The 57007-nt window shown below is 50.9% G+C and carries 54 protein-coding genes, 6 pseudogenes and 1 riboswitch (2 of these 61 only partly in view); of the genes and pseudogenes, 27 read left to right on the top strand and 33 right to left on the bottom strand.

What is annotated here, in order from left to right:
• Both M2374_RS05250 and M2374_RS05245 read left to right on the top strand, forming a co-directional pair.
• A protein-coding gene (locus M2374_RS05250; protein WP_181688946.1) for a fimbrial biogenesis outer membrane usher protein crosses the window boundary here: on the top strand, nucleotides 1-2158 show its 3' portion. Its footprint begins 323 nt before the window's first position; only the last 2158 of its 2481 coding nucleotides appear in the window; its start codon lies beyond the left edge, outside the window; its stop codon occupies nucleotides 2156-2158.
• A gap of 18 nt (nucleotides 2159-2176) precedes the next feature.
• On the top strand, nucleotides 2177-3199 hold the full coding sequence (locus tag M2374_RS05245; protein WP_181688947.1) for a fimbrial protein: 1023 nt from the start codon (nucleotides 2177-2179) through the stop codon (nucleotides 3197-3199).
• Between the two features lie 43 nt (nucleotides 3200-3242).
• On the opposite strand, the gene M2374_RS05240 is transcribed toward M2374_RS05245, so the two are convergent.
• From M2374_RS05240 to M2374_RS05205, 9 genes and pseudogenes are all read right to left on the bottom strand, one after another.
• Complete coding sequence (locus M2374_RS05240) at nucleotides 3243-3575, bottom strand: RcnB family protein (protein ID WP_181688948.1); 333 nt, start codon at nucleotides 3573-3575, stop codon at nucleotides 3243-3245.
• A 465-nt stretch (nucleotides 3576-4040) separates the two neighbouring features.
• Nucleotides 4041-4211: pseudogene (locus M2374_RS22330) on the bottom strand (hypothetical protein); the annotation flags it as partial.
• Nucleotides 4212-4219: 8 nt separating this feature from the next.
• Nucleotides 4220-4447: a hypothetical protein gene (locus tag M2374_RS05230; protein ID WP_117343479.1), complete on the bottom strand. Its 228-nt coding sequence runs from the start codon at nucleotides 4445-4447 to the stop codon at nucleotides 4220-4222.
• Nucleotides 4448-5298: 851 nt separating this feature from the next.
• Complete coding sequence (locus tag M2374_RS05225) at nucleotides 5299-5577, bottom strand: hypothetical protein (RefSeq protein WP_181688949.1); 279 nt, start codon at nucleotides 5575-5577, stop codon at nucleotides 5299-5301.
• Nucleotides 5578-5705: 128 nt separating this feature from the next.
• Nucleotides 5706-6826 (bottom strand): IS3-like element ISSen4 family transposase gene (locus M2374_RS05220; protein WP_136754148.1). Its coding sequence is split into 2 segments (ribosomal slippage): nucleotides 5706-6568 and nucleotides 6568-6826, totalling 1122 coding nucleotides; the frame shifts between segments, so codons are not numbered across the junction.
• 68 nt (nucleotides 6827-6894) lie between these two features.
• Nucleotides 6895-7308 (bottom strand): annotated as a pseudogene (locus M2374_RS22325) (LA2681 family HEPN domain-containing protein).
• A 280-nt stretch (nucleotides 7309-7588) separates the two neighbouring features.
• Nucleotides 7589-8034: pseudogene (locus tag M2374_RS05215) on the bottom strand (Shiga toxin A subunit).
• Between the two features lie 2 nt (nucleotides 8035-8036).
• On the bottom strand, nucleotides 8037-8405 hold the full coding sequence (locus M2374_RS05210; RefSeq protein ID WP_181688950.1) for a tlde1 domain-containing protein: 369 nt from the start codon (nucleotides 8403-8405) through the stop codon (nucleotides 8037-8039).
• Nucleotides 8405-8900 (bottom strand): annotated as a pseudogene (locus M2374_RS05205) (Hcp family type VI secretion system effector). Before M2374_RS05205 ends, M2374_RS05210 begins: the two are co-directional and overlap by 1 nt.
• 267 nt (nucleotides 8901-9167) lie before the next feature.
• A riboswitch (TPP riboswitch) is annotated at nucleotides 9168-9264 on the top strand.
• Nucleotides 9265-9296: 32 nt separating this feature from the next.
• Between M2374_RS05205 and thiM the strand changes: the two are divergent.
• The 3 genes from thiM to M2374_RS05190 are packed head-to-tail and all read left to right on the top strand — an operon-like array spanning nucleotide 9297 to nucleotide 11681.
• Nucleotides 9297-10085, top strand: a complete 789-nt coding sequence (gene thiM / locus M2374_RS05200) for a hydroxyethylthiazole kinase (protein WP_181506787.1) — start codon at nucleotides 9297-9299, stop codon at nucleotides 10083-10085.
• On the top strand, nucleotides 10082-10882 hold the full coding sequence (gene thiD / locus M2374_RS05195) for a bifunctional hydroxymethylpyrimidine kinase/phosphomethylpyrimidine kinase (protein ID WP_115258056.1): 801 nt from the start codon (nucleotides 10082-10084) through the stop codon (nucleotides 10880-10882). Before thiM ends, thiD begins: the two co-directional genes overlap by 4 nt.
• 52 nt (nucleotides 10883-10934) lie before the next feature.
• A complete protein-coding gene (locus tag M2374_RS05190) occupies nucleotides 10935-11681 on the top strand; it encodes a GntR family transcriptional regulator (RefSeq protein ID WP_181506789.1) in 747 nt (248 codons plus the stop codon).
• Here the strand turns inward: M2374_RS05190 and M2374_RS05185 are convergent.
• The 3 genes from M2374_RS05185 to M2374_RS05175 are packed head-to-tail and all read right to left on the bottom strand — an operon-like array spanning nucleotide 11655 to nucleotide 14895.
• Complete coding sequence (locus M2374_RS05185) at nucleotides 11655-12620, bottom strand: PfkB family carbohydrate kinase (protein WP_117343239.1); 966 nt, start codon at nucleotides 12618-12620, stop codon at nucleotides 11655-11657. The two genes, M2374_RS05190 and M2374_RS05185, sit on opposite strands and share 27 nt — an antisense overlap.
• Nucleotides 12617-13621, bottom strand: coding sequence for an ADP-ribosylglycohydrolase family protein (locus tag M2374_RS05180; RefSeq protein WP_181688951.1), 1005 nt, complete (start codon nucleotides 13619-13621; stop codon nucleotides 12617-12619). Before M2374_RS05180 ends, M2374_RS05185 begins: the two co-directional genes overlap by 4 nt.
• A complete protein-coding gene (locus tag M2374_RS05175) occupies nucleotides 13618-14895 on the bottom strand; it encodes a nucleoside permease (protein WP_117343241.1) in 1278 nt (425 codons plus the stop codon). The genes M2374_RS05180 and M2374_RS05175 overlap by 4 nt, the downstream gene beginning before the upstream one ends.
• A 253-nt stretch (nucleotides 14896-15148) precedes the next feature.
• Here M2374_RS05175 and fbaB point away from each other — a divergent pair.
• The 7 genes and pseudogenes from fbaB (at nucleotide 15149) to M2374_RS05140 (ending at nucleotide 22855) form a co-directional block, all read left to right on the top strand.
• Nucleotides 15149-16201 (top strand): annotated as a pseudogene (fbaB, locus tag M2374_RS05170) (class I fructose-bisphosphate aldolase).
• A gap of 259 nt (nucleotides 16202-16460) precedes the next feature.
• Nucleotides 16461-17615: a mandelate racemase family protein gene (locus M2374_RS05165; RefSeq protein WP_115258060.1), complete on the top strand. Its 1155-nt coding sequence runs from the start codon at nucleotides 16461-16463 to the stop codon at nucleotides 17613-17615.
• 73 nt (nucleotides 17616-17688) lie between these two features.
• Entirely contained in the window at nucleotides 17689-19305 is a 1617-nt protein-coding gene (locus M2374_RS05160; protein ID WP_096756530.1) for an ABC transporter substrate-binding protein, read from the top strand.
• Entirely contained in the window at nucleotides 19302-20339 is a 1038-nt protein-coding gene (locus M2374_RS05155) for an ABC transporter permease (protein WP_115258061.1), read from the top strand. Before M2374_RS05160 ends, M2374_RS05155 begins: the two co-directional genes overlap by 4 nt.
• The gene (locus M2374_RS05150) at nucleotides 20336-21241 is read left to right on the top strand and encodes an ABC transporter permease (protein WP_096756532.1); all 906 of its coding nucleotides are present in this window, start codon (nucleotides 20336-20338) and stop codon (nucleotides 21239-21241) included. The genes M2374_RS05155 and M2374_RS05150 overlap by 4 nt, the downstream gene beginning before the upstream one ends.
• Nucleotides 21213-22085: an ABC transporter ATP-binding protein gene (locus M2374_RS05145; RefSeq protein WP_117343245.1), complete on the top strand. Its 873-nt coding sequence runs from the start codon at nucleotides 21213-21215 to the stop codon at nucleotides 22083-22085. The genes M2374_RS05150 and M2374_RS05145 overlap by 29 nt, the downstream gene beginning before the upstream one ends.
• On the top strand, nucleotides 22082-22855 hold the full coding sequence (locus M2374_RS05140) for an ABC transporter ATP-binding protein (protein WP_137399523.1): 774 nt from the start codon (nucleotides 22082-22084) through the stop codon (nucleotides 22853-22855). The genes M2374_RS05145 and M2374_RS05140 overlap by 4 nt, the downstream gene beginning before the upstream one ends.
• Here M2374_RS05140 and yegS read toward each other — a convergent pair.
• From yegS to M2374_RS05100, 8 genes are all read right to left on the bottom strand, one after another.
• Nucleotides 22852-23751: a lipid kinase YegS gene (gene yegS, locus M2374_RS05135; protein WP_096756535.1), complete on the bottom strand. Its 900-nt coding sequence runs from the start codon at nucleotides 23749-23751 to the stop codon at nucleotides 22852-22854. The genes M2374_RS05140 and yegS overlap by 4 nt on opposite strands.
• 130 nt (nucleotides 23752-23881) lie before the next feature.
• On the bottom strand, nucleotides 23882-24613 hold the full coding sequence (artJ, locus tag M2374_RS05130; protein WP_096756536.1) for an arginine ABC transporter substrate-binding protein ArtJ: 732 nt from the start codon (nucleotides 24611-24613) through the stop codon (nucleotides 23882-23884).
• A gap of 179 nt (nucleotides 24614-24792) precedes the next feature.
• On the bottom strand, nucleotides 24793-25461 hold the full coding sequence (gene artM, locus M2374_RS05125) for an arginine ABC transporter permease ArtM (protein ID WP_096756537.1): 669 nt from the start codon (nucleotides 25459-25461) through the stop codon (nucleotides 24793-24795).
• Entirely contained in the window at nucleotides 25461-26177 is a 717-nt protein-coding gene (gene artQ / locus M2374_RS05120; protein ID WP_096756538.1) for an arginine ABC transporter permease ArtQ, read from the bottom strand. The genes artM and artQ overlap by 1 nt, the downstream gene beginning before the upstream one ends.
• 6 nt (nucleotides 26178-26183) lie before the next feature.
• Nucleotides 26184-26915 carry an arginine ABC transporter substrate-binding protein ArtI gene (artI, locus tag M2374_RS05115; protein ID WP_096756539.1) on the bottom strand — a complete coding sequence of 244 codons (732 nt, stop codon included), beginning with the start codon at nucleotides 26913-26915 and terminating at the stop codon, nucleotides 26184-26186.
• Between the two features lie 16 nt (nucleotides 26916-26931).
• On the bottom strand, nucleotides 26932-27660 hold the full coding sequence (gene artP / locus M2374_RS05110; RefSeq protein WP_096756540.1) for an arginine ABC transporter ATP-binding protein ArtP: 729 nt from the start codon (nucleotides 27658-27660) through the stop codon (nucleotides 26932-26934).
• 226 nt (nucleotides 27661-27886) lie between these two features.
• Nucleotides 27887-28402, bottom strand: a complete 516-nt coding sequence (locus M2374_RS05105) for a lipoprotein (RefSeq protein WP_115258065.1) — start codon at nucleotides 28400-28402, stop codon at nucleotides 27887-27889.
• 278 nt (nucleotides 28403-28680) lie between these two features.
• Nucleotides 28681-28821: a hypothetical protein gene (locus M2374_RS05100; protein ID WP_181506795.1), complete on the bottom strand. Its 141-nt coding sequence runs from the start codon at nucleotides 28819-28821 to the stop codon at nucleotides 28681-28683.
• Between the two features lie 92 nt (nucleotides 28822-28913).
• On the opposite strand from M2374_RS05100, the gene cspG reads away from it, so the two are divergent.
• From cspG to M2374_RS05070, 6 genes are all read left to right on the top strand, one after another.
• Nucleotides 28914-29126 (top strand): cold shock protein CspG, encoded by a 213-nt coding sequence (gene cspG, locus M2374_RS05095; protein WP_046479624.1) that lies wholly within the window; start codon nucleotides 28914-28916, stop codon nucleotides 29124-29126.
• Nucleotides 29127-29136: 10 nt separating this feature from the next.
• Nucleotides 29137-29325 (top strand): cold-shock protein, encoded by a 189-nt coding sequence (locus M2374_RS05090; protein WP_115259921.1) that lies wholly within the window; start codon nucleotides 29137-29139, stop codon nucleotides 29323-29325.
• 294 nt (nucleotides 29326-29619) lie between these two features.
• Nucleotides 29620-29793, top strand: coding sequence for a GnsA/GnsB family addiction module toxin (locus tag M2374_RS05085; RefSeq protein WP_096756542.1), 174 nt, complete (start codon nucleotides 29620-29622; stop codon nucleotides 29791-29793).
• A 285-nt stretch (nucleotides 29794-30078) separates the two neighbouring features.
• Nucleotides 30079-31377 (top strand): AppA family phytase/histidine-type acid phosphatase, encoded by a 1299-nt coding sequence (locus M2374_RS05080; protein ID WP_181688954.1) that lies wholly within the window; start codon nucleotides 30079-30081, stop codon nucleotides 31375-31377.
• Between the two features lie 119 nt (nucleotides 31378-31496).
• Nucleotides 31497-31820, top strand: a complete 324-nt coding sequence (locus M2374_RS05075) for a heavy metal-binding domain-containing protein (protein ID WP_096756544.1) — start codon at nucleotides 31497-31499, stop codon at nucleotides 31818-31820.
• A complete protein-coding gene (locus tag M2374_RS05070) occupies nucleotides 31817-32647 on the top strand; it encodes an N-acetylmuramoyl-L-alanine amidase (protein WP_096756545.1) in 831 nt (276 codons plus the stop codon). Before M2374_RS05075 ends, M2374_RS05070 begins: the two co-directional genes overlap by 4 nt.
• Here M2374_RS05070 and M2374_RS05065 read toward each other — a convergent pair.
• The 4 genes from M2374_RS05065 to poxB form a co-directional block, all read right to left on the bottom strand.
• The gene (locus tag M2374_RS05065) at nucleotides 32644-33657 is read right to left on the bottom strand and encodes an NAD(P)-dependent oxidoreductase (RefSeq protein ID WP_096756546.1); all 1014 of its coding nucleotides are present in this window, start codon (nucleotides 33655-33657) and stop codon (nucleotides 32644-32646) included. The genes M2374_RS05070 and M2374_RS05065 overlap by 4 nt on opposite strands.
• Before the next feature lie 98 nt (nucleotides 33658-33755).
• Complete coding sequence (locus M2374_RS05060) at nucleotides 33756-35186, bottom strand: SDR family oxidoreductase (RefSeq protein ID WP_117343251.1); 1431 nt, start codon at nucleotides 35184-35186, stop codon at nucleotides 33756-33758.
• Between the two features lie 10 nt (nucleotides 35187-35196).
• Complete coding sequence (gene ltaE, locus M2374_RS05055; protein WP_181688955.1) at nucleotides 35197-36198, bottom strand: low-specificity L-threonine aldolase; 1002 nt, start codon at nucleotides 36196-36198, stop codon at nucleotides 35197-35199.
• Between the two features lie 36 nt (nucleotides 36199-36234).
• A complete protein-coding gene (gene poxB / locus M2374_RS05050; RefSeq protein WP_117343253.1) occupies nucleotides 36235-37953 on the bottom strand; it encodes a ubiquinone-dependent pyruvate dehydrogenase in 1719 nt (572 codons plus the stop codon).
• 151 nt (nucleotides 37954-38104) lie between these two features.
• Here poxB and M2374_RS05045 point away from each other — a divergent pair, with 151 nt between their 5' ends.
• Nucleotides 38105-38539 carry a DoxX family protein gene (locus M2374_RS05045; protein ID WP_115258070.1) on the top strand — a complete coding sequence of 145 codons (435 nt, stop codon included), beginning with the start codon at nucleotides 38105-38107 and terminating at the stop codon, nucleotides 38537-38539.
• A gap of 74 nt (nucleotides 38540-38613) precedes the next feature.
• On the opposite strand, the gene M2374_RS05040 is transcribed toward M2374_RS05045, so the two are convergent.
• Nucleotides 38614-40230 (bottom strand): FAD-NAD(P)-binding protein, encoded by a 1617-nt coding sequence (locus M2374_RS05040; RefSeq protein ID WP_181688956.1) that lies wholly within the window; start codon nucleotides 40228-40230, stop codon nucleotides 38614-38616.
• Nucleotides 40231-40900: 670 nt separating this feature from the next.
• Here M2374_RS05040 and M2374_RS05035 point away from each other — a divergent pair.
• From M2374_RS05035 to M2374_RS05025, 3 genes are all read left to right on the top strand, one after another.
• Nucleotides 40901-41353, top strand: coding sequence for an NUDIX hydrolase (locus tag M2374_RS05035; RefSeq protein ID WP_181506799.1), 453 nt, complete (start codon nucleotides 40901-40903; stop codon nucleotides 41351-41353).
• 156 nt (nucleotides 41354-41509) lie between these two features.
• Complete coding sequence (locus tag M2374_RS05030) at nucleotides 41510-42214, top strand: class I SAM-dependent methyltransferase (protein ID WP_181688957.1); 705 nt, start codon at nucleotides 41510-41512, stop codon at nucleotides 42212-42214.
• A gap of 130 nt (nucleotides 42215-42344) precedes the next feature.
• Complete coding sequence (locus M2374_RS05025; RefSeq protein ID WP_249418299.1) at nucleotides 42345-42917, top strand: GNAT family N-acetyltransferase; 573 nt, start codon at nucleotides 42345-42347, stop codon at nucleotides 42915-42917.
• Between the two features lie 118 nt (nucleotides 42918-43035).
• Here the strand turns inward: M2374_RS05025 and M2374_RS05020 are convergent, their stop codons facing one another.
• Nucleotides 43036-43800 carry an SDR family NAD(P)-dependent oxidoreductase gene (locus M2374_RS05020; RefSeq protein ID WP_181632103.1) on the bottom strand — a complete coding sequence of 255 codons (765 nt, stop codon included), beginning with the start codon at nucleotides 43798-43800 and terminating at the stop codon, nucleotides 43036-43038.
• Between the two features lie 107 nt (nucleotides 43801-43907).
• Nucleotides 43908-44930: an alpha/beta hydrolase gene (locus M2374_RS05015; protein WP_181688958.1), complete on the bottom strand. Its 1023-nt coding sequence runs from the start codon at nucleotides 44928-44930 to the stop codon at nucleotides 43908-43910.
• A 185-nt stretch (nucleotides 44931-45115) separates the two neighbouring features.
• Between M2374_RS05015 and M2374_RS05010 the strand changes: the two genes are divergently transcribed.
• Together M2374_RS05010 and M2374_RS05005 are read left to right on the top strand one after the other, a co-directional pair.
• Nucleotides 45116-46051 carry a LysR family transcriptional regulator gene (locus M2374_RS05010; RefSeq protein WP_310470901.1) on the top strand — a complete coding sequence of 312 codons (936 nt, stop codon included), beginning with the start codon at nucleotides 45116-45118 and terminating at the stop codon, nucleotides 46049-46051.
• Between the two features lie 6 nt (nucleotides 46052-46057).
• Nucleotides 46058-46957 carry a LysR family transcriptional regulator gene (locus tag M2374_RS05005; RefSeq protein ID WP_181688959.1) on the top strand — a complete coding sequence of 300 codons (900 nt, stop codon included), beginning with the start codon at nucleotides 46058-46060 and terminating at the stop codon, nucleotides 46955-46957.
• 78 nt (nucleotides 46958-47035) lie between these two features.
• Here M2374_RS05005 and M2374_RS05000 read toward each other — a convergent pair.
• Nucleotides 47036-47637, bottom strand: a pseudogene (locus tag M2374_RS05000) (site-specific integrase).
• A 195-nt stretch (nucleotides 47638-47832) separates the two neighbouring features.
• Between M2374_RS05000 and M2374_RS04995 the strand changes: the two are divergent.
• Nucleotides 47833-48669 (top strand): hypothetical protein, encoded by an 837-nt coding sequence (locus M2374_RS04995; protein WP_259153991.1) that lies wholly within the window; start codon nucleotides 47833-47835, stop codon nucleotides 48667-48669.
• Between the two features lie 222 nt (nucleotides 48670-48891).
• On the opposite strand, the gene hcr is transcribed toward M2374_RS04995, so the two are convergent.
• The 4 genes from hcr to aqpZ form a co-directional block, all read right to left on the bottom strand.
• Nucleotides 48892-49860 (bottom strand): NADH oxidoreductase, encoded by a 969-nt coding sequence (hcr, locus tag M2374_RS04990; protein ID WP_096756555.1) that lies wholly within the window; start codon nucleotides 49858-49860, stop codon nucleotides 48892-48894.
• Nucleotides 49861-49871: 11 nt separating this feature from the next.
• Nucleotides 49872-51524: a hydroxylamine reductase gene (hcp, locus tag M2374_RS04985; RefSeq protein WP_096756556.1), complete on the bottom strand. Its 1653-nt coding sequence runs from the start codon at nucleotides 51522-51524 to the stop codon at nucleotides 49872-49874.
• Between the two features lie 154 nt (nucleotides 51525-51678).
• Entirely contained in the window at nucleotides 51679-52578 is a 900-nt protein-coding gene (locus M2374_RS04980; RefSeq protein ID WP_181688961.1) for a lysine exporter LysO family protein, read from the bottom strand.
• Between the two features lie 269 nt (nucleotides 52579-52847).
• A complete protein-coding gene (gene aqpZ / locus M2374_RS04975; RefSeq protein ID WP_167456053.1) occupies nucleotides 52848-53543 on the bottom strand; it encodes an aquaporin Z in 696 nt (231 codons plus the stop codon).
• 369 nt (nucleotides 53544-53912) lie between these two features.
• Here aqpZ and M2374_RS04970 point away from each other — a divergent pair, with 369 nt between their 5' ends.
• Nucleotides 53913-55571 carry an ATP-dependent endonuclease gene (locus tag M2374_RS04970; protein WP_181688962.1) on the top strand — a complete coding sequence of 553 codons (1659 nt, stop codon included), beginning with the start codon at nucleotides 53913-53915 and terminating at the stop codon, nucleotides 55569-55571.
• Here M2374_RS04970 and M2374_RS04965 read toward each other — a convergent pair.
• The gene (locus M2374_RS04965; protein ID WP_181688963.1) at nucleotides 55568-56515 is read right to left on the bottom strand and encodes a VirK/YbjX family protein; all 948 of its coding nucleotides are present in this window, start codon (nucleotides 56513-56515) and stop codon (nucleotides 55568-55570) included. The two genes, M2374_RS04970 and M2374_RS04965, sit on opposite strands and share 4 nt — an antisense overlap.
• Before the next feature lie 169 nt (nucleotides 56516-56684).
• Between M2374_RS04965 and macA the strand changes: the two genes are divergently transcribed.
• Nucleotides 56685-57007, top strand: partial view of a macrolide transporter subunit MacA gene (macA, locus tag M2374_RS04960; protein WP_115258079.1) — the 5' end (the start) only. It continues 793 nt past the right edge of the window; only the first 323 of its 1116 coding nucleotides appear in the window; its start codon is at nucleotides 56685-56687; its stop codon lies off the right edge, out of view.

Raw genomic sequence — 57007 nt, 5'->3', positions numbered from 1 at the left:
GCAGGCGGTGCAAGGAGGCAGTTATTCCTGGGATATCGGCACGTTTCGCCTGGATCTCAGCGTCCCGCAGGCCTATGTGGATGAACTGGAGAATGGCTATGTTCCTCCAGAAAACTGGGATCGTGGCATCAATGCCTTTTATACCTCGTACTACGCCAGCCAGTATTACAGCGATTATAAGGATTCTGGTAACAGCAAAAGTACCTATGCGCGTTTTACCAGTGGGTTAAATCTGCTGGGGTGGCAGTTGCATTCTGATGCCAGCTATAACAAAACTGATGACAGCAGCGGGGAGTGGAAAAGTAATACTCTGTATCTGGAACGCGGCATCCCGCAAATTTTGGGCACTCTGCGTGCCGGGGATATGTATACCTCATCGGATATTTTTGATGCGGTGCGCTTTAGTGGCGTACGGTTGTATCGCGATATGCAGATGCTGCCAAACTCAAAGCAGAATTTTACGCCGCTGGTTCAGGGGATTGCGCAAAGCAACGCGCTGGTCACCATCGAACAGAACGGCTTTGTCGTTTACCAGAAAGAGGTTCCACCTGGCCCGTTCTCTATTGCTGATTTGCAGCTTGCAGGCGGTGGTGCGGATCTTGACGTCAGTATCAAAGAGGCTGACGGATCGGTAACAACTTATCTGGTGCCGTATGCGGCGGTGCCCAATATGCTGCAGCCCGGGGTGTCAAAATATGATTTTGCCGCCGGGCGTAGCCATATCGAAGGCGCCACGAACCAGACCGATTTTGCGCAGATGAGCTACCAATATGGGCTGAATAATCTGTTAACGCTGTACGGCGGTACCATGCTGGCGGATAACTACAACGCGTTCACCCTGGGCACCGGCTGGAACACGCGTATCGGCGCCATTTCTGTCGATGCCACAAAGTCCCACAGTAAGCAGGACAGCGGTGACGTGTTTGACGGGCAGAGCTACCAGATTGCTTATAACAAATATTTGACGCAAACCGCCACCCGTTTTGGCCTGGCTGCGTATCGCTATTCTTCCAAAGATTATCGTACATTTAACGATCACGTCTGGGCCAATAACAAGAATAATTATCATCGCGATGAAAATGATGTGTATGACATTGCGGATTATTATCAGAACGATTTTGGCCGAAAAAACAGCTTTTCAGCTAACGTCAGCCAGTCTTTGCCGCAGGGTTGGGGCTCGTTTTCTCTCAGTACGCTGTGGCGGGATTACTGGGGGCGCAGCGGCAACAGCAAAGATTATCAACTGAGCTATTCCAATAGCTGGCAGCGGATTAGCTACACTTTTTCAGCCAGTCAGACTTACAACGAGGACCATCACGAAGATAAGCGGTTTAACATCTTTGTTTCTATTCCGTTTGACTGGGGGGATGATATTAGCGCTCCACGCCGACATCTGTATGTGTCTAACTCGACTACCTTTGATGATGACGGTTTTGCCTCCAACAATACCGGGCTTTCCGGAACCGCAGGCAGTCGCGATCAGTTTAATTACGGCGTGAACCTGAGTCATCAACGCCAGGACAGCGAAACGACGGCGGGGGGCAATCTGACCTGGAATGCGCCGATCGCGACGTTGAACGGCAACTACAGCCAGTCGTCTAAATATACGCAAGCAGGCGGCAGTATTTCCGGCGGCCTTGTGGCCTGGTCCGGTGGGGTGAACTTGGCCAACCGGCTGTCAGAAACCTTTGCCGTGATGCATGCACCGGGTCTGGAAGGGGCGTATGTAAATGGGCAGAAATACCGTACCACCAACCGTAATGGCGTGGTCGTTTACGATGGCTTGACGCCATATCGTGAAAACCACCTGATGCTGGATGTCTCCAATACCAACAGTGAAACCGACCTACAAGGCAACCGCCGCAGCACCGCGCCGTATCGTGGGGCGGTGGTACTGACGACGTTTGAGACCGACCAACGTAAACCGTGGTACATCCGGGCGCTACGTCCTGATGGCTCACCGCTGACGTTTGGTTATGAAGTAGAAGACAATCATGGACACAATATTGGTGTGGTCGGCCAGGGAAGCCAGCTCTTTATTCGTACCAACGACGTGCCACCGGAGATAAACGTGGCGTTTGATAAACAACAGGGACTTTCATGCTCAATCACTTTCGGAAAAACGATTGATGAAAGTAAAGTTTATATTTGTCGGTGATTAGTCTGAGATATCAATATGAAAATAATTATATTATTGGTTTTCTGTGTATTTCCTTCATTAAGCTATTCAGCATGTAAAGGGACGATTGAACGTCAGGATATTTTTGAAGTCAAAGATTTGATAATTATAGACGGTGGCGTGCAAACACAAGTTTTCAATAATCCATTTATTGACTCAACATGTGAAGAGTCAGATAATATAAGTAAATTAGATACCGCTGATTATATAATTGGGATGGGTGAAGGTGATAGTGTTAGACTAAAGGTAAGCGTTAAATGGAATGCTAGCAATAGCATTTCTTTATCGAAAAAGAATGGTGCCTTCTCTGGGGACTATACTGTTTCCATTCAAGAGTTAAGTTCTCCTGGTTTTGTAGATGTAAGTGCAAATGGCGGATATAGCATAACACTAAATAATGTTGCAGTGATGACTGGGGCAACAATCTGGAATTCAGGTGACGCATTCTTGCAATGGTTGATATGTGCTACTAATCCGAAAAACTGGGGGACGTGCATTAACACTATCTTAAGTAAGTTAAATGGAAAAGGCTTGTATAGTACTCATTTAACGATATCTTACAATAAAAAAATGACAACCTGTATCCCGGGGAAATTATCAATAACACTTGATTCTATTGCAATGAATGAACTGAAAGGGGCGGGTGAAGTTAATACTCCATCTCAGCGCGGAGATATCACTCTGGAATGTAAGGATGGTATAGGGGTATCATCACTGGCTAGTCGGGATGTACTGGTGTCACTACACAGTGATTTGGTTTGGGATGGGAATAAGTCAGTCTTAAAATCCAATAGTGATAATGGGGTTGGTTTTGTTTTAAGAGATGGAATTACGAATAGCTTGATACACGTTAATCAGGGAAATGGGTCTGGTAGTGTACTGAAGAAATTCCCTAAGGGAAATGTAATAAATAACATTGAAACCATTCCTTTGATAGTTAGGTATTATGTATTTGATGTCAATAAAGTAAAACCAGGTGAGTTGCAATCAAATGCACTAATTGTTGTTTCATATAATTAGCATCTTTAATTACGCACTCCCCATAAGAGCGAGTGCGTTTTTTTTATCGATGATAAAAAATCTCGCCGTCGTAGGCTTTGATGATCTTGCCATCGGCATCATTGACCAGCACATACGCGCCACCCATGTAGGTCCAGTGGGTGCCTGCCGTCGGTGCGGGCAGGTTACGCAGATTCCACTGCTTAATGGTGTATTCTTCGGTGAGATACAGGGGTGGAACCTTGTCACCGGGTTTGAAATGGGTAAAGTCAGCAATAAAGCCGCTCAGCTCATATTTATCGATGCCTTTAGGGGCTGCGATGGCGGCAGACGCTGCCCAGACGGTGCTGGTTACGAGCAACAGTGCACCCAGCAACATTTTATTCTTCATACCCATCCTCTCTACTCATTCGGGTCGTCAACAACGGTCGTGTATCATTCCGGGCTTACAGGATATCTGACAAGCACTATTTTGTGAGAACTCCAGTTATTTCGTAAAAAGTGTAAATGAAGTACGAGCAGGCGGCAACGTTGAACCGCAATTTAGCAATACCGCTGCTGCTCTGCAATTTACATCAGTTTATTGTGATGCAGTCACAGGATGACATCGCAAGATGTCAGCATCTTTACTATCTTCAATCAATAAAGGCGACCGAAGTCGCCTTATGATTGTTTACCCCTTGGAAAGTTGGGCTTTTACGACTGTATCGGCTTCAACTTTAAGAGAGAGTACATAACCTTGTTTCTTCCATAAACCGTTATTAGGTTTCCATCCTTTAGCAAGGAGATATTCAGCACTGGTAGAAATTGGTTGATTTAGTACGTGATCGGCATCAGCAGTAAATGCGTTAGAGCCTGATTTAGCCTTCGCATTTTGCGCTTTGGTTTTGTGAATATCACAAGTCCCATCACCATCACTAACTTGTGTGCAACCAGAACGCTCTAATTGAGCGCGATAGTGTGCATTAATTGCATGGGCAGGCATAATGGCGAAAGAGCATACAAGAGCAATCAGGGCTAATTTAGTTTTCATGATAAACCTTAGTTATGATGAGAATGTTTTTTCGCATCCAGTTTACGGCTATTTTCCGTGTAAGTCTGATAACGATCGGCGTTGGCGCGATTATCAGCATGATATTGCTCAAAGCACGCGGTACGATCAATGCCGTTAGCTTCACAATCATCAAGATATTGTTTTTCCAGATTACAACCGGAAAGTGAAAAAGCGCCTGCTACGATAGCTATCATCATTAATTTATTATACTTCATTTCCAAGCCTATAATTAATTATTATTACAATAACCCGCCATTTTTAAAATGGCGATGTTATACATCACCTGATAAATACACCTGGAACTACAAGGCATAAAGAGACGATTGCGGAAACAATCACTCCTTTTGTCATGTTATTGCTAACCTTAAGAGGTATAGACAAAAACCTTTTTATCCATATGAAACATCAATGTGTTTGATTGATATAAAGCCTAACCGCGGTTATCGGTATAAATCAATACAGATTAATCTTTAAATCATAATCTTTTTTAGTGAAGTGAAATAACTATCTGATAGGTCAAGGGTTTAGATGACAACAGAGATCACAAAAAAGCATCCGGGGCTATGGCTTTAGGGTGTGTATTTTTTTATTTAATGTTTACATGTAGATAAGTTACCTTTAAAAGAAGGCGCCTGCCTCATTAAATAGCAAAATAACGATTTAACTGTCCGATCAGAAGAATGAGTATCGTTATAAAAGGACGCTTCAAAATGAGCTAACAAATACTTTTTAACCCGTTCTTTAATTATTTGAAAAAACTTATTAGCTGAGTTATTTAAAACACAATCATAAAAAACGCGAATTAAATTTTTTATCCTTCATTTTATTAATAAATTACGTTATCGATTACAAATCTCAAAAGCCGATACAAAATAAAAAAGATCGTATGAGAGAATATCGATTTCCTCTATTGTCGCTTTATAACGTGTCTCTTATTCATCGGGAAAATTGAGCGCATGAATTGTGAAATTGATTGAAACTCCTTGCACCTGTTCTGGATAATGCCAGCGTAGGTCTGATTAATGATGTAAGAAACAATCATTTACATTTCCATGTGATAGGAAGCCTATTCAAACTTCTGCTTTAAAGGAACTTCTCTCGGCATATAGATACCGTCTTTTGGACGTTTGCGCTCTTCAAAGTGTATTGCAAGAGATAAATACATAATTGAATTTCGTGATAGGCCAATGAGTTGCATAAGCCTTAATTCAAATTGGCATATTGGAATTAAAAGAGAGTGAGACGATAGTTTTTCTTTTTCATGAATCTTTGATTTCACATTTTCAAACTGTGAGTTTAATTTATCGATTTTGTCTTGAAGTTGTGCTAATAATTCAGGATTCATTCTTTTTTCGCTTGTTTAAGTTTTAGCCCAATCTCTCAAATTTCAATTGGCAGTGTGTTAATTTGTTCTTGTAGCTTCCTTAATTCTTCATCATGATAGTGACCTGCCCCCACGATTAGATACAACACTCAGTTAGTAACGTCGGAATCTTCATTCTCAGAATGACCCTTTCTCCAGCCCGCTGCAAATTCAGACGGTGTCTGATAATTCAGCGTGGAGTGCGGGCGGCATTCGTTATAATCCTGCCGCCAGTCATTAATAATTTTCCTGGCATGAACGATATCGCTGAACCAGTGCTCATTCAAACATTCATCGCGAAATCGTCCGTTAAAGCTCTCAATAAATCCGTTCTGCGTTGGCTTGCCCGGCTGGATTAAGCGCAACTCAACACCATGCTCAAAGGCCCATTGATCCAGTGCACGGCAAGTGAACTCCGGCCCCTGGTCAGTTCTTATCGTCGCCGGATAGCCTCGAAACAGTGCAATGCTGTCCAGAATACGCGTGACCTGAACGCCTGAAATCCCAAAGGCAACAGTGACCGTCAGGCATTCCTTTGTGAAATCATCGACGCAGGTAAGACACTTGATCCTGCGACCGGTGGAAAGTGCGTCCATGACGAAATCCATCGACCAGGTCAGATTGGGCGCCGCCGGACGGAGCAGCGGCAGACGTTCTGTTGCCAGCCCTTTACGACGTCTTCTGCGTTTTACGCCCAGGCCACTGAGGTGATAAAGCCGGTACACGCGCTTATGATTAACATGAAGCCCTTCACGGCGCAGCAACTGCCAAATACGACGGTAGCCAAAACGCCTGCGCTCCAGTGCCAGCTCAATGATGCGCCCTGATAAATGCGCATCAGCAGCCGGACGGTGAGCCTCATAGCGGCAGGTCGACAGGGATAAACCTGTAAGCCTGCAGGCACGACGTTGCGACAGACCGGTCGCATCACACATCAACATCACGGTTTCCCGCTTCTGGTCTGTCGTCAGTACTTTCGCCCAAGAGCCACCTGAAGCGCCTCTTTATCCAGCATGGCTTCGGCAAGCAGCTTCTTGAGTCTGGTGTTCTCTTCCTCAAGCGACTTCAGGCGCTTAACTTCAGGCACCTCCATACCGCCATACTTCTTACGCCAGGTGTAAAACGTGGCATCGGAAATGGCATGCTTGCGGCAGAGTTCACGGGCGGGTACCCCAGCTTCGGCTTCGCGGAGAATACTGATGATCTGTTCGTCGGAAAAACGCTTCTTCATGGGGATGTCCTCATGTGGCTTATGAAGACATTACTAACATCGGGGTGTACTAATCAACGGGGAGCAGGTCAATAGCTATTGTGTGATGTAGCAAGCTCATCTCTGAAATCATCAACTATTTTTAAAGAACGATGCTCTATTGTATTTCTAATATCAGCAAATGCTACAGCATCGGGATCTAACCATTTCGAAACAGAGGTTGAATTTTGCACATCACGGATATCTTTCAAAATGTAGAATAGAGCGTGAATGAAATGATTGTTGTTGCCTTTCAGCTTCTTATGCGGTTTTCATTCATTTCTTGACCCTTATCATTCAAATCTCTAAATAGACTGTCTATACTGATTCGAGAGTCATCCTTTAATTCGTTAAGATTGAAAAAATCTACTAATCAAATAAGCGATTTTATCAAAGAGTGAATGCGCTATTTTTAAGGCTGATTTACATTGAGAAACTTTTAAGCTGTTGATGGCGTATGTCATGTCCTCAATATGCGGGTAAGTCGAATTGTAGATGTGATTTGTATCATCAGGCATTAACAAAATAGCTCCTTAACTGCTCATGATGATCGAATGGAAAACTACCTTTTATCTCTTTATTCTATATTAAATACGTATTAGTGGATTTAATCAATTATTTATTGCTGATCAGGTCGCAGGTGTTTTATCTTGAAAATGCTTTTTGTATTAGGATAGGGGGTTAATGAGATGGTTGTAATTCAAAATAACTCTTTTTAAGAGGGGCATTACTGCCCCATAAGTATCAAAACTCTCTTGATAACGTGATGTATCCATTAAATCTAATAGAGCATTCATCCTTGTTCATCAGGCTGGATGCAATAAACACATCTTTTTTTTCGCCTTATTCATATAAGTATATTTAGCTGTGATAGATTTTACACCATTATAATAATAGCTAGAGAAGTAAATCTTATTATATGTATGTTCTGTTTTCTCCTTACTAGGATCTTTATTGTAATCAATTCGTGCTAAAGATTCCGCATAGGTTTCAGAGATTGGAGAAATATCAATGATATCTACTTTGGCTTTATTTTTATCAACAGTTGATGTATCAATTTTTAGATCTTTTGATAGCGCATCAAATAAAGATGATTCCATTGATAAGCCAACAGCGGCGCATCCATAATCTTTTGCATATGCAAATATTGGGATTAAAGCAAATGAACAGACTAACAGTTTTTTAAACATAATTAATCTTCCACTACTAAAACTTTATCGCTGCTAGCGTCAATGATTTTACGATATGGCAAGTTAAGGATAATGCAACCATCAGAAGCTTCTCCAGGATGGGCAGCACTATCACCATGAATCATAAAACCATCACGCCCACACATTTGATTTTCAATGTATGGCGTAAGTCTCATCGTCCATGCTCTAGTTCTACGATGGTAGAAAGCGGGGCCGATAGTGTAAGTGCCTCTAGGAAGTGGGCCGTTATCTTTTACACACTCATTAGCAGAATCATTTTTATATCCAGGTCTGCCAGAATATTTAGCATCAAATTGATAGGTTCCATTCAGATAAAAGTTGTGGGCACTTACTTTATAAACCCAAGTCATTACGCTGCCTCCTTATTTCCGTTCCATGAATCAGAATGAATTATATTTCCATCAAGATAATGCCAGGTGATTTTTTCATATGCCAAATAGAATGCTTCAAGATGGTTGTGTTTTTCAAATGTAGGTTTTTTTTATGTCAAACATGAAAGGTTCAATTTCATTAATTCTGACATTATCCATTGTTACACGGAAATATTCTTCTTCTTGTCCGTTATAGTTTATGCGGTAGAACTTCAATACAGCTTGTTTAAATTTTCTGCCGGATGATACACCTTGATAGAGGTAAGGAGATGAACAATCGACTTCTTTGATTAGTGCGTAATCACCATGCTGGCGCTTACTGGTGATCTTTCCGGTTTTGTCGTCAGTTGGTAACTCTACATTATGCATAAGCTCTAAAATCTCTATAGAATCTTCTCTACCCTGCACATCAACACTGCCTTTAACTTGATTTCCTGCATCATCGGTAAGCCATAGATACACAGGTATTGCCATATCAAAATCCCTCTTAATTATGCTGGTATTGAGCGTTAATTGTACTACTTATGGATGTATACGGAGAATATTTTTCCGAGAAACCTATTGAAATAAAAGTGATTTAAGTAAAACTACATTGGGTGTTAGGGTAATCCCCCCGAAAAACCGGTGAGATAAGCACTGTGATAAATGCTGTGTTAAATCGAAAATTCTTGCTCCTGGGGCTAAGCCCCGGTTACACTAAATATCTACACATTTTCAATGTGTAAATGATTGTTTTATAAATGAAATGACTCGGGGTGCCCTTCTTTATGAAGGCTGAGAAATACCCGTACCACCTGATCTGGATAATGCCAGCGTAGGGAAGTCTGACACTGCTCGTGTCCCTTCTTTCACGCGGGCAGGAGCTGAACCATGCAGCCTGACCTGCACAGCCGCGCACTCGCGGCCCACGCCTTACAGCAATTTAGAATCCTTTCTCCACTCACACATTGTATGACCAATGAGGTCGTGCAGAATTTTACCGCCAATACGCTTCTGGCATTGGGCGCGTCACCTGCGATGGTGATTGAACCCGAAGAAGCCAGCCAGTTTGCGGCTGTTGCCCATGCAGTGCTGATTAATGTCGGTACGCTGACCGAGAGCCGCGCCATTGCTATGCGTGCGGCGGTCGAACAGGCGCAGCGGGCGAATACGCCCTGGACGCTCGATCCCGTTGCCGTTGGGGCACTGGAGTTTCGCCGTCGTTTTTGCCTGGATTTGCTCTCGCTCCAGCCTGCTGCCATTCGCGGTAACGCCTCTGAAATACTCGCGCTAGCGGGAATGCGCGGAGGTGGGCGCGGTGTAGATACCACCGACACAGCAGCCGCTGCGCTGCCGGCGGCACAGGCGCTGGCATGCCGGGTCGCCTCCATCGTAGTGGTAACCGGGGAGGTGGATTACGTTACCGATGGCCAGCGTACCGTGAGTATTCGCGGTGGCGATCCATTGATGACGCGTGTCGTTGGCACCGGATGTGCGCTGTCGGCGGTGGTGGCTGCCAGCTGTGCGTTGCAGGGGGATCGGCTGAGTAACGTCGCGTCTGCCTGTAGCTGGATGAAACAGGCTGGTGAATTCGCCACTGAGCACTCGACAGGGCCAGGAAGCTTTATTCCTGCATTCCTTGATGCTTTATATAACCTGAACGCGCAGGAGCTGGCATGAAACGGATTAACGCATTAACAATTGCCGGAACCGATCCCAGCGGTGGTGCAGGTATTCAGGCGGATTTAAAAACATTCTCTGCGCTCGGGGCCTATGGCTGCTCGGTCATCACGGCTCTGGTGGCGCAAAATACGCGCGGTGTGCAGTCGGTTTATCGGATCGAACCTGATTTTGTTGCCGCGCAGCTGGACTCCGTGTTCAGCGATGTACGCATAGATACCACCAAAATCGGTATGCTGGCAGAAACGGATATTGTGGAAGCGGTCGCTGAGCGTTTACGCCGCTTTCAGGTACGAAATGTGGTGCTTGATACAGTGATGTTGGCGAAAAGCGGCGATCCGCTGCTGTCCTCCTCTGCGGTAGAAACACTGCGTACTCGCCTGCTGCCGCAGGTGTCGATCATTACCCCGAATCTGCCGGAGGCCGCCGCATTGCTCGAAACAACCCATGCCCAAACGGAGCAGGAAATGCTGGCGCAGGGGCGTGCTCTGCGGGCATTGGGCTGCGAGGCGGTGCTGATGAAGGGCGGTCATCTGGATGACGCGCAAAGCCCTGACTGGCTGTTTACCCGCGAGGGCGAGCAACGCTTTACCGCGCCAAGAGTGAAGACCAAAAACACCCATGGCACCGGTTGTACGCTGTCGGCAGCGCTGGCTGCGCTACGCCCGCGTCATGCAAACTGGGCCGATACGGTGCAGGAGGCCAAAATATGGCTCTCGGCGGCACTGGCCCAGGCAGATTCCCTGGAAGTGGGCGAGGGGATAGGTCCGGTACACCATTTCCACGCGTGGTGGTAACAGGGATAAATGCGTATACTGGCTGAAGATTCAGCGGTCAGGAAAAAGATAAATGGAACAAGCGCATACCCAGCTTATCGCGCAACTGAATGAACGCATTTCGGCGGCGGATAACACGCCGCTGTATCTTAAATTCGCCCAAACGGTGAAAAACGCTGTCCGCAGCGGCATCCTCGAGCATGGCAATATTCTGCCTGGTGAGCGCGATCTCAGCCAGCTGACCGGCGTTTCGCGCATTACGGTGCGTAAAGCGATGCAGGCGCTGGAGGAAGAAGGGGTAGTGACCCGCGCCCGTGGTTACGGAACGCAGATCAACAATATCTTTGAGTATTCGCTAAAAGAAGCGCGCGGCTTTTCTCAGCAGGTGGTGTTACGCGGAAAAAAACCAGATACGCTGTGGGTCAATAAACGCGTGGTGCCTTGTCCGGAAGAGGTGGCGCAGCAGCTGGTTATTACCGCCGGCAGTGACGTTTTTCTGCTTAAGCGTATTCGCTATGTGGATGAAGACGCCGTATCCATTGAAGAGTCCTGGGTCCCTGCGCATCTTATTCATGATGTGGATGCTATCGGCGTCTCGCTGTACGACTATTTTCGCAGCCAGCATATTTTCCCGCAGCGCACGCGCTCCCGCGTCAGCGCCCGCATGCCGGATGCGGAGTTCCAGTCGCACATTCAGATGGACAGCAAAGTGCCGGTGCTGGTGATCAAGCAGGTCGCGCTTGACCAGCAGCACCGGCCCATTGAATACAGCATCAGTTACTGCCGCAGCGACCTATACGTCTTTGTGTGCGAGGAGTAACGCGTCGCGCGAGGGGGCGCAATCGCCGCCGCGATGCCCGACCACCCACGATCCCACCGCGTTGCCAAGCAACACGGCATCGGCCAGCGACCAGCCAGATGCCAGCCCGGCCAGCATGCCGCCTGCGTGACTGTCGCCAGCGCCAATGGTGTCAACCACGGTCGTTGGAAATGCAGGCACGCAGCCGGATGTCGTTTCACTGAAATACCATGCGCCGTCTTTATCGTGGCGAACTACCACCGGCGTGGCAAAGCGCTTCACCCACTCAGCGCCAAAACCCTCGACATCCACGCTTAACCTGAACCGTTCTGCGGCAATGTCTGCTTCCTGCCGATTCAGTGACACCAGCGGGTGACAGGCCAGTATTCTCGCCATTAAGGTATCGGAGATGTCGCCGATGCGTGGCCCAAAATCGATAAATGGCGTCACCTCATCCAGACTCTCCAGCCACTGCACCAGCAGCTCGCCGCACGGCGAAGCCAGCTGATAGCCGGAAAGATACACCAGGCTGTGGCGCGGGATCGTCAACTGCGCAAGCCAGTCGGCGTTCCACTGATTTTCGACGCCGCTGAAGGACATAAAGGTGCGTTCACCGTCTGGCTCAACTAGCGCCAGACACCAGCCATTATCACCTTCGGCATGGTCAATCAGACTGTGTAAACCCTCTTTTGCCATCCGGTTGCGGATGATATCTGCCCACACGCCTTGACCTAGCGGCAAGGCATTGCTGGCGTCGATACCTAAACGCTTAAGCGCGACGGCGATGTTCAGCGCACAGCCGCCAACATTAACGCCTTGTTGTTTAAGCTCGATGTCACAACCGCGCCAGGGCAGGGCATACGCATCGGCAATTACATCGATCACCGCTGCACCGACTACCGTCACCGGGCGCTGGGTGTGCAACTGCGGGATAAGTGCCTGCAAACGCGTGGTGCTCATCGCGCCTCCCGTTGCTCACGCAGGCGCATTAATCCGCTGGCGTAGCGGGTAAAGTCCAACTGATTGACCGTATCCAGTTCCTGTTTCAACATAGGGTCAATCGCGCCGACGCCGTGCAGTGCGCCGCAAATTGCCGTCGCCATGGCACCGATGGTGTCGGTGTCACCGCCAAGATTCGCGCACAAAATGGCGCAGCGCTTAGGGTCGGTGTGTGCCAGTTCCACCATGGCGATAGCGCAGGGCACGGATTCAATGGTGCTGGTGCCAGCTCCCACCACCTGATACAGCTGCTCGCTGGCAGACTCGGTACCGTTAGCATCGCGGACGATTTTCAGTGCCAGTTCGAGGCGCGCCGCGAGTGAGGCGCTAAAGGTAGTGATCCGTTTTTGCTGAGCGTGGCGGGCAATGGCGGGAAGCGCATCGACAATATCGCACCATTGTTCGCCGTCGATCGCGCGCGACACTGCCCACGCGACAACCACGGCCCCGGCCACCGCCAGGTCCGACTTATGCGTCGGGCTGGACGCCAGCGCCACATCATCAATGAAGGCATCAAGATCGTGTGCGGGTAGCAGGCAGCCTAACGGTGAAACGCGCATGGCCGCACCGTTGGTGACACCGTTGTTTTCCAGCTCAGTAACGGGTTTTCCGTCGCGGATGGCCTTAAGGGCAATCTTCGAGGTGGGGCCCAGCACGTTTTTATTGAAGGCATCGAAATCTTCCGCCCAGGCCAGGATATTTCGGCCAATGACGTCGGGGACAATTTTCCCGTCGCATTCCAGCAGAGCATCTGCCAGGCACAGCGCCATGGCTGTGTCATCAGTGAACTCCGCCTGGTTAAAATAGCAGGCGGCGTTATTTTCCGCGGGGCCGGGCAAAAAGCGGTCGATCCAGCCAAAGTGTGCTTTCACGCGGGTTCTGGGCCATAGCTCTGATGGCATGCCCATCGCATCCCCTAACGCCTGCCCATAAAGAGCACCGAGAATACGCTCTGCTTTCATTTTACTTCCCCTTTTTTCAATGCCAGATCGCGGTCGTTCACGTTAATTGCGGTGATTTCTTTGTCAGACTCGCGAAAGAAAATCATAAACAGTACGGCAATGACGGCAATCATGACTGCGCCAAATCCCCACATGCCCGCCCAGTTAAAGGTGAGACCGTTAACCGGTTCTTTATACGCAAACATTTTTTCCATCATCACCCCGCCCAGGCGATAGCCCAGCAGACTGCCGAATCCCTGACAGCAGAGGGTGATCAACCCCTGTGCGGCGGTACGCATATGCACAGGCGCTTTTTTATCCACGTAGATATAGGCCGTAACATAGTAGAAATCGTAACTGACGCCGTGCAGCAGAATGCCGAGAAACAGCAGTGCGTAGGTGAAATATTCTTCCGCGCCGCCGTAGACGAAAAAGCCATAGCGGATCGCTGCAGTAATAAGACCAAGCAATAATACCTTTTTAATGCCAAAGCGCTTAGTAAAGAACGGCAGCGCCAGCATAAAGAAGATTTCCGAGAACTGACCCAGCGTCATCCAGCCGGTGGCATTTTTCATTCCGACTTCGGTCAGGTAACCATTGGCGAAGATATAGTAAAACGCCAGCGGCATCGCAAACAGGAACGAACAGAAGAAAAAGACAAGGAAGTTCTTATCACGCAGCAGGATCAGTGCATCCAGCCCCAGCATGACTTTGATATCCATCTTGCCGGTACTTTTTGGCGGCGTATCCGGTAAGAAGAAGGCGAAGACACCCAGCAGCGCGGAGCTCCCGGCGGTGATCAGCAACGGGATATTGGTGGGGGAAATATCGCTGTAGCCCAGCATTTGCGGTAAGAACCCGCAGGCTAAACCGGAGGCAATCCAGCCAATGGTGCCCATCACACGGATGCGTGGGAAGTCACGCTCGACGTCCGGGACGTTGGCAAAGGCAATACTGTTGGTCAGCGCAATGGTGGGCATATAGGTCAGTGAATACGCCAACAATAGCGGGAAGAAGCCGCCGAAGGTGGTCTGCTGCGCGGCGAAGTACATCAGAATGGCGCCGACGAACATTAACACCGCCAGGACTTTTTGCGCGGAGAAAAAGCGGTCGGTGAGCGAACCGACAAAAATCGGTGACAGGATTGCGGCAATGGCGGTACAGGCGTAGGACCAGCCAATTTCTCCGGCGCTGAATCCGCTTTTACTCAGCCACAGCCAAAGCGGTACAAACCAGGCGCCCCAGATAAACCACTCCACGAACATCATGAACGACAGCTTTGCTGTAGTTTTCATCTTTACATCCTTCATGACAGGTAAGGTACGTTTTCATAGTACCAGTAGATAATACCTTTAAAATACCTTTGTGTTTTAATTTTGACCGCCTTAACGTTTTTTAATGCCTGAATCGAGCCAGCGGAAATGACTGAAAAGTGCGCTAAAGATGGAAAAAAAGCGCAGTCGGTACCAGGCTTATGGCTGCCCGCAACAAGGCGGGTCAGGACAATTCACATTCCGGTATCCAACCGGAACTTACGGGAGCATAGCTATGACTGATATTGCGCAGTTGCTTGGCAAAGATGCCGACAACCTTTTACAGCATCGTTGTATGACCATTCCTTCTGACCAACTTTACCTGCCAGGGCATGATTACGTCGACCGCGTGATGGTAGACAATAATCGTCCGCCTGCCGTGCTGCGTAATATGCAGACGCTGTACAACACGGGCCGACTCGCTGGCACGGGATACCTGTCGATTCTGCCGGTTGACCAGGGCGTGGAGCATTCCGCCGGGGCCTCGTTTGCCGCCAACCCGTTGTACTTTGATCCGAAGAATATTGTGGAGCTGGCTATCGAAGCGGGCTGTAACTGAGTGGCGTCGACCTACGGCGTGCTGGCTTCCGTATCTCGTCGCTATGCACACCGTATTCCGTTCCTCGTAAAAATTAACCACAACGAAACGCTCAGTTACCCGAATACCTTTGACCAGACGCTGTATGCCAGTGTGGAGCAGGCATTCAATATGGGCGCGGTGGCGGTCGGGGCTACGATCTATTTTGGCTCCGAGGAATCGCGTCGTCAGATTGAAGAGATTTCTGCAGCGTTTGAACGTGCGCATGAACTGGGGATGGTGACGGTGCTGTGGGCCTATCTGCGCAACTCCGCATTTAAGAAAGACGGGGTGGATTATCACGTTTCCGCCGACCTGACCGGGCAGGCAAACCACCTGGCGGCCACCATCGGGGCGGATATTGTTAAGCAGAAAATGGCGGAAAATAACGGCGGGTATAAGGCCGTTAACTTTGGCTATACCGACGATCGCGTCTACAGCAAGCTGACCAGCGACAACCCGATTGACCTGGTGCGTTATCAACTGGCGAACTGCTATATGGGCCGCGCCGGGCTGATTAACTCCGGCGGTGCGGCAGGGGGCGAAACCGATCTCAGCGATGCGGTGCGCACGGCGGTAATTAACAAGCGTGCCGGTGGTATGGGTCTGATCCTCGGACGTAAAGCGTTCAAGAAAACCATGGCAGATGGCGTTAAGTTGATTAACGCCGTGCAGGACGTTTATCTGGATAACAAAGTGACCATTGCGTAAATTATCGCGGGTTGTGGTCATGTCGCGGCAACCCGCGTTTCTTGAAAAATTAAATTCAAAATATCATTTCAGTATAATCGCAATATTAGTCCGATCTACCTCACGTTTCTCCTGCCTTTTGTGAAAAGCATCACCTCTCCCTGTGCACTTGCACAGAAAATAGTCATGCCTTAGCGCGGAATGTCCGAGGCAAAGTTGCTTTTTTGCACATACATTTAGATGTGAAACAGCATTTCAAAGTTGCGCTAAGGACCCAATAATGAAAATTGAAGCTATCAATGTCTCCGTCTTCCAGTATCCCACCCGCCGGGTTTCTGATACCGCCGGACATTCCCATCCGGGGCCGGAAAGCCTCGCCAAAATGGCCATGCTGACCATTACCGCCGATGACGGAACCCAGGGGTATTCGTTTGCACCGCCGGAAGTGGTGCGCCCGTTTGTGGTGAATACCTTTTTTCGCAAAGTGATGGTCGGTCAGGACCCGTTTAATCGGGAGCGCATCTGGCAGGATCTGGTGCACTGGCAGCGGGGAAGCGCGCATCAACTGACCGAACGCGCGCTGTCTTTTGTTGAGCAGGCGCTGTGGGATTTGATAGGCCGCAAGCTCAACATGCCGGTCTACAAGCTGCTGGGTGGTTTTCGCGATAAGGTCCCGGCCTACGGCAGCACCATGTGTGGTGACGATCTGCCCGGCGGACTGTCGACGCCAGAAGAATATGCCTGCTTTGCCGAAAAACTGGTCGCTCGTGGATATAAGGCGATCAAACTGCATACCTGGATGCCGCCGGTCTCCTTCGCGCCAAATCCGAAGATGGATGTGAAAGCCTGCGCCGCCGTGCGCGAGGCGGTCGGACCGGATATTGATCTGATGATCGACGGCTATCACTGGTACAGCCGTACAGAAGCGCTGTACATCGGCAAGGAACTGGAAAAACTCAATTTTGCCTGGTTTGAAGAGCCGATGGAAGAAGAGAGCATGGCGTCTTACGCCTGGCTTGCCGAAAATCTCTCCATTCCGATCATTGGTCCGGAAAGCCTCGGTGGAAAACACCACAGCCGCGCGGACTGGGTGAAGGCGGGCGCATGCGACATTTTACGTGCTGGTGCCAACGGTGTGGGGGGGATCTCGCCCACCCTGAAAGTGGCCAACCTGGCCGAGTCGTTTGGCATGGACTGCGAAGTACACGGCAACGGTGCGGCGAGCCTCGCGGTGATTGGCGCGATTCGAAACTGTCGCTGGTACGAGCGCGGCCTGCTGCATCCGTTCCTCGACTACGACGAACCGGCAGCCTACCTGAACAGCATTGTTGACCCGATGGACGCCGACGGTTTTGTGCATCTGCCACAGCGCCCCGGTTTGGGGGAAGACATCAATTTTGCCTATATCGAAGCCAACACCGTCAGCCACGACTGACTGAAAACAATAAATGCCGGATAAGCCAAGCGTCATCCGGCAACATGTACCCTACAGTACAGGCAAACAATAGATGAAAAAAACTTCCTTACTGGGCGCGTGTTTACTCGCACTCGCCGTGTCGATGGGGAGCAGTGCGGCGTACGCCAAAACGCCGCCCGATCAGCTCATCATTGGTATGAACATGAATAACCTGCTGACCCTCGATCCGGCCGCCATGACCGGCAACGAAGTGGTGGGCATTGTGGTGAATTTGTATGACTCGCTGGTGGAATTGGATCCTGCCCAGTTGACCCATGTGAAACCCGCGCTGGCGACATCCTGGGATGTCAGCCCGGATGGCACCACCCTGACTTTTCATCTGCGCGATGACGTGACCTTTCACTCCGGTAATCCGCTGACTGCTGACGATGTGGTGTGGTCGATGCGTCGGATCCTGCACCTGAATCTGGCGCAGTCGTCGGTGTGGAAATCCTACGGCTTTAGCAAAAAAAATATCGACCAACAGGTCAGCGCCCCGGACAGGTTTACAGTGAAAATCACGCTGCCCAAAGCCAACGATCCGCAGTTGATTATCTATTCACTGGGGGCGCTGGGGAATCTCGGCGTGCTGGACAGCAAAACCGTGCAGCAACATGTGCTGAATAACGACTGGGGCAACCACTGGCTGACCACCAATGAAGCCGGGTCTGGCCCGTTTACCCTTGATACCTGGCAGGCGAAAGATGTCCTGCGCATGACGCGTAACCCGAACTACTGGCGCGGCGAGGCGAAAATGAGCCGCGTGGTGTTGCGCCATTTTCAGGAATCCCAGACCCTGCGTCTGATGATTGCCAAGGGCGATCTGGATATTGCCAGTAATATGGCGGTTTCAGACATCAATGCCCTGCGTAGCGATCCTGACCTGAGCGTGGATGCCGTCCAGCGAGGCACGATGTATTACGTGGCAATGAGCATGAAGGAGGCGCACTTCGCCAATCCGAAAGTCCGTGAAGCCGTGCGTTACCTGATTGATTATCAGGGGATCAATAAAGCGCTGATGCCGGGATACGGCGTATTGCATCAGCGTCCTATCAAGGCAGGAATGCCCTCCACGCTGCCTGACCCTGGCTATCGCCTCGACATTCCGCGCGCTAAAAAGCTGCTGGCGGAGGCGGGATACCCGGACGGTTTCGACACCACGCTGCGGGTGCTGGCTGACCAGCCTTTCCAGAATATCGCGATTGCCGTGCAGTCCACGCTGATGCAGGCGGGTATTAACGCCAAAATCATCACCGGAACCGGTAATCAGATCTACGGCGCAATGCGCGAGCGTAAATTTGACATGCTGGTCGGGCGCGGCGGCAGCGGCATGGAACCGCATCCGCACTCCAGCCTGCGGGCGCTGGTCTATAACCCGGATAACAGCGATGCAGCCCGGCTTACCAACTTTCAGGGCTGGCGCACTGGTTTCTACGATAAACCGCTTAATGACATGATCGACAGCGCCCTGCTGGAGCGTGACCCGCAAACGCAGACTCGCGCGTATCAGGCGATCCAGACCCGCTACGACCAGCTCGTTCCCGCGCTAATTCCGCTGTCGCAAATGGTGGATTCGGTCGTTGTGCGCCGTGAGGTGCAGAATTATCAGCCGCATCCGTCGGCCACCACGTTTTTGCGTGATGTGTATAAAACCGGAGGTGAACAATGAGCGTTGCCATACTTGCACCTGGCTCACGCGCCCGGCGTGTCTCGACCCGTCTGATACAGGTGGCAATGACGTTGTTTGGATTGCTGCTGCTGACCTTTTTTATCGGTCGCGTCATGCCGATCGACCCGGTACTGGCGATCGTGGGACCTGATGCGGATCAGAGTACCTATCAGCAGGTGTATCACCAGTTAGGCTTTGATAAATCGCTGGCGGCGCAGTTTGGTATTTACTTCACCAATCTGCTGCACGGCGATCTGGGTAATGCGCTGCTGACCGGTAAGCCGGTGATGGATGACATTGTACGCGTTTTCCCGGCCACCATTGAGCTGGCGACGATGGCCATTGTGGTAGGGGCGGGTCTGGGGATCCCGCTGGGGGTGTTGGCGGCGGCACGACGCAATAGCCTGTCGGATTACGTGGTGCGCATCATTAGCCTGGCAGGTTATTCCACACCGATTTTCTGGGTGGGGATGATGGGGCTGCTGGTGTTCTACGCCTGGCTAAGCTGGGTGGGCGGCGCGGGGCGTCTGGATCTCGGACTGGACGGGCTGGTGCCACGCCAGACCGGATTAATGACCGTCGACGCGCTGTTGGCCGGTAATGCCACCGTGTTCTGGAATGCCATTAATCATCTGGTTTTGCCTGCTGCGCTATTGGGTTTTCACTCGCTGGCTTACATCAGCCGTATGACCCGTAGCTTTATGCTGGCGCAGCTTTCACAGGAGTTCATTATCACCGCGCGCGTCAAAGGGCTGACCGAGCGTCAGGTCATCTGGAACCATGCGTTTCGCAATATTCTGGTGCAACTGCTCACGGTGGTCGCGCTGGCCTACGGTTCGTTATTGGAAGGCGCGGTGCTGATTGAAACCGTCTTTTCCTGGCCCGGTTTTGGCTCCTATTTAACCGGCAGCCTGCTGCTGGGTGACATGAATGCGGTGATGGGCTGCGTGCTGCTGGTTGGGGTGATTTTCGTCATGCTCAATCTGCTCTCCGACATGCTGTATCAATTCTTTGATCCGAGGACAAAATCATGACGGTTTCTCTGGATACGCCGCGGGATAGCGGCAATAGCGAACAACGTCTGCGGGCGAAGCAGGCGCTGCTGCGAGCGCGCGGGTTCATGGGCAAGATGGCGCGTAACCCGCTGACCGCCATTGGCGGCGGAATTATTGCGTTGTTATTGCTGGTGGCCATTTTTGCCCCGCTTATCGCACCGTACAACCCGTTGGTGCAGGATTTAAACAGTGCGCTGGTGGCGCCGAACGCGCAGCACTGGTTCGGGACCGATGAGTTTGGCCGCGATATCTTTAGCCGCCTGGTGTATGGCTCGCGCATCACGCTGTATATCGTGCTGCTGGTGTCGGTCACCGTAGGGCCGCTCGGTCTGCTGCTTGGCGTCACGGCGGGTTACTTCGGTGGCAAGGTCGACATGGTACTGATGCGCGTCACCGACATTTTCATTTCTTTTCCAAGCCTGGTACTGGCACTGGCCTTTGTCGCGGCACTCGGTCCGGGGCTGGAGCACGTAGTAATTGCCATTACGCTGACCGCCTGGCCGCCGATTGCGCGTCTGGCTCGTGCGGAAACGCTCTCGTTGCGTCAGGCCGATTTTATCTCTGCCGTTCGCCTGCAGGGGGCATCGGCAGGACGTGTGCTGTGGCGTCACATCGTACCGCTGTGCCTGCCGTCGGTGATTATTCGTATCACCATGAATATGGCGGGGATCATTCTGACCGCTGCGGGCCTTGGGTTTCTGGGGTTAGGGGCTCAGCCACCGGATCCGGAATGGGGGGCGATGATCTCCAGCGGGCGCACCTACATGATGGAATGCTGGTGGGTAGTGACTATTCCGGGGCTGGCGATTTTGATCAACAGCCTGGCGTTCAACTTTTTAGGAGATGGCTTACGTGACATCCTCGATCCTCGCAGCGAATGATTCGCCTCTGCTTGATGTGCGTAACCTGCACGTCGATTTTATCAACGGCGGCGCGGTCACCCAGGCGGTGCGCGGCGTCTCCTTTCAACTCGGACGTGAAAAACTGGCGATTGTGGGTGAGTCAGGCTCCGGTAAATCCACCGTCGGGCGAGCGCTGCTGCACCTGCATCCGAAAAAAGCACGGGTTACGGCAGACAAAATGCAGTTTAGCGATGTGGATTTAGCCCATGCCAGCGAGGCGCAGATGCGGCAAATTCGCGGCAAGCGTATCTCGATGATTATGCAGGACCCGAAATACTCCCTTAATCCGGTGGTGAGCGTTGGCGATCAGATTGCCGAAGCCTGGCTTACCCATCATCCGGGGCGCAAGGCTGAGGCCAAAGCCAGGGCGCTGGAAATGCTGGAGGTGGTGCGTATTCGTCAGCCGCAGCGGGTGTATCAGCTCTATCCGCACGAGATTTCTGGTGGCCAGGGGCAACGTGTCATGATCGCGATGATGTTAATCACCGATCCGGAACTGGTGATTGCCGACGAACCCACCTCGGCGCTGGACGTGTCGGTGCGTCTGCAGGTGTTGGGGCTGCTTGACTCGCTGGTGGAGTCGCGTGGGTTGGGGCTTATTTTTATCAGTCATGACATCAACCTGGTGCGCAGCTTCTGCGATCGCGTCCTGGTGATGTATGCCGGGCGGGTGGTGGAATCCATCGCCGCAGGCGATCTCCATCATGCGCAGCATCCCTATACTCAGGGGCTGATTAGCGCATTGCCAGAAATCCACAACCGCCGGGCGGTGCTGCCGGTGCTGCAACGTCAGCCCAGTTGGCTGAGTGAGGAGGGGATATGATCGACGTTAAAAATCTGAACCTGGCATTTGGTGAGGGAGAAAAACGCAATCAGGTGCTGTATGACGTGACGTTTGGGGTTCAGCCCGGAGAGGTCTACGGTCTGGTTGGGGAGTCCGGTTCGGGAAAGACAACCGTACTGAAGTGCCTGGCTGGATTGTTTACCCATTGGCAGGGTGAACTGGCGATCGACGGACAAGCCCTGGGTCACCGTATTCGCCGCGAACGCTGCCGCCTGGTACAGATGGTATTCCAGGACCCATATGGTTCACTGCATCCCCGGCATACCATCAGCGATATCCTCGAAGAGCCGCTGTTGATCCACGGCATTGCTGACCGGGATCGGCGGGTTAACGGGCTGCTGGATAAGGTCGGTCTGAACCGGGCATTTCGCGACCGGTATCCGCATCAGCTTTCTGGCGGGCAGCGTCAGCGTGTGGCGATTGCGCGGGCGCTAATCCTCGAACCGCAGGTGCTGTTGCTGGACGAGCCGACCTCTGCGTTGGACGTATCGGTACAGGCCGAAATTCTTAACCTGCTGGCTGAATTGCAAAAGGAGTCCAGCCTGACCTATCTGCTGGTCACCCACGATCTGGGGGTTATTGCGCATTTGTGTCAGAAAGTGGCGGTGATGCAATACGGAAAAATTCTTGAAACGCTCACCGTGGATGCGCTGGTCAACGGTGAGGCGCAAACCGAGTATACCCGGATGTTAATAAGCGGCAGCCAGCGCTATTCCCGCGATCTGGCGCGGGAAGTGGCGGCGTACTAGCGTAACAAGGGACAACCAGGCGGTAACCGGCAGCGCAGCGCGGCGGGGAGGATTTCGATGTGAAATTCCTGCCCGCTTAGCGGTTCGCCATCGAGATTAAACGTGATTTCATGCGGGGCACGGATATCAAACCAGGATGACGCGCCATCAATAATATTGGGGTTGTCGTCGGATTGGGTAAGTGCCGAAAGTAGCGCCGGAAGAAGCTCATCGCCGGTAAAAATGCGCAGTTGCAGCAGACCGTCGTTGATCAGTGCCGTGGGGCAAAGTTGCTGCCCGCCGCCAGCCTGACGACCATTGCCGATGCCGATCACCAGCGCGTCTCCCTGCCAGTGAAAGTTTTCCCCGCGAATTTCGCAGCTGTCGGGCTTCAGCGTGTCCATGCGCATGAGCCCATGAATAAAGTACGACACGCCGCCCAGCGCGGCTTTGAGTTTTTCTGGTGTTTCTGTCGTGACCCGCGTGCCGAATCCGCCCGTCGCCATATTGATAAAACAGGTTTTATCATTGACCTGCACCATATCTATTTCAACCGCATTGCCGGCGATGGCCAGCTTCAAGGCTTTATCCAGAACATCAGGAATACCCACGCTGGTGGCGAAGTCATTTGCGGTTCCCAGCGGCAAAATCCCCAGTGCGGGTATATCCTCCCCCTGGCAATGGATGAGCGCGGTGGAGACTTCGTTGATGGTGCCATCACCGCCGCCCGCAATGACGGTGGCAACGCCCAACTGGCGGGCCTCATCAACGTAACGCCGGGCGTCGCCTTTTTCCCAGGTGACGCGCACATGGATCTCAACGCCCTCATCGCGTAGCAGGGCAATCGCCTCGCGCAGCGGGGGATTATCAGCACTTTTTCCATTCAGGATCAGTAAGCTGGCTGGGAATGCTATCATCCTGTTGCCTCACTTTTATCGTTTTAACAAGTGTATGCCAGGAATGGGTTTATGGCGTAAGAACTGACCGAAAGCGCGGACGTTAAACGTAAAAAGCCGCGATTTGCGGCTTTTTCAGGTAAGGCAGGGATTACTGCGGGAACCACTGATCGCTGATTTTTTGATAGGTACCGTCAGCTTTAATGGCGGCCAGCGCGGTGTTCAGTTTTTCCAGCAGCGCGGTGTTATCCGGGCGAACGGCAATGCCAAGGCCGGTGCCGAAGTATTGCGGGTCAGTTACTTTGTCCGTTGCTACGCCTAACTGCGGATTGGTTTTCAGCCACTCGTTAACTACGGCAGTGTCGCCAAATACGCCATCAATACGCCCGTTTTTCAGGTCAATGATCGCATTCTGGTAGCTGTCGTACGCCACGGTTTTCACTTCAGGATGTTTATCCTGCAGGTATTTCTGGTGCGTGGTGCCGTTTTCCATGCCGATACGTTTGCCTTTCAAATCAGCAAAGGTTTTATAGGTGTCTTTTTTCGCAATGACCAGCGCTGAGTTGGCATAGTAGGGCTGAGTAAAGGAGACCTGCTTACTACGTTCTGGCGTGATGTCCATACCGGAAATCACCGCATCGTATTTTTTGAATTTCAGCGCGGGGATCAGGCTGTCGAACGCATGATTAGTAAAAGTACAGTCAGCCTGCATTTGTTTGCACAATGCTGAAGCCAGGTCGATGTCAAAACCAACAATTTTATTGCTGGCGTCCAGCGATTCGAATGGCGGGTAGGTTGCTGAGACACCGAAATTGATTTTATCAGCAGCAGAGGCGCCGGTGGCGAAGGTAGCAAGTAATGCGGCCAGGACTAACTTTTTCATGGTGGAACTCCCGTCTGTCAATCTTATGATGATTCACCGTGTCTGCGGCGTTGATTTACAATGCCATTTAATGAATTTGTATGCAATAAAAATGATTAAATATTTTATGTGGAATAAAAAAAAGCGGACAGTCCAGAGACATGTCCGCCTTTACTATTCAGCTTTATGCAGTTATTGACTTAATTGCGGTGTTCAAACGCCAGTGCTTTACGCTCGATTAAGCGCATCATCAACGTCAGCAGGCCGTTAACAATCAGATAAATCACGCCCGCCGCGCCGAAGACCATGACGTCATAGGTGCGACCATACAACAGCTGGCTGTAACCCATGACTTCCATCAGCGTGATGGTGTAGGCCAGGGAGGTACTTTTGAACACCAGCACCACTTCGTTGGAGTACGAGGAGAGGGCGCGTTTAAAGGCGTACGGCAGCAAGATGGCCAGCGTATCTTTCTTGCTCATCCCCAATGCACCACAGGATTGCCACTGACCTTCCGGGATTGCGCGAATAGCGCCGTAGAACAGCTGCGTAGTATACGCGGCACTGTTTAACGACAGCGCAATCAAGGCGCACAGCCAGGGTTCTGACAGCAGATGCCAGAGGACCGGATACTCCTGCAGCGCGGGAAACTGCCCCGGACCGTAGTAGATCAGGAAGATTTGCACCAACAACGGCGTACCGGTAAACAGCGTAATGTAGGCGCGTACCAGCCACACCAGCACCGGAGTTTTCAGCGTCAGGATGACGGTGAAAATCAGCGCCATGACCAGCGCAACCACGATGGAGGCAACCGTCAACGTCAGGCTGGTATGCAGCCCTTTCATCAGTTCTGGTAAATACTCAAGCATCAGCCCGGTCTCCGCTCAAAACGTGTCGCGCGCAGGTCAATGCGTTTGAGAATGTACTGACTCAACAGCGTTATCACCAGATAAATGGCCGCCGCCACGATGTACCAGGTAAACGGCTCCTGAGTACGCGTGGCAATGCTTTTGGTTTGCAGCATCAGATCGTTGACGCTGATCAGGCTTACCAGCGCGGTATCTTTCAGCAAAACCAGCCACTGGTTACCCAGTCCCGGCAGGGCATGACGCCACATTTGCGGCATCACCAGACGAAAGAAGATCGCGGTTTTGGACAGCCCCAGCGCCTGACCAGACTCCCATTGCCCGAGCGGGACGGCTTTCAGTGCGCCACGCAGCGTTTGCGACGCATAGGCCGCATACAGCAATGACAGCGCAATGACGCCGCACAGGAACGGACTGACGTCGAAGTTTTCGATCTCCATTTGCACCGGGATCTGCACGATGCCAAGATTTATCGTAAACCCATCGGCCAGCGTCAGCAGCAACTGGGAGGAACCGAAATAGATAAACAGAACCACCAGAATTTCCGGCAGTCCGCGCAGGAGCGTCACCAGGGCTGAACCCGTCCATGCCACTGGACGCCATTTAGCAGACTCCCAGACGGCAAACAACATTGCGAGAGCCAGGCCAATGATCAGCGCACAAACGGCAAGGCCGACGGTCATCCCGGCGGCGCTTGCTAAAGGAAAAAATTCATTCATCTAATATTACTTCTGGAACCATTTGTTATAGATGGTTTCGTACGTCCCATCTTTCTTCACTTTTTCCAGCGCAGCATTGAATTTCTGCTGCAGCTCGGTATTGCCCTGGCGCATTGCGATGCCCAGACCGGTACCGAAGTAATCTTTATCGGTAACTTTATCGCCAACGGCGGCCAGTTTCGGATTGTCCTTCAGCCATTCGGTCACGACAGCGGTATCACCAAAGACGCCATCAATACGCCCGTTCTGCAGGTCGAGTTTGGCATTCTGGTAGCTGTCATACGGGACGGTGGTGACTTCCGGATGTTTATCCATGATGAATTTCTGGTGCGTGGTGCCGTTTTGTACGCCCACTTTCTTGCCTTTCAGCTGGTCAATGCTGGTGTATTTACCCTGTTGACCAACAAACAACGCTGAGTTGTCGTAATAAGGCGTAGTGAACAACACCTGCTTTTCACGCTCCGGCGTGATGTCCATTCCGGCCATTACCGCGTCAAAACGGCGGAATTTCAGGCTTGGGATCAGGCTGTCGAAAGCCTGGTTAGTGAACGTACAGGTGGCGTCGATCTCTTTACACAGCGCATTTGCCAGGTCAACGTCAAAACCCACGATGTTGTTATTAGCATCAATGGATTCAAACGGAGGATAAGACGCTTCGGTAGCGAAGCGAATGGTTTGGGCTGCGGTAGCGGAAAGGCTAAAACCTGCGATTAGCGCGGCAATCAGAACTTTTTTCATTGTATTGTCCCGAATCTTAGTGAGAGAGATAGTTTTTAAACGCTTCGGTTTGCGGGTTGGCAAAGCAGCTCGCATTCCCAAACTCGACGATATGACCGTTTTCCATATACACCACACGACTGGCCGTTTTACGGGCGACTTCCACTTCGTGGGTGACGATCACCTGAGTAATATTGGTTTCTGCCAGCTCACGAATGATGCTGACGATTTGTGCGGTAATTTCCGGGTCAAGCGCTGCGGTCGGTTCATCAAACAGCAGCACCTGTGGCTCCATCATTAACGCGCGGGCAATGGCCACACGCTGTTGCTGGCCGCCGGAAAGATGCAGTGGGTAACGATCGCTATAGGGCTTCAGTCGCAGACGTTCCAGCAGCTTCTCGGCACGCGCCAGCGCCTGGTCCTTGCTCAGACCCAGCACGCGGCAGGGCGCTTCGATCAGGTTCTGCTGCACAGTAAGATGCGGCCAAAGATTGTATTGCTGAAAGACCATGCCCACGTTCTGACGCAGTTCGCGAATGGCTTTATCAGAAGGTGTTTTCGTGAAGTCGAAACGGTTACCGGCAATAGAGAGCGTGCCCGAACGCGGCATCTCAAGCAGGTTGAGTACGCGCAGTAGCGAGCTTTTCCCGGCTCCACTTGGGCCAAGTAACACCAGTGTTTCGCCCTGAGGGCAATCCAGCGTGATATCGAACAGCGCCTGATGTGCGCCGTAGAAGCAGTTAATGCCGTTTAATTGAATACTCATTGACACTCGTATACTGGCAGTCTGATAGCTATTGAAGCCGCAGATACTACCTTTGACAGAATAGTTATGCAATATTTATGCGTTAAAAGTTAAATGCAAACCGCATTCTTCTCTAAACATAGCACAAAATAGCGGGGTCACCAGTGGGCAAGAATAATTGTCGGCATTCTATGCAGAATGCCAGACAATTTATGGGGTTTATGATTTGAACGAATGAATGGCGGGATTAACGGTTTTCGACAGACTGGCGCAGCGTCCCGGCTGGCGCATGTACACTGCCACCCAGATAGCGAACATCATCCACGACCCAGCACTGGCCTTCACGGATCATCAGTACTTCATCACGCCAGGTTTGATTACCCTGCTTAAGCTCTACGCGCAGCGGAATGTTACGTGCATCACTATTCGGAATGGTCGAGGCGCTGGCGACACTGGCGCTGTCCGGTAAGGTGGTACGGCTGGAGAAGGGGTCGCTGGTCAGCAGCTCGCGGTGCGAGTTATCGCGGCTGGCATCGGTCAGCAATTTCGCCAGGTTGTCACTTAAGTACGGACGCAGGGCGGTGATGTCGTTGCTGCGATGCTGAATGCGGTAATCATAGAACTGTTGTGCCACGCTGTCTGGCCCACCTTCCACGCAAGCGCCGCTACGCGGGCCGTTGTCTTTATAAGCCGGAGTTACGGTGGTACAGGCGCTGAGAAGAAGTGCACAGGGGACCAACAGAGAGAGTTTCGAGTAGCGCATAATGATTTCCTTATTAGCTTTCTACTAATAGTATTCTACGATGAAAAATTCTATCCTTTCAATGACTGTGTAATCGATTAACACTTTGTTTTTACTTGCATAACTTCGCAAATTTCACCGACTGGTACATCTGTGGCTATTGACTGCTTACCTCGGTTCAGTATATCAAACTGCGGCATGATGTTGTCGCCAAGGATGCTCCCTATAGTGTATAGACCATCCACGTATCTGCATGCTTATTTACGAGGCGATAAAATGAGAGACAACGGAGTGAGGCCTTAGGCTACCAGGGTATCCGGATGGCTAAAATAAGGGTTGATTAATTCCTGTGCCCATGCGTTAATGGTTGCGTCGGTTTGAAGAACAGACGATTTACAAAGTAGTTTACTTCCGCAGTTCTCATTTTCAGGTTTATCCATTTATCCCTTCTTTGAGTCACTCCGCTAAGCACTAAGTCGATTCTGTAATAAAACCAAATATGCCGAAGGGCTCAAATTAAGGAATAAAATATATGTCTAATAAAATGACGGGTTTAGTTAAGTGGTTTAATCCTGAGAAAGGTTTTGGATTCATCACTCCGAAAGATGGTAGCAAAGATGTGTTTGTGCATTTTTCTGCTATCCAAAGTAACGACTTTAAAACGCTGAATGAAAATCAGGAAGTCGAGTTTAGCGTGGAGCAGGGACCTAAAGGCCCATCCGCTGTTAATGTTGTGGCGCTCTAAGGTAACTATTATTACTAATCATATTCACTTTCGCTGCCCATGTTGCCATGGTTCGCAGTACAGAACATCGAGCTTCGATGTGACTGAGGGAAATCCGTTTGGCGCGAAATGTATTTTTTGCAAATCTAAAATGATTACATTTGATAATGTTGCAATGTACATTCAGTCCGGCCAGACTCCGCTGGATTTCAGAAAATAATTTTTTAGGCCCCTTCAAGGGGCCTTTTTTAATGACTTAACAGATGACCCTACCTGTTTATCGTGAGAACGTCATCTTGACGTTGTTGTCGTGATGCCAGAACATCGTTTACTGCGAACCTGCCTTCAGCCCCTCTCTTATCGTTTAATATGCAAACAATTTCTGGGTGTGTAATGACCAGTTGCGCCTGGGTTATTGAATCTTTTTATCGTATAGTTTATAGATATCCATGGTTATACAGATAATACTATCTACTGGCGCGTTGATGCCGTTACAGACCAGAAGAGGTGCATAATGGACGTCGAGAAATTAAAAAATAAAACTGAAGCGGATATATCTGAGTTCATCACAAAGAAAATTGTTGAGCTGAAGAAAAAGACCGGGAAAGAAGTTTCCGATATTCAGTTTATCGCTCGTGAGAAAATGACCGGGCTTGAAAGTTATGACATTAAAATTAAGTTGATCTAATTTTCAAATACCATCCAGTATGCGTTAAAGCATCGCCGTCCAGCTGAGGCGGTGCTTTTTATTTTTATAATTTCAAAATGAAATTATAAGTGTGATCTCTTCCGTGTGTGAACGAGGCGGTGGCAAAAGTGTGTGAATTTCAGCCGTACGCGATAACCCAGTATTTCATCCTGGTGGATATTTATTATCACAGGCGTAGGATGATTTGGCTGTCGACAAGATAAGACGTTCGTCCTGTCGTGTGCGGGCTTCTGATTATTCATTAACGACGAGGTGGTGCTGGTAATGAGTACACTGATCATTCGTTTATTGTTCTTAACGATTATATTGGCCCCTGTTTCATTACGCGCCGATGAACAGAGCGGAATGCAGCTTGAGCGTGTTGTCATCGTCAGTCGTCATGGCGTCAGAGCACCGACAAAGTTCACGCCGCTTATGCAACAAGTCACACCCGACCGCTGGCCGCAATGGGACGTTCCTCTGGGGTGGTTGACTCCTCGCGGCGGGGCACTCATTACTGAATTAGGACGGTATCAACGTTTACGCCTGGCGGACAAAGGTCTGCTGGATAATAAAACGTGTCCAACGGCAGGGCAGGTCGCGGTCATTGCCGATAGCGATCAACGTACCCGTAAAACGGGTGAAGCATTCTTGGCAGGACTGGCCCCGGAATGTAAAGTACAGGTTCATTATCAACAAGATAAGTCAAAATCTGATCCCCTTTTTAATCCCATCAAGGCGGGGCAGTGTTCGCTGAACACATCGCAGGTGAAAGAGGCCATCCTGACCCGGGCTGGCGGAAGTCTTGATGAGTACACGCGCCACTACCAACCCGCATTTCAAGCCCTGGAACGGGTGTTAAATTTCTCCCAGTCAGAAAAGTGTCAAGCAGCTGGGCAGTCTGCACAGTGTACGCTAACCGATGTCTTACCTGCTGAACTCAAGGTCTCTCCTGAAAATGTATCGTTGTCAGGCTCATGGGGACTGGCTTCAACCCTGACGGAAATCTTCCTGCTGCAACAAGCACAAGGGATGTCGCAGGTGGCCTGGGGGCGTATTCATGGCGATAAAGAATGGCGTACATTATTAAGTCTGCACAATGCGCAGTTTGACCTTCTGCAGAAAACCCCGGAGGTTGCCCGTAGCAGGGCCACACCGTTACTTGATTTGATACGTACAGCGCTCGTAACACAGGGGGCAACAGAAAATAAATACGCAATTCAGTTGCCCGTCTCTTTGTTGTTTATTGCGGGGCATGACACCAATCTTGCCAATATCAGCGGGGCATTAGGCCTTAACGTGTCTCTGCCCGGTCAGCCAGATAATACGCCGCCGGGTGGAGAGTTTGTTTTCGAAAGGTGGAAACGGGTCAGCGATCATTCTGATTGGGTGCAAGTTTCTTTTATGTATCAGACATTGCAGGAAATGCGTGATATGCAACCTTTGTCGTTGCAATCACCTCCCGGAAAAATTGTGCTGCCCTTAGCGGCCTGCGATGAGAAAAATACGCAGGGAATGTGCTCATTAAAAAGTTTTTCTGCACTGATTGATTCCGTTCGCGTGTCCGAATGTGCTGAGAAATAATATTTTTATTGCATCATTTCGGTCATGTTGAAAATTAAACAATCGGAACCTTTCAATGATAGGGTATCGGTTCGATAATGCTTTAAGGCAGCGTTGTTAGCGTAATAAGGAGATATACCATGCAGTTTTCGACCACCCCTACGCTGGAAGGGCAAAGCATCGTGGAATACTGCGGTGTGGTAACCGGTGAAGCGATTTTAGGCGCGAATATCTTTCGCGATTTTTTTGCCGGGATCCGGGATATTGTCGGCGGTCGCTCTGGCTCATACGAAAAAGAGCTGCGCAAAGCGCGTGAAATTGCCTTTCAGGAACTCGGCGAACAGGCGAAAGCGTTGGGAGCAGATGCGGTCGTTGGTATTGATATTGATTACGAAACCGTGGGTAAAGATGGCAGCATGCTGATGGTGAGCGTCAGCGGTACTGCGGTGAAAACTCGCCGATGAAGCGTCTGTTATGGCTGCTGGCATTTGCCGTGTTACTGACGGGCTGTGCGCGCGAGTCAGGTATTGTTGACAAAGACGGGTATCAACTGGATACCCGACGCCAGGCGCAGGCGGCATATCCACGCATTAAAGTGCTGGTAATTCACTACACGGCTGATGATTTTGACTCATCGCTGGCCACGCTGACGGATAAAAACGTCAGCTCGCACTATCTGATCCCGGCAGTACCACCGCTGCACGGCGGCAAGCCGCGGATCTGGCAGCTGGTCCCGGAAAAGGATCTGGCCTGGCATGCAGGGATCAGCTTCTGGCGAGGCGCTACGCGGATTAACGACACGTCGATTGGGATTGAACTGGAAAACCGTGGCTGGCAAAAATCAGCGGGCGTGAAATATTTTGCGCCATTTGAAGCGACGCAGATCCAGGCGTTGATCCCGCTGGCAAAGGACATTATTGCCCGCTACGACATCAAGGCGCAGAACGTGGTGGCGCATGCGGATATCGCTCCGCAGCGTAAAGACGATCCCGGCCCGCTGTTTCCGTGGCGTGAACTGGCGGCGCAGGGTATTGGCGCCTGGCCGGATGCTCAGCGCGTCGCGTTTTATCTTGGCGGACGCGCACCCCATACGCCGGTGGACACCGCATCGTTACTTGATTTGCTGTCGCGCTACGGCTACGAGGTGAAACCGGACTTGACGCCGCGTGAACAGCAGCGGGTGATTATGGCGTTCCAGATGCACTTCCGCCCGGCGTTGTGGAACGGCGTGGCGGATGCCGAAACGCAGGCCATTGCCGAAGCGCTACTGGAGAAATACGGGCAAGGTTAACGCGGCAGCTTACCGTGGTCGCGCAGCCAGGCCGCGGTACGCTCAATCCCTTCATCCAGCGTCACGACAGGCTGATAACCCAGCTCTTCCTGGGCGCGGGTGGTGTCCAGCGTAAAGTCAAAATTGAGCTTTGAGACACCGTAGTGTGTGAGCTTGGGTTCTTTTGCCGATTTATTCCCCAGACGCTCCATGCTGCGGGCAATCATGTCCAGCATTGGATAAGGCACGGAGCGGATGCGGCAATCAATATTCAGTTCGTCAATCAGCTTCTGCACGATGCTGCGCAGCGTGCGATGCTCACCGTTGGTAATGTTATACACACGACCTGATGGCAGATTGTCACAGGCTTCCTGACTTGCCAGCCACATCGCGTGAATCGCATTTTCATAGTAGGTCATATCCACCAGTGCGCTGCCGCCGTGTGGGAGCAGGACGCTGCCATAGTGATGCATCATGTGCGCCAGGCGGGGGATAAAAACTTTATCATGCGGGCCAAACAGGCTCTGCGGACGCAGTACCGTAAAGCGAGTTTGCGGATTGGCCTGGGCTAACAGCGCAATCACGTCTTCGCCGGCTGCTTTACTGCGGGCGAATTCGTTGGCGAAGCGGTGAGGTCGAAAGTCCTCTTTGATATCGCGATGGTGGTGATAATCAAAATAGAGCGACGGGGAGGAGATATGAATAAAGTTACGCACGCCCCAGGCAACCGACCACTCGCCCAGACGGCGGGTGGCGCGGACGTTAGCCAGGTCAAAGGCTTCCTGTGTTCCCCACGGCGAGGTAAAACTGGAACAGTGCCATAGCGTGTCGATGCCTGCGAGCATCACTTTTGCTTGCGAAGAGACCAGCTCGGTCAAATCCGCATGCACAAATTCTGCGCCCATTTTCTCCAGCAACTTACCCATCGCTTCGTTGCGACCGGTAGCTCTGACGCTGATGCCTTTCTTGCGTAAAAACTCAACCGCGTTTCGGCCTAAGCCGCTGGTGGCTCCGGTAACCAGTACCTTCATATCAATCCGCTGTGTTTAATAGAACTTCGTGCGCATTCTTCCGTGAATTACGCCTGTATGCAATGGGAAACATGAAAGAATACAGCCTCTTTTTGTCTTTAGTCTGTGATTTGTTCTGCAAGTTTGGCGATACGCTTTGCCATCCCCCTGAAAATAAACAGGTGAGCCGGGATCATCAGCAGCCAGTAGAACAGACCGGGCATACCGTGCGGGTGCCACCAGGCGCGGACGTCAATGCGACGGCGATCGCCTTTATCTTCCAGGGTAAAACTCAGACGACCGAGTCCTGGCGCCTTCATACCAAATAACAGTGTTAGCTGCTTCTCCGGTTCGACGATAATAACCTTCCAGCTATCCACGGTATCGCCGACCTGTAAAAGCGGACGCTCCGGCCGACCTTTTGCCAGTTTATGCCCCACCAGCAGATCCATGGCTGCGCGCGTCTTCCACAGAATATTGCCAAAGAAATAACCCTCTTTGCCGCCGAGGCGATTCACCACTTGCCACAGCGCCTTCAGGCTGGCGGATGTCTCGACGCTGAACCCGGCCTGTTTGGCGAAATAGCCGTATTCCGGTCGCCAGCGGGCAAAGGCCTGCGCGTCGTATCCCCACTCGCTGGAGTCGACCAGTTTCTCTTCTTCCTTCAGCGTGCTGCGTACCGCATCGTCAAAGGCGATGAGCTTTTGGGGGATCAATGCCCTCAGTTCGGTGTCATCGGCCAGCAGATCGTGTTTCAGGCCCTGTATCAGCGCCTGGGCGGTCGTCGGTGGAACCGAGGTGATCACATTTAAAAACCACACTGAAATCCAGCGGGTCGGGAAAGGGATGGGGATAAGCAGGCGATGCTTGCCGCTGACCGCCATAAAATGTTCGAACTGCTCTTGATAGCTTAATACCTGCGGCCCCGCCGCCTCGAGTACGCGGTGGCCGTTTGCCGGGTGCGCCAGCAGCGCAACTAAATAGTACAGCAGATTCTCCAGTGCAATCGGTGTGGTACGCGATCGTACCCAGCGCGGCGGGGTGAGTACCGGCAGGTTGTAGACCATATCACGCATCACCTCAAAGGCCGCAGAGCCCGCGCCGACGATAATACCCGCCCGTAACTCCGTAACCGGGACGCCAGATTCGCGCAACGTGTCAGCCGTTATCTGCCGTGCGCGCAGGTGATCGGACTGTTCATGCTTGGGGGCCTGTAAGGAACTCAGGAAAATCAGCTGGTTGACTGGCGTATGGCGCAGGGCGTCGCGGACATTCTGCGCCACCTGACGCTCGTGGGCGATAAAATCACCGCCTTCACCCATCCCGTGCACCAGGTAATAGACCGTATCAACGTCGGCTAGCAGCGGCGTCAGGGTATCTGGTTCGTTTAAATCAACCTTATGACAACTGACGCCGGGCAGTTGCTGTTTGTCCAGTCGCTCGATGCGACGTGCCGCCGCCAGTACCTGATGCCCTTGCTGGCTGAGCGCTTTTACCAGATGTTGACCAATGTAACCACTGGCGCCAAGTACCAAAATCCGTTGCGGCACGCCGGTCTCCTTAGCGGTTTAAAAAAGCACGCCAGTGAGCGGCGACTTCAGCAAGTTGTTCACGCGAAACGTCCAGATGCATCACCAGACGCACAATCGGCGAGGCGTTAATCAGCACGTCTTTAGATTTCATGTACTCGCCCAGCGCAGCAGCGTGTTCTTCACCCACGCGGACAAACAGCATATTGGTGTCGTGACGCATAACGTCGGCACCCGCGTCACGCAATTGTTCTGCCATCCAGGCAGCGTTGTCGTGATCAATTTGCAAACGTGCCACGTTACTTTTGAGCGCATACAGCCCGGCAGCCGCCAGAATACCGGCCTGGCGCATACCGCCGCCGGTCATCTTGCGCCAGCGAATCGCACGTTTGATGTAATCATGGCTGCCGACCAGCAGTGACCCGACCGGCGTCCCCAGCCCTTTGGAGAGGCAAATGGTGAACGAGTCACAATATTGGGTGACGTCCTTAAGCTCACAACCGTAGGCGACGATGGCGTTAAAAATACGCGCGCCGTCAACGTGCAGCGCCAGATTTCGTTCGCGGGTGAATTCCCAGGCCTCCTTCAAATACTCACGCGGCAGCACTTTGCCGTTATGGGTGTTTTCCAGACTGAGCAGGCGGGTACGGGCAAAATGAATATCATCGGCTTTGATTTTAGCGGCGACTTTGTCCAGCGGCAGCGTGCCATCCGGCGCGGCGTCGATAGGCTGTGGCTGAATGCTGCCGAGCACCGCGGCACCACCGGCTTCGTATAAATAGTTATGCGCGCCCTGGCCTGCGATGTACTCCTCGCCGCGCTGACAGTGGCTGAGCAGCGCCACCAGATTTGCCTGGGTGCCGGTCGGTAAGAAAATAGCCGCTTCTTTACCAGAAAGTTCAGCGGCATACTGCTGAAGGGCATTGACGGTAGGGTCGTCGCCGTAGACGTCGTCCCCGACCGGGGCCGCCATCATCTCTTCCAGCATGGCGCGACTCGGGCGGGTGACAGTATCACTACGTAGGTCGATCACGGGCATTCCTTTTTAAGTGAGGTAATGCCCACTGTTTTACCTTAGCCAGTTGGTTTTCGCCAGTTCGATCACTTCATCACCGCGTCCGCTGATGATAGCGCGCAGCATATACAGGCTGAAACCCTTCGCTTGTTCGAGTTTGATTTGCGGCGGTATGGCGAGCTCTTCTTTCGCGACCACCACGTCGACCAGCACCGGGCCATCAATCGACAGCGCTCTTTGCAGCGCCTCGTCGACGTCCGACGATTTTTCCACGCGGATACCGGTGATCCCGCAGGCTTCGGCAATGCGGGCAAAGTTGGTGTCGTGCAGTTCCGTTCCGTCGGTCAGATACCCACCGGCCTTCATCTCCATTGCGACAAAGCCCAGCACGCTGTTATTGAACACGATGATTTTCACCGGCAGCTTCATCTGCACCACCGAAAGAAAATCGCCCATCAGCATGCTGAAGCCGCCGTCGCCGCACATGGCGACCACCTGGCGTCCGGGTTCCGTTGCCTGCGCACCCAGCGCCTGCGGCATGGCGTTCGCCATCGACCCGTGATTAAACGACCCGAGCAGGCGGCGCTTGCCGTTCATTTTCAGATAGCGCGCGGCCCACACCGTGGGGGTGCCGACATCGCAGGTAAAGATGGCGTCATCAGCGGCGAAGTGGCTGATTTGCTGCGCCAGATACTGCGGGTGAATGGCTTTTTCACTGGGTTTGGCTAAATCATCCAGTCCTTTGCGCGCATCGCGATAATCACTCAGGGCTTTATCGAGGAATTTGCGGTCGGTTTTTTCTTCTACGAGCGGCAGCAGGGCGCGCAGCGTGGCTTTGATATCCCCCACCAGCGCCATATCCACCTTACTGTGCGCACCAATGCTTGCCGGATTGATATCAATCTGAATAATTTTGGCGTCGGTGGGGTAGAAGGGACGGTAGGGGAACTGGGTGCCCAGTAAAAGCAGCGTGTCGGCATTCATCATGGTATGAAAACCGGATGAAAAACCGATCAGTCCGGTCATACCCACATCGTAGGGGTTGTCATATTCGACGTGCTCTTTGCCGCGCAGGGCGTGGACAATCGGCGCTTTGATTTTTGCGGCAAACTCCACCAGCTCTTTGTGCGCACCCGCGCAACCACTGCCACACATCAGCGCAATGTTGCTGGAATAGCGCAGCAGTTGCGCCAGTTTTCTCATCTCTTCTTCCGCCGGGGTGACCACCGGTAACGGCGCATGATACCAGTGCGTGCTGGCACTTTCCGGCGCGGCTTTCAGCGCAACATCGCCCGGGAGCACGACGACTGACACACCGCGGTTTAACACTGCTTTGCGCATGGCAATCGCCAGCACCTGTGGGATCTGCTCAGGGCTGGAAACCAGCTCGCAATAGTGGCTACATTCGCGGAACAACTCTTGCGGGTGGGTCTCCTGAAAATAGCCGCTGCCAATTTCACTGGAGGGGATATGTGCGGCAATCGCCAGCACTGGGACATGGTTGCGGTGGCAATCAAACAGGCCGTTAATCAGGTGCAAGTTTCCCGGTCCACATGAACCGGCACACACCGCCAGTTCACCGGTCAGTTGCGCTTCCGCGCCTGCGGCGAAGGCGGCAACTTCTTCATGCCGGGTTGGCATCCAGTCGATCGTTCCCATGCGATTGAGACTGTCACTAAGACCATTCAGTGAATCACCCGTTACGCCCCAAATACGTTTCACACCAGCCTGTTCAAGCGTTTTAGCAATAAAAGCGGCAACCGTTTGTTTCATGGTTTTCCATCTCCTTTAATGTGATACCGGTTACAAGTTTAGATGAAGATAATAGTTATGCTTCTCATTACCCCTTATTTTCGGCAGCTTACATTTGACGAAGATAACGCGTAGCTTGACTGTGGACATGGCAAACAAGGAATGAATTCAAATGGTTAGGAACTTATTAAATGCAGTAAATCGCATGCTGACGCATGAGGACTTTGGCAAGTTTTTGTTACGCCTGGCGGTGGGGGGACTGATGCTGTTTCACGGTCTGCATAAACTGTTTGCCGGAATTGATGGCATTAGCGGCATGCTAATAGCGAAAGGTTTTCCGGGTTTCATTGCCTACGGCGTTTTGCTTGGCGAGGTGCTGGCACCGTGCCTGATTATTCTTGGCATTCTGACGCGTCCGGCTGCGTTAGGGTTGGCATTCACTATGGTTGTCGCGTGGCTGATGGTCGGAATGGGCGAAACCTGGTCGCTGGATAAAACCGGCGCATGGGCTATTGAAAGTCTGGTGTATTTCTTTATTGGCGCACTGGCGGTGGCATTTTTGGGTGCCGGAAAATACGCATTGGGCGGTCAGTCGGCCTGGCGCTAGTTTGCCATCGGACGACAAATGCGGAGGCGACAACGTAGTTACATTGCTGCTCGCCTCCTGATTCTATCAGGTCGTTAGTCTTCCTCGTTACGGTCCCAGCGTTTTCGCCGACGTCCCACCGTGCCTTGTGTCAGGGCGTTTGCCATCGCTGCGCCGATTTCAGCGCTGACGACCAGACCCTGAATAAAAGGGCGGTCGTGCATTAGCCATGGCAGCCCGCCAAAGGCGATGCGACCACAGGCATCCTTTGGCGCACGTAGCGTATAATTTTCGCTGATATCCGGGATCTCATCACCACAGGCGAGGAGTTGATGGCGCAACCTGGGGAACGGGATATCTTTGCTCTTCAACGCTTTTTGCCCTCGGGCATCAATAAACACATCAAATTCGCTACGCTGATTGTTGTGGTAAATAACCGTCATACCTTGCTCATTTTGGCGTTGATAATCTGAGCCCAGCGCGAGGATTTCAATTAACCCGGCCTCATGCAGCGCCAGCAGGCGGCGAATGGATTCCGAAGGGATCGCCGCATAGTTATCGATAAACACGCGTGCCAGACCGTGCTTGAAGCGTTCTCTGTCGCCATCGTCAAGATGAGGCACGACCTGTTCGATGACCTCATGCAGCCGCAGCAGGGTATAGCGCCACGTGACGGTGCGTTGCTCCCGCTTGTTGCGTTCGACTTCCTGCAGGTTGCGTTTCGCCCAATCAAAAGCATTGTGCTGAATTCGGTCAGCAAAATAGATGTCAGAAAACGTATCTGCCGTCAGCGTCTCAAGCGCTATCTGCTGGCTCCACTGCGGTGCCGCGTCTTGCAGTTGTTTGACGATAAGCGAGAAGAGGCGATCCAGTAATCCGCGTTGACCCTGTTCAATGACGTGTTCAATCGCCTGACCGGTGGCGATGTTCAGCGGTTCATAAGGGAGAGGGCAGTAAAAATCGGCCTCCGGCAGCACACCGCTGCGTGACATCAGAGTCAACTTCAGGCTTTGACTACCGGGTTTGCGCGTAAAATGGAGGGTGTTATCAGCATCGGTGGTGAAGGCGCCATGTTGACTGACCACGGCGACTGCCGCATCGATAGCGCTTAACGACGTACCCAGAATGCCCACTCTGCAGGCGTTAATTTGTGCGTCCATCAGGCCGGTCCACGGGCTGGGGAAAAACTCACGTGGTGTGTCGTCTCCCTCAGGCCACAGATGGCCGGTGGCGATAACTGCAAAATCCACCTCGACAGGTTGTGGTGCGTGGTTTACCCACAACGTAACACCCTGCGGGTTTGCGCGCAGATCGGTGACTTCGCTGGACTCATGAACACAAACCTCAAAACCGGACTCACGGGCTTTATCGACAATGGCTAAAAAGCGATCGCGAAAATAGTCGCCAAGGATCACGCGGGGTAAAAATTGCCGTTCATGCAATGACGTGCGTTCTATACCAAATTGTGTCAGGTAGTCATCGCTTTGGTTTTGTAGCCACGTCAGATAGGTGATGTAAATCGGCGGGATTTCAATACTGGCAATATTCGCCAGCATATGGTCTGCGTTATTGTCGTTGTTGTAAGGCATGCCCACACCCGCTTCTTCCGCTTGCTCGTAGAGTTGCACGGTCAGCGGTTCGCCGCGTTCAACCAGGGCATGGAAGGTATAGATTCCAGTGGGGCCGACGCCGACGATGGCCACTTTTTTCATGGGGATCCTTTTTTGAAAAGCTCGACGATGGTCGGGGATATTGATTAGTTTGTGAATGTTAATTGTGGTTGAAAAATTGAGGGGTGAAATGTTTATGCTCACCTTTTTGCGACTACGATCCCCACACAGATTCACCAATTTCTCAGTAACCTGTTAAAAATAAAAGCCTTTACGCCATAGGTTATGTACCTAACCGCGTACCAGCACGCCTGCGCTGAATTTGAGCGGCAAGGGGTGGCCGGAGCCCGGGTTTGATACCGAAGTTGGCGGTGAAAGCAGTGGGATAAAGGAAGGGGCGGTATCAGGGGGCATCCCCGAGTAGCCCGGACGAGGTGCATCAGTACCGACTCCGGGGATGTTCCCGGCGTCACTTCGTTCGGCCGGGCTACCCGAAGATACTTTTGTCAGCAATCTGAACCCAGCGATAGGCTGGATTTTTTAGGGGGCGGTGTTGATGTTGGAAAATGTCGAACTCAAGAATACTTTTGCGAAGAGTACCATTTTTTCAAAAAATTGAGTTATTGGTGGCAGTCTGCTTTGAGCAAAGAGAAGACGATAAACGCAGTTGACGTGGCAAGAAAAAGTATTCTCAATGTGTACTTGCAGACTGCAATTTATGTTTAGATGAACATCCGAAATAAGAGTTTAAATTTTATTTAAGAGGGAAGATATGCGTACTCGCCCTGCCTCTCGATTGATAGTCCTTTCACCTGAAAATCATGTTCTGCTCTTCAGGTTCTGCCATAAAGATGATGCTCTGGAAGGGAAAACATACTGGGCAACGCCAGGGGGAGGACTTGAGCACAACGAGTCTTTTGAGCAGGCGGCGTTACGTGAATTATTTGAAGAAACGGGCCTGACAAGAAGAACTACAGGACCACAAATAGCCTCCAGAACCTTCCCTATGATGCTGCCAAGTGGTGAAAACGTTCTTGCTGAAGAACGTTTCTTTATTATTAGTGCAGATAAATCAGATATTGACCGATCAGGTTGGAGTAACAACGAAAAAGAAGTCATTCGCGATCACTACTGGTGGAACTTAGAAGAGCTCAGACAGACCAATGAAATCATCTTCCCACTCGATTTGATAATTAACATACTTGAAGGCTTTCCCAGCACTTAACCCTCTGAACGGCTTGGATTTCGCTTCTGGAATGAAGCGGCCCTTGAAGAGTCGTGAAGTCTACTGATATTACTGGCACCCAGGCCCATAAACTTCACTTCATCGACAAATGGCGTAAAACGTGAAGCGGATTGTTGCAAAAAAGGCGTCTTCAATATGAATCCCTATGAAAATCAATACAGGCAACTGATAGCAAACGGAGCTGTCGCTTGGGCTGGCGAAGGTTATATTAGGGCAAAAAAACAGCAGGAAAAAATCTTTCATTGGCTCAATTTACATCACTATTTACCCCGGTCAGGTGCGTCGGTACTTGAAATGGGGTGTGGTAACGGAGCTATGGCATCACAGTCCCTTGCTGAACGAGGGTATTCTGTGTGGGGTGTGGATTTTTCTGAGACTGCTATCAGATGGGCAGAAAAGCGTTTTCAGCAAGCTGGTATCTCCGCACAATTTTTTGTCGGAAATGTTTGCTGTATACATCAATGTAAGGACTCAACGTTTGAGTTGATTATTGACGGCAGTTGTTTGCATTGCCTGATAGATAATGACCGGGTTCTCTTTTTCGCAGAGGTGAAGAGATTGCTCAAACCCGGAGGTCGTTTTGTGATCAGTTCCATGTGCGGAACCCCCGGTTATTCGGCCGACATTAGTTCTTATGATCCGGTCAGGCACCATTTAGTGAAAGATGGTCAACCCTGGCGTACTCTGAAACCACTCCCGGCTTTAATTGATGAGATACAGAAAGCACAATTTAACGTGCTTGCAATAAGAGTGAATAACAATGTGTGGTGGGATCATGCCACACTGGTATGTTCGGTGAACTCATCACTCGGTGATTTGCAACAAGTATCGAGTGGTTAAAAGCTGACTTTGGATCCGCTTTGAGCAAGAGGCGGACATCAGCGGCAATTTTACTCAGGATTCTATATCTTCAGAGAATATCACTGCCTGATCATCAAAACTAAACTGTCTCAAGCATGGAATAAGACAAATGAATATAAGGACAAGATTAGCTCTATCCACTGATATAGAGGGTATTTTTGAAGTCAGAACTTCGGTTAAAGAAAATCATCTCAGTCGAGAAGAAATGGAGCAGATGGGAATTACCGAGAGCGTTGTCACCGATATGATTGAGAAAAGTCATTGCGCATGGGTTGCCGTAGATGACGGAAAAGTGATTGGTTTCTCGATGATTTTGCCAGATGAAGGATGTCTTTTTGCGGTCTTTGTTCTCCCTGAATATGAAGGCAGAGGTGTAGGTCGCAGCCTTGTTGACCTCGCAGAGCAGGAATTATTCAAACACCATAAGGCAGTCTGGCTTGAAACCGACAAAAACAGTCGTGCGGCAAAATTTTACATGCGACTGGGCTGGGTTAAAAAAGAAATATTAGTGAATCTGATATTAGATTGGAGAAACCCCGCTGCGTTTAAGCAAAGATCCTCTTCTTTAATATCCGCTCCTGGCACGCAGCGGACATTGCTGACTGAGCTGAAGGTCCGCTGTGAGCGAAGAGCAGACCTCACAGTTCGTATCTGCCTGCTCCCTGCCATTGGGTCATTTTGATGAAATCCCCATTTTCATTTGCAATTCGACTGTTGCAACGAATTCGCAGGGGACAGAGATAGCCAGACTGAGAAGCAAAAAACGGCTGGCTATAAGCATACCATCGTGAAGCCCGGAATTAACGCATGGTTAAGCCGCCATCAACAGAAATTGACTGGCCGGTGACATAGGAAGAGGCATCACTGGATAACCACAGCACCACATCGGCAATCTCGTCTGCCTGGCCATGACGCTGCATGGGCACGCTTTTAACCATCGCGTCCAGCGCTTCTTTCTGGCCGGAGGCCGCCATTTTCTCCGCCATCGGCGTCCAGATAAGCCCCGGGCAGATGGCATTGACGCGGATATTACGAGCGGCATATTCCAGTGCTACGCTCTTGGTCAGACCTATAACCCCGTGCTTTGCAGCATGGTAGCTGGCACGCTCTGCGCCCCCGACAATACCGCCGATGGATGAGCAGTTAACAATCACGCCGCTGCCCTGTTTGCGCATCTGCTGAAGTTCATACTTCATGCATCCCCATACGCCGCGCAGGTTTACGCCGTTCACCCGGTCAAAGTCTTCAACCGTGGCATCGGCAATCTCCGCCAGGATATTCTGAACACCGGCATTATTAAAGGCGATATCCAGACGGCCAAAGGTGGAAACCGTCTCCTGAACCATCGCTTCCACTTCGTCGAGGTTTGCCGCATTACAGACGATGGCCTTTGCCTGATACCCTTTAGCAATGAGCTCCTTTGCTGCCGCCTGTACCGCTTCGGCATTCAGGTCAGCCAGCACGACAGACGCGCCAGCTTCGGCATAGACGTGGGCGGTAGCAAGACCAATACCTGACGCTGCGCCGGTCACTAAGGCCACTTTATTTTCTAGGGAATAGTTCATCTTTATTTCTCCGCTGATAGCTTAATTTTGAAATTAACGTTCCCGCGCGGCGCAGTAAAAGCGTCACGAAAATAGTTACGGGGTTGTTTAAAATAACGTTGGGTTAATTACAGACTCTTAGTAAAGAATACGGCGAGTTTATCAATTGCCGGATTAACAAACTGAGGCTTATCATATAAATCAAAATGCGATGCGCCAGGAATAACCATTAATTCCTTCGGCTGTTGAGCATTATCATAAGCCTGCTGGCTGAATTTACGGGTTTCCGCTTTTTCTCCGGTAATCAACAACACCGGGCGGGGCGCAATCTGATCCATATGCGCTAGGGGATAGTACGCCATGTGTAATCCTGGGCTGGTGATCACGTATCGGTTATGGGCATTCGGATGGGCGCCGCGTGGCGTCAGATAATAGTCGGTGGCTTCATGCACGAAATTCGGCGTACTGTCATTCAGCGTATCTCGTGACGGCAGGAGTTGCTGGACGAGCACAGGCGCGCCAGCCGCCTCTTTATTCAGCTGTTCATCCACAATTTTCATTAATTTCTGTCGATCGGCTTCGCTGACGGAAAGCCCTTCAATACCGGTGCGCGTTGCCTCACCGATATCATAAGTGACCACGCCGGCCACGGCTTTCACGCGCAGATCGCTCTGGGCTTCATTAAGGGTATAGCCCCCTCCGGCACAGATGCCTAGAGTACCGATACGCGCGGCATCAACCAGCGGCAGGCTGCTGAGATAGCCTACGGCGCTGCGGATATCCTGCACGCGGTCTGCCGGATTTTCCAGATCTCGCGGCATTCCGCCGCTTTCGCCATAGTGAGAAGCGTCGAACGCCAGCGTAATGAAGCCGCGTTTTGCCAGCTGTTGCGCGTACAGGCCTGAAGTTTGTTCTTTCACGCCGCCCCAGGGATGAGAAACCACAATGGCAGGATATTTTTTGGCGTGGTCATAATCCTCAGGCAGATATAAATTTGCCGCCATTTTGATCGCGCCATTCTGAAACGAGACTTTCTGCGAACCGATGGTATTGATACCATCGGCGACAGTAACCGGCTGGTTTTGAGCCGAAATAGCCGTACCCGCTATCAATAATGCTGAACATAATAATGAAATCTTAAATAATGACATAATTCTCTCCGGGTATTTATCTCTGCCAGACAATGAACGGCTGAAAACGAAAGATATTCACGTATTAATATTCCGTGGTGGTCATTCGTTATTTCCTGACGGGTAATTTACTGAATCGGGAGGCCGTAAACCAGAGTGGTTGCTTTCTTGCATTCATGAATAGAATTCATTAATCTGACGACGATATGACAACAGGCCCTGCGGGGCAGGTAAGGTTGACGATGGCTCGTGAAGGTTTTGGTGACTTAATCGCATTGATCGCCGTCGCGCAAACGGGGAGCTTTACCCGGGCGGCGGCGAAGCTCGGCGTTACACAGCCTGCGCTGAGCGCGAGCATTCGCGGCCTTGAAGAACGGCTGGGCGTTCGCCTTCTGCTGCGTAGCACCCGCAGCGCCACATTGACGATGGCCGGGCAGCATCTTGTGGATCGCCTCGTTCCAGAGTTTCAGCAAATCGATAATGAACTTAATGCTCTCAACGATCTCCGGGACATGCCGACGGGGACGTTGCGCATCACCGCAATTGATTACGCCATCCGCTCCGTTTTATGGCCTAAACTCTCCCCCTTCCTGAAGCAATATCCGGATATCACCATTGAGTTCATCAGCGAATATGCCAGCGTGGATATCGCCGCCAGAGGCTATGACGCCGGGGTGCGTTTTGGCCAGGAGCTGGCACAGGATATGATCTCTGTACGCATCGGCCCCGATGTGAAAAATACTGTGGTGGGCTCCGCCGACTATTTTTCCCGGCATGCTGTTCCCGGCATACCTGATGAACTCGCCCGGCATCAGTGCATCCGGCTGCGAACATCAACCTATGGCGGCCTGTATGACTGGGAGTTTACGGATGGCAAGCGCACCTTCGATATCAGGGTTACTGGTCCGGTGATATGCAACAACGCTTATGACATCCTTGATGCGGCGAAAGAGGGGTTGGGTCTTGCTTATCTGCCGCTGGATATGGTTCAGCCCTGGATTGATTCGGGTCTGATGGTTTCCGTGCTTCAGTCGTGGTGCCCGCTCTGGCCTGGACTCCATCTCTATTATCCCAACCGACGGCAGCATTCACGGGCCATGACGTTGATGGTCGGGGCTCTGCGTTATCAGGAAAAGGCGTAATAATCTATGGCGGATGAAATCTACCGGGACATCGTGGCCTTCATTACCATCGCCCGTGCGCGCAGTTTTACCCGTGCGGCGGCGGAACTGGGGGTATCCCAATCAGCGCTGAGCCACACGATCCGCCAGCTTGAGGAGCGGCTGGGGTTACGCCTACTGACCAGAACCACCCGCAGCGTCTCTCCCACTGAGGCAGGTGAACAGTTACTTGAACGCGTATCGCCCCGGTTTGCGGTTATTGCGGATGAGCTGGCCTCATTACGTGAGCTGGGCAGTAAGATCGCCGGGACTGTCAGAATCACGGCTTCGGATTTTGCATTTAACACTTTCGTGTGGCCTCGCCTTTCAGGGGAGTTGCTGAAATATCCGGATGTCAAACTGGAGGTTGTTAACGATCCTGCGCTGACCGATATTGTTGGCGAACGTTTTGATGCCGGTATCAGACCGAGAGACCGGGTTGGCAAAAATATGGCCTCTGTGCCGGTTTCTCCCGATCTGCAAACCGTGATTGTCGCTTCCCCTGAGTATTTCAGGGATAACCCGACTCCTCTGACGCCTGGTGATTTAAGCCACCATTCGTGTATTAACACCCGTTTTTCGGTGAAGGAGGGGATTAAAGCATGGGAATTGAAGAAGGGAGATATCAATCTGACATGCAGTGTTGAAGGGCCGCTGATCTTTAATTCTGTTTATGCGGCTCTTGATGCTGCGCGGGCAGGATATGGGCTGGCTAATCTCCCGGAAATGCTTGCACGCCCCTGGCTGGAGAGTGGTCATTTGCAGGCGGTTCTTGAAGCCTGGTGCCATGTACAGCCGGGTTTCCATATCTTCTATTCCAGCGAACGCCAGCTCTTACCAGCGTTGTCACTGATTATCGAGACGCTACGCTATGAGCCACAAGAATAAAGAAATATTCGAGCCGAAAGTACAACATATTGTAACGTCTGCTCCTGGCACAGGGCTGCTATTGCAGCCCTGACAACCTTAGACTTCAATCGATTCAGAGATCTCTAACGCATCATCGACTTCGATGCCCAGATAACGGACTGTGCTTTCCAGTTTCTTATGGCCCAACAGAAGTTGGATCACCCGGAGATTCTTGGTTTTCTTGTATATCAGGTAAGGTTTTGTTCTTCTCATGGAATGTGTGCTGTAAAGCGAAGCTTCGAGACCAAACTTTTCTACCCACCCATGAAAAATTCGGCTGTATTGTCGGGTTGATATGTGCCGGTTAGTTCCGTTCCGAGACCGAAACAAGAAGTCTTTACTGTGCAAATTGCCAAGCTTTATCAATGCAGCAACAGCTTCTCTTGTCCCTTTGGTTATCTCAAATTGCACAGGGTTACCGGTTTTCTGTTGCAGTACCGTTGCTCTACTTGAAATCGAGCTACCATATGCAACATCAGATACTTTGAGGTTCACCAGATCGCAGCCTCGTAGCTTACTGTCTAGGCCATATTGAACAGAGCTAAATCACGCGTTTTACCTTCCAGTTCAAGCCGGATTCGGATCCCCCAGATATGAGATATCTGAAGTGGTCTTTTTTGGCCTATGATACGGTCTTTATTCCACGGTGACGTGTTCATACTAAAATCTCCTGCAATGTGGGAGATTTTAGTATGGTTGTCCCTTATGAGCGAGAAGCGGAAATCCGCAATACATATTACAATTGTTAAAGGCATTATTAACATTTTGAATGTCTTTTTATAAACCTTTCGCATGCATGAACTATCAATGCTAATATATACAAAATCTTATTATTATCTATAATAGAGGGTATTATGAGTGATAAATCAAGAGTGCTCGCAGTTGGTTCTGATTATATAATTTCACACAGCATTGATAATTGGTCTCAAGCATCCAATGATAAGCAAAAAATACACTTCATATTTCGTTCAAATACACCTGTGGTGTGTGTAGATGTGAAGCAAGACAAGTGCGTGATATTGCAAGAGTCTATAGATGCAAAAATAGAAAATAAAAAAATATCTTTATCTAGGCCAAATGAAATATCATTATCAATGCATATCGCCAATGGCTCACTTAAAAAGTCACAAGGACTTAGAAAGTTAATCGTTCAAAAAATAGGAAAAGATAAAAACAAAAAATTTTATGAAAATGATGTGGTTGAAATTTATGATTACCTGGAAGAAGTTCAAAAGGCAATAGTATTTAGCTACAAAGCTATAGAGGCGATGTGTAACTCAGCTATTCCAGATGATTATGTTTATAAAAAACCTTCAAACAAAACCGGGGTTGTTGAAGTTTATGACAAGCTAGGTATTGAAAGATGGGTATCTACCACAGAAAAAGTTTCTAAAATACTCCCGGATATTTATCATTGCGTTTCTCCTGCTCAAAAACCATTCTGGGGACATTTTAAAAAGTTAGAGGAGTTAAGAAATGAGATAATTCACAGTAAATCCAGTTCTACTTCTCAAGTGCTTTCAGAATTACTATCTACTGATATTGGTATGTACGTCAAATCTTGTGAAGCCTTGTTAAAATTCTTCTTTGAACAAGATAGGAGAAACTATTTATTTCCATTAATACCTGGTGTTACTGAGATTGTAAGTCATCAAATGGAAGACATGGAAGAATATTTTAAAAACATATAAATAATAACCATGCTCTTGTTTTTTTACTGTACATTTTAACATTAATAAGACTCTTTTAATCAAATTGATTGATCTGGAAGGAAGTGGATAACTCCCGCTCCTGGCACATGGCAGACAATCACCTCAACATACACAACCTGCAAATCACCATACGTGCCTCACAAGCAAAAAAAAGGCCGCCCAGCATAACCAGGCAGCCTTTTAATCTCAGATGCTCAGCAACTACGCCAGCACTAAATCACCCTGCGGGTGGCAGGAGCAGGCCAGTACGTAGCCTTCGGCGATTTCCGCATCGGTTAGCGTCATGGTGCTGGAAACCGTGTAGTTACCATCAACCACTTTGGTTTTGCAGCAGCCGCACACGCCTGCACGGCATGCGGCGACAACCGGCACTTTATTGCTTTCCAGTGCTTCCAGTAGCGTGCTGCCTACCGGCGCATAAAATTCTTTTGCCGGTTGTAGCTTGGTGAACTTCAGACCACTGGTGGCGGCTTCCGCTACCGGCGTGAAGAACTGTTCTTTAAAGAAACGCGTTACGCCGAGCGCTTTCACTTCTTTTTCGACCAGATCCATGTACGGAGCAGGGCCGCAAGTCATCACGGTACGTGAAGTTAAGTCTGGTACGCTTTTCAGCAGGTCGGTGGTCAGTCGGCCAGAAACAAAGCCATGGGTGGCATTGTTTTCAGCGACCAGCGTCACCGGATACTCGCGCCATTCGTCGGCAAAAATGACATCTTCCGGCGAACGAACGTTAAAGATCACCTGCACATCGGCCTGCGGACGGTACTTCGCCAACCAGCGACGCATCGACATGATAGGCGTCACGCCACAGCCGGCCGCCAGCATCAGGAACTTGTCTTCTGCTTTATCTTCACAGGTAAACTCACCCATGGCATCAGACAGCCAGATATAGTCGCCGCGCTTCACGTCACGGGTTAGCCACTGTGAACCCGCACCGTCGTCAATGCGGCGGACGGTCAGCGTGATGTACTCGCTAACGCCTGGCGTTGAAGAGATGGTGTAGGCACGTAGCGTCTCCGCTGAGTTACGTACGCTGACCAGTGCATACTGCCCGGCACGATAAGGATAATAATCGTGGCACAGCAACGAAATCGTCCATACATCCGGCGTTTCCTGATGGATGTGATGAACCTGCATCCGCCACGGGCACTGATGGGTTGGCATTGTCATGACTTAACTCCTTACGCGCTCAGCAGCTGCTTCATGTCTTCTTCAACGGTGGTCACGGAACGCAGACCGAATTTCTCGTTGAGCACAGCCAGCAGGTCCGGCGTGAAGAAGCCTGGTGCAGTCGGGCCAGTGACGATATTTTTCACGCCCAGAGACAGCAGGGTCAGCAGAATAACAATCGCTTTCTGTTCGAACCAGGAGAGCACCAGAGACAGCGGCAGGTCGTTCACGCCACAGCCCAGTTTCTCAGCCAGGGTCACGGCCAGGATGATGGCAGAGTATGCATCGTTACACTGACCGGCATCAACCAGACGAGGCAGACCTTCGATATCACCGAAATCCAGTTTGTTGAAACGGTATTTACCACAGGCCAGGGTCAGGATCAGGCAGTCGTCCGGTACGCTGGTGGCGAAATCGGTGAAGTAGTTACGTTCGCCGCGTGCGCCATCGCAACCGCCGACCAGGAAGATGTGACGCAGTTTTTCGCGGCTCACCAGGTCGATCAGCGTATCAGCAGCACCCAGCAGCGTCTGACGACCGAAACCTACGGTGATCAGGTGTGGGATTTCGCTGTACGGGAAGCCTGCCATTTGTTGTGCCTGCGCGATAACCGGACCAAAGTTGTCGCCTTCGAGGTGGCTCACACCCGGCCAACCGACGATGCTACGGGTCCAGATGCGGTCGTCGTATGCACCAACGGTTGGATCGATGATGCAGTTAGAGGTCATCACGATTGGGCCAGGGAAGCGGGCGAACTCAACCTGCTGATTCTGCCAGCCGCTGCCGTAGTTACCGATCAGGTGTTTGAATTTACGCAGTTCCGGATAGCCGTGCGCTGGCAGCATTTCACCGTGGGTGTAGACGTTAACGCCGGTGCCTTCGGTCTGCTCCAGCAGATTGTATAAATCTTTCAGGTCGTGACCTGAAATCAGGATGCATTTACCTTCGGTCGCTTTAACGTTGACCTGAGTTGGGGTTGGGTGACCGTATTTGGTGGTTTCACCGGCATCCAGAATGCTCATCACTTTGAAGTTCATCTGGCCGATTTCCATAGAGCACTCCAGCAGAGCGTTCATATCGGAAGGCCAGGTACCCAGCCACGCCATGATTTTGTGGTACTGCGCGTAGATATCGTTGTCGTACTGACCCAGAACGTGCGCGTGCTCCATGTAAGCTGCCGCACCTTTCAGGCCGTACAGGCACAGCAGACGCAGGCCGAGAATGTTCTCGCCGATAGTCGCTTTGTCTTTGTTCGGGGTAAATTCAGCCGCCTGGCGCTGCAGGTCGCCCAAATCGTCGCTCACTAGCTGCAGGTCAGCCATTGGGTTTTCAACCGTTGCGTTGGCATCAATGTTCAGACACTGCGCTTTCAGGGCGTCACGCATGGCGATGGCTTCACGGGCATAGCCGACGATACGTGGGGAGTCGAAGTTAACGTTGGTCAGGGTAGAGAAGAATGCGCGCGGGGCAAAGTTATCCACTTCATGATCGATGATACCGTATTCACGCGCTTTAACAGCCCATGCAGACAGACCTTGTAGGGAAGCAATCAGCAGATCCTGCAGATCGGAGGTTTCTGCTGTTTTACCGCACATACCTTGCGCGTAAGAGCAGCCGTTCCCTGCCGGAGTACGGATGGTTTGTTCACATTGCACACAAAACATGGTCACACCTTTTAAAGTTATATTTAATATACATGTTTAAGATTATGCCTGCGCGCGAAGGGATTAAAGGGATTTCTGCTACTACTTGCAGGGAGATTGATTTAGCGCAATTTTGGCGGTAGGTGACTACCGCCAGAGGGGTATTTGTGCTGTATCAGGCGGAGAAAAAGGCCATCAACAAAGGCACTATCAGACTAAGAATAAAGCCGTGAACGATGGCCGCAGGTACCATTTCCAGCCCGCCGCTGCGTTGTAAAACGGGTAGGGTGAAATCCATTGAGGTGGCGCCACACAGTCCTAATGCGGTGGAACGACTGCGGCCGACTAAGCCCGGAATCAGCATAATGGCGATCAGCTCACGAGCCAGATCGTTGAAGAAGGCGGCGCTGCCAATGACGGGACCGAATGACTCGGTCAACAGAATGCCGGACAGGGAATACCAGCCAAAACCCGAGGCCATCGCCAGCGCGGTTTTTAGCGGCAGCCCGAGGATCAGCGCATTAATCACGCCAGCCAGCATTGAACTTGCCACCACGACGACGGCCACAATCATCCCCCTACGATTCAGCACAATCTGTTTTAAGGTCATGCCGCTGTTACGCAGTTGGATACCTACCAGGAACAATAAAAAGATCAGCGTATATTCGCTGGCTTCGGTGGCGTGCTGTAAGAATGAGAACCCGGTGAGTCCCAGCAGAAACCCCAGCACAACAACGCCACAAAGTTGTAGCGACTCCAGCGCCATGGCAATGCGTGATGGCAGCTTTTCCTGCCGATGGTTGTGCCGCCAGGGAAGTGAACGCTCGAGCCACAACAGCGCGGCGATATTACATAGCAGAATGACCGTCACGCTGACCGCAGAATAATGCAATATCGATAGCAGATTGCTGGCGAGATTATCCAGAAACGCCAGACTGATACCCATAAAGAAGAGAATAAGGTAAACGATCCAACTCAACAGGCGATTGATGAGTTTTAATGCCGCTCTGTGCCTAAGCGGAATAAGATAGCCCACAATAAGTGGAATCAGAATGATTAACAGCCCTGAAAACATGAAAACCCGGTCCTTGCTGAGAAGTAAGACGAAATGCGCCACTATAACCTAAATAATTCAAGTTGCAGGAAGGCGGCAAGGGAGTGAATCCCCGGGAGCGTACATAAGTACGTGACTGGGGGGAAAGAGCGCAGCCAACACATCTGCAACTTGAAGTATGACGGGTATACACACTACTGAAAGCAAAGAGGGGAGTAAAGTTGCAAATAAAAGGAAATAAAGCGGGGAGGAAAAGACCTGACGTAATGCCAGGTCTTTTTCGTTATCGATTAATCACGTTTTTCCAGCAGCGTGCGATAAATAAGGCCACCGAGGATCCCGCCGATAATCGGCATAACCCAGAACAGCCACAGCTGTTGTAACGCCCAACCGCCCTGGAAGAGGGCTACCGCGGTGCTACGCGCCGGGTTTACAGAGGTGTTAGTTACCGGAATACTGATCAGGTGAATTAGGGTCAGTGCCAGACCAATAGCAATCGGTGCAAAACCTGCCGGAGCATGTTTATCCGTGGCGCCATGGATCACTAACAAGAAACCTGCGGTCAGCACAATTTCAATAACAATGGCAGAAAGCATGGAATAACCGCCTGGCGAATGTTCGCCATAGCCGTTTGATGCAAAACCGCTGGCCGTGGCGTCAAAGCCTGCTTTACCGCTGGCGATCAGATACAGCACCGCTGCCGCAACAATCCCGCCGATAACTTGCGCAACAACATAACCAATCACGTCTTTTGCCGGGAAGCGACCGCCCGCCCATAGGCCTAATGTCACGGCCGGGTTAAAATGGCCGCCTGAAATATGTCCCACGGCGTATGCCATGGTTAATACTGTCAGACCGAATGCCAGTGCGACACCGGCAAAACCAATTCCTAACTCCGGGAATGCTGCGGCCAGCACGGCACTTCCGCACCCACCAAACACAAGCCAAAACGTACCGAAGAATTCAGCTGCTAATTTCCTGAACATAACCACCTCAATTAAAAGTTCCGGGTTCGTTTTCCTGGCCCGGTATTTCATCGCTAAAAGGGACGATGATTAAAGAGCGTGTATTCTAGAAAAAAATATCATCCCTTTGCCACTTAAATTAATGAAAAAATTTGATTTAAGGCAATATGATGTGAATCCTTTTTGGTGTTGAGGTGAATACAGCATAGTTCAATTAGCGAAAAGCAAATGGTTGTCCCCTGTAATAATATCTGGCGTGAATTTAAAGAAGAATATTCTTATTTTTTATTGTTCTGATTTCTGTCTGTGCGATCTCAGGTGTTCTGCACGCCAGCTTGACGCTATACTCCTGATAACTTGAAGGAAAAAGTTAGCATTTCCGGAGGCTATATGATTCTCGAACGCGTTGAGATTGTTGGGTTTCGTGGTATTAATCGGCTGTCGTTGATGCTGGAGCAGAACAACGTGCTGATTGGGGAGAACGCGTGGGGTAAGTCCAGCCTGCTGGATGCACTGACCTTGCTGCTGTCACCGGAATCGGATTTGTATCATTTTGACCGTGAAGACTTCTGGTTTCCGCCGGGCGATATTCAGGGCCGGGAACATCATCTACATATTATTCTTACTTTTCGTGAATCGCAGCCGGGCCGTCATCGGGTGCGCCGCTATCGTCCGCTGGAAGCCTGCTGGTCTCCCTGTCACGATGACTATCACCGTATTTTCTATCGTCTGGAAGGCGAGTGTGCGGATGACGGTAGCGTCCTGACGCTGCGCAGTTTCCTTGATGGCGAAGGGTGTCCGCTCGCGCTCGACAATATTAACGACCTGGCTTGCCACCTCGTGCGTCTGATGCCGGTGTTGCGACTGCGCGATGCGCGCTTTATGCGGCGTATCCGCAACGGCACGGTGCCGAATATTGCGGAAGTCGAAGTGACTGCCCGCCAGTTGGATTTCCTGGCGCGTGAACTGGCAACCCGGCCACAAAATCTGACGGACGGCCAGATCCGCCAGGGGCTGTCGGCGATGGTACAACTGCTGGAACACTACTTTTCTGAACAAGGTGCGGGCCAGTCTCGCTATCGTCTGATGCGTCGGCGTTCCAATAATGAGCAGCGTAGCTGGCGCTATCTGGATATTATCAACCGGATGATTGATAAGCCTGGCGGACGTACGCATCGCGTGATCCTGCTGGGGCTGTTTTCAACGCTGCTCCAGGCCAAAGGTACGCTCAGGCTGGACAAAGACGCCCGTCCTTTGCTGTTGGTCGAAGATCCGGAAACGCGTTTGCACCCCATCATGTTGTCAGTGGCCTGGCAGTTGCTGAATCTGTTACCTCTGCAGCGTGTGGCGACCACCAACTCCGGTGAATTGCTGTCGCTTACCCCTGTTGAACATGTGGTGCGCCTGGTGCGTGAATCTTCCCGTGTCGCCGCCTGGCGTCTGGGGCCTGGTGGGCTGAGCGCCGAAGACGGGCGGCGGATTGCCTTTCATATTCGCTTTAATCGCGCATCGTCATTATTTGCCCGCTGCTGGCTGCTGGTGGAAGGCGAAACGGAAACCTGGGTGATTAACGAGCTGGCCCGTCAGTGCGGTCATCACTTTGATGCCGAAGGGATTAAAGTGATTGAATTTGCCCAGTCCGGGCTTAAGCCGCTGGTGAAATTTGCCCGGCGGATGGGAATAGAGTGGCACGTGTTGGTTGATGGCGATGAGGCCGGGAAAAAATATGCCGCCACCGTACGCAGTCTGTTGAGTAACGACCGTGAAGAAGAACGCGATCACCTGACGATGCTGCCCGCGCTGGATATGGAGCACTTTATGTATCGCCAGGGTTTCTCAGACGTCTTTCACCGGGTGGCACAAATTCCGGAAAACGTGCCGATGAATATGCGTAAAATTATCTCCAAGGCGATTCATCGTTCGTCAAAACCGGATCTGGCGATTGAAGTGGCGATGGAAGCAGGGCGGCGCGGTGTTGATGCCGTTCCCACCCTGCTGCGAAAAATGTTTTCGCGCGTGCTGTGGCTGGCACGCGGACGTGCTGATTAGTGGCGGAACATCAGCGACAGCTGTTCGTGGATAGAGTCCAGTAATTGATAGCGGCGGCGATATTCCGCCCGCTTCTTACTGGCAATCTCCGCCTCGCTTTTTCGTGCCAGCGTGCGTGGAATATGGTAATACCCGCGGCTGTCGCATTCACCGCCAACCGACGCCCAAAACGCATTATAGTCGGAGAGAATAACCTTATTTTTATCATGGTAACGTGGGCTGCGAAAGATATGCTGTTCATTGCTGACAGCCATCACGTTTTTTATATTCAACCGTTCGGCTAAACGACAAATCGCTTCCATCACAATCCGTTTTGGGAAAATTCCGTGACAGGACTTCGTTGCTTTTTGTGTTGTCTCGTGAGGCAATTGTGAATTGCCCTGCATGCCACCAATAAAAAGCGTACTTTTTCCGTGATATTCGCAGAACGTAAAGGTTATTTTAGTCAGAACATCTCCAGCGCCATTTTGTACCAGAATGGTACTTTCTCCCTCTTTGTCCAGTACCGGGAACATCATCATGGTGACGGTAAATATTTCGTCGTCTTTGCCTTTAATTTGTGCCAGTTGTAAGCCGCTATTACTTAACAATGCTTTAAATTCAGCAGGTAAAAATGTCTGGCGGATAACATGATAGTGAAAACGCACGGCATCTAAGCGCATTTTACGATCGAAGTTAGCGGCAAGGTAAGGGCGATGCAAACGAACTGGGAGTCGGGGCTGGCGGGTGAGCAGGCTATCAAGATCCGGCCACTGAGCCAGTTCAGTCATCCATTCTCGGGTGAGGTGGGGTATTAGTAAAGAACGCCAGATAAACTTACGGCGAAAACTCCGTTTATCCCAGCATTGCCCGGGACGTAATTGACCACGGCTTAGGCTGTAAAAAAGGTTAAAGCTGGTGACAGGATTGCTGGAATGAAAAGTGCTTTCAGTTAGCTGACTCATAATATAAATCCGATGGAAACCTGAGGCGTATTTGTAGTAATTTCAGCACAGCGGATCTTAACCATTCATCAATAACTCTGTTATTCTTGGCGCTTTTCAACGGCTATTTATTTATCGTTGACGTTTAACACTCCACTCTGGTGGACGTTTTGGGGGAATTGGGACATTTATGAAGCTCAAGGGAAAAATCAAAAAACGCTATTTTATCTTCGCCGTCATCATTATTGTGGCGGTAATTGCACTTTGGCGAACGCTTAATGCGCCATTGCCGCAATATCAAACATTAATTGTGCGACCCGGCGATCTTCAGCAAAGTGTATTGGCAACCGGGAAGCTGGATGCGCTGCGCAAAGTTGACGTCGGGGCGCAGGTGAGCGGGCAGTTAAAAACGCTGTCCGTAGCGATTGGCGATAAAGTTAAAAAAGATCAGCTGCTTGGCGTTATTGATCCTGAGCAGGCGCAAAACCAGATCAAAGAAGTCGAAGCCACGCT

Origin of the sequence: Citrobacter sp. JUb117, from assembly GCF_024809055.1 — a bacterium.
Classification (GTDB): domain Bacteria; phylum Pseudomonadota; class Gammaproteobacteria; order Enterobacterales; family Enterobacteriaceae; genus Citrobacter; species Citrobacter gillenii.
The sequence above is the reverse complement of the archived record's forward strand: the minus strand, read 5'-3'. Positions and strand labels throughout refer to the sequence as shown.

What these genes read in the sequence shown, in the direction of transcription:
- M2374_RS05245 (WP_181688947.1), top strand. Translation starts at nt 2,177, where the DNA reads ATGAAAATAATTATATTATTGGTTTTCTGTGTATTTCCTTCATTAAGC.
- M2374_RS05240 (WP_181688948.1), bottom strand. Translation starts at nt 3,575, where the DNA reads ATGGGTATGAAGAATAAAATGTTGCTGGGTGCACTGTTGCTCGTAACC.
- M2374_RS05230 (WP_117343479.1), bottom strand. Translation starts at nt 4,447, where the DNA reads ATGAAGTATAATAAATTAATGATGATAGCTATCGTAGCAGGCGCTTTT.
- M2374_RS05225 (WP_181688949.1), bottom strand. Translation starts at nt 5,577, where the DNA reads ATGAATCCTGAATTATTAGCACAACTTCAAGACAAAATCGATAAATTA.
- M2374_RS05210 (WP_181688950.1), bottom strand. Translation starts at nt 8,405, where the DNA reads ATGACTTGGGTTTATAAAGTAAGTGCCCACAACTTTTATCTGAATGGA.
- thiM (WP_181506787.1), top strand. Translation starts at nt 9,297, where the DNA reads ATGCAGCCTGACCTGCACAGCCGCGCACTCGCGGCCCACGCCTTACAG.
- thiD (WP_115258056.1), top strand. Translation starts at nt 10,082, where the DNA reads ATGAAACGGATTAACGCATTAACAATTGCCGGAACCGATCCCAGCGGT.
- M2374_RS05190 (WP_181506789.1), top strand. Translation starts at nt 10,935, where the DNA reads ATGGAACAAGCGCATACCCAGCTTATCGCGCAACTGAATGAACGCATT.
- M2374_RS05185 (WP_117343239.1), bottom strand. Translation starts at nt 12,620, where the DNA reads ATGAGCACCACGCGTTTGCAGGCACTTATCCCGCAGTTGCACACCCAG.
- M2374_RS05180 (WP_181688951.1), bottom strand. Translation starts at nt 13,621, where the DNA reads ATGAAAGCAGAGCGTATTCTCGGTGCTCTTTATGGGCAGGCGTTAGGG.
- M2374_RS05175 (WP_117343241.1), bottom strand. Translation starts at nt 14,895, where the DNA reads ATGAAAACTACAGCAAAGCTGTCGTTCATGATGTTCGTGGAGTGGTTT.
- M2374_RS05165 (WP_115258060.1), top strand. Translation starts at nt 16,461, where the DNA reads ATGAAAATTGAAGCTATCAATGTCTCCGTCTTCCAGTATCCCACCCGC.
- M2374_RS05160 (WP_096756530.1), top strand. Translation starts at nt 17,689, where the DNA reads ATGAAAAAAACTTCCTTACTGGGCGCGTGTTTACTCGCACTCGCCGTG.
- M2374_RS05155 (WP_115258061.1), top strand. Translation starts at nt 19,302, where the DNA reads ATGAGCGTTGCCATACTTGCACCTGGCTCACGCGCCCGGCGTGTCTCG.
- M2374_RS05150 (WP_096756532.1), top strand. Translation starts at nt 20,336, where the DNA reads ATGACGGTTTCTCTGGATACGCCGCGGGATAGCGGCAATAGCGAACAA.
- M2374_RS05140 (WP_137399523.1), top strand. Translation starts at nt 22,082, where the DNA reads ATGATCGACGTTAAAAATCTGAACCTGGCATTTGGTGAGGGAGAAAAA.
- yegS (WP_096756535.1), bottom strand. Translation starts at nt 23,751, where the DNA reads ATGATAGCATTCCCAGCCAGCTTACTGATCCTGAATGGAAAAAGTGCT.
- artJ (WP_096756536.1), bottom strand. Translation starts at nt 24,613, where the DNA reads ATGAAAAAGTTAGTCCTGGCCGCATTACTTGCTACCTTCGCCACCGGC.
- artM (WP_096756537.1), bottom strand. Translation starts at nt 25,461, where the DNA reads ATGCTTGAGTATTTACCAGAACTGATGAAAGGGCTGCATACCAGCCTG.
- artQ (WP_096756538.1), bottom strand. Translation starts at nt 26,177, where the DNA reads ATGAATGAATTTTTTCCTTTAGCAAGCGCCGCCGGGATGACCGTCGGC.
- artI (WP_096756539.1), bottom strand. Translation starts at nt 26,915, where the DNA reads ATGAAAAAAGTTCTGATTGCCGCGCTAATCGCAGGTTTTAGCCTTTCC.
- artP (WP_096756540.1), bottom strand. Translation starts at nt 27,660, where the DNA reads ATGAGTATTCAATTAAACGGCATTAACTGCTTCTACGGCGCACATCAG.
- M2374_RS05105 (WP_115258065.1), bottom strand. Translation starts at nt 28,402, where the DNA reads ATGCGCTACTCGAAACTCTCTCTGTTGGTCCCCTGTGCACTTCTTCTC.
- M2374_RS05100 (WP_181506795.1), bottom strand. Translation starts at nt 28,821, where the DNA reads ATGGATAAACCTGAAAATGAGAACTGCGGAAGTAAACTACTTTGTAAA.
- cspG (WP_046479624.1), top strand. Translation starts at nt 28,914, where the DNA reads ATGTCTAATAAAATGACGGGTTTAGTTAAGTGGTTTAATCCTGAGAAA.
- M2374_RS05085 (WP_096756542.1), top strand. Translation starts at nt 29,620, where the DNA reads ATGGACGTCGAGAAATTAAAAAATAAAACTGAAGCGGATATATCTGAG.
- M2374_RS05080 (WP_181688954.1), top strand. Translation starts at nt 30,079, where the DNA reads ATGAGTACACTGATCATTCGTTTATTGTTCTTAACGATTATATTGGCC.
- M2374_RS05075 (WP_096756544.1), top strand. Translation starts at nt 31,497, where the DNA reads ATGCAGTTTTCGACCACCCCTACGCTGGAAGGGCAAAGCATCGTGGAA.
- M2374_RS05070 (WP_096756545.1), top strand. Translation starts at nt 31,817, where the DNA reads ATGAAGCGTCTGTTATGGCTGCTGGCATTTGCCGTGTTACTGACGGGC.
- M2374_RS05065 (WP_096756546.1), bottom strand. Translation starts at nt 33,657, where the DNA reads ATGAAGGTACTGGTTACCGGAGCCACCAGCGGCTTAGGCCGAAACGCG.
- poxB (WP_117343253.1), bottom strand. Translation starts at nt 37,953, where the DNA reads ATGAAACAAACGGTTGCCGCTTTTATTGCTAAAACGCTTGAACAGGCT.
- M2374_RS05045 (WP_115258070.1), top strand. Translation starts at nt 38,105, where the DNA reads ATGGTTAGGAACTTATTAAATGCAGTAAATCGCATGCTGACGCATGAG.
- M2374_RS05040 (WP_181688956.1), bottom strand. Translation starts at nt 40,230, where the DNA reads ATGAAAAAAGTGGCCATCGTCGGCGTCGGCCCCACTGGAATCTATACC.
- M2374_RS05035 (WP_181506799.1), top strand. Translation starts at nt 40,901, where the DNA reads ATGCGTACTCGCCCTGCCTCTCGATTGATAGTCCTTTCACCTGAAAAT.
- M2374_RS05030 (WP_181688957.1), top strand. Translation starts at nt 41,510, where the DNA reads ATGAATCCCTATGAAAATCAATACAGGCAACTGATAGCAAACGGAGCT.
- M2374_RS05025 (WP_249418299.1), top strand. Translation starts at nt 42,345, where the DNA reads ATGAATATAAGGACAAGATTAGCTCTATCCACTGATATAGAGGGTATT.
- M2374_RS05020 (WP_181632103.1), bottom strand. Translation starts at nt 43,800, where the DNA reads ATGAACTATTCCCTAGAAAATAAAGTGGCCTTAGTGACCGGCGCAGCG.
- M2374_RS05015 (WP_181688958.1), bottom strand. Translation starts at nt 44,930, where the DNA reads ATGTCATTATTTAAGATTTCATTATTATGTTCAGCATTATTGATAGCG.
- M2374_RS05010 (WP_310470901.1), top strand. Translation starts at nt 45,116, where the DNA reads ATGACAACAGGCCCTGCGGGGCAGGTAAGGTTGACGATGGCTCGTGAA.
- M2374_RS05005 (WP_181688959.1), top strand. Translation starts at nt 46,058, where the DNA reads ATGGCGGATGAAATCTACCGGGACATCGTGGCCTTCATTACCATCGCC.
- M2374_RS04995 (WP_259153991.1), top strand. Translation starts at nt 47,833, where the DNA reads ATGAGTGATAAATCAAGAGTGCTCGCAGTTGGTTCTGATTATATAATT.
- hcr (WP_096756555.1), bottom strand. Translation starts at nt 49,860, where the DNA reads ATGACAATGCCAACCCATCAGTGCCCGTGGCGGATGCAGGTTCATCAC.
- hcp (WP_096756556.1), bottom strand. Translation starts at nt 51,524, where the DNA reads ATGTTTTGTGTGCAATGTGAACAAACCATCCGTACTCCGGCAGGGAAC.
- M2374_RS04980 (WP_181688961.1), bottom strand. Translation starts at nt 52,578, where the DNA reads ATGTTTTCAGGGCTGTTAATCATTCTGATTCCACTTATTGTGGGCTAT.
- aqpZ (WP_167456053.1), bottom strand. Translation starts at nt 53,543, where the DNA reads ATGTTCAGGAAATTAGCAGCTGAATTCTTCGGTACGTTTTGGCTTGTG.
- M2374_RS04970 (WP_181688962.1), top strand. Translation starts at nt 53,913, where the DNA reads ATGATTCTCGAACGCGTTGAGATTGTTGGGTTTCGTGGTATTAATCGG.
- M2374_RS04965 (WP_181688963.1), bottom strand. Translation starts at nt 56,515, where the DNA reads ATGAGTCAGCTAACTGAAAGCACTTTTCATTCCAGCAATCCTGTCACC.